The 57,671-nt window shown below is 43.4% G+C and carries 58 protein-coding genes, 1 tRNA gene and 1 pseudogene (2 of these 60 running past the window's edge); 21 read left to right on the forward strand and 39 right to left on the reverse strand.

Translation table 11 applies throughout. The features are described 5' to 3' along the window. Positions 1 to 182, reverse strand: the beginning of a protein-coding gene (locus tag I2I11_RS02300) for a WbqC family protein (RefSeq protein WP_230679836.1). The gene continues 424 nt to the left of window position 1, outside the view; only the first 182 of its 606 coding nucleotides appear in the window; its start codon is at positions 180 to 182; its stop codon lies beyond the left edge, outside the window. Between the two features lie 262 nt (positions 183 to 444). Between I2I11_RS02300 and I2I11_RS02305 the strand changes: the two genes are divergently transcribed. Beyond that, positions 445 to 1,374 (forward strand): lysophospholipid acyltransferase family protein, encoded by a 930-nt coding sequence (locus I2I11_RS02305; protein WP_196266034.1) that lies wholly within the window; start codon positions 445 to 447, stop codon positions 1,372 to 1,374. 18 nt (positions 1,375 to 1,392) lie between these two features. Here the strand turns inward: I2I11_RS02305 and I2I11_RS02310 are convergent, their stop codons facing one another. After that, on the reverse strand, positions 1,393 to 2,019 hold the full coding sequence (locus tag I2I11_RS02310; RefSeq protein WP_196266035.1) for an L-threonylcarbamoyladenylate synthase: 627 nt from the start codon (positions 2,017 to 2,019) through the stop codon (positions 1,393 to 1,395). 461 nt (positions 2,020 to 2,480) lie between these two features. Here I2I11_RS02310 and mltG point away from each other — a divergent pair, with 461 nt between their 5' ends. The 5 genes from mltG to I2I11_RS02335 all read left to right on the forward strand — a co-directional run bounded on the left by mltG (position 2,481) and on the right by I2I11_RS02335 (position 5,579). Then, positions 2,481 to 3,548, forward strand: coding sequence for an endolytic transglycosylase MltG (gene mltG, locus I2I11_RS02315; RefSeq protein ID WP_196266036.1), 1,068 nt, complete (start codon positions 2,481 to 2,483; stop codon positions 3,546 to 3,548). 100 nt (positions 3,549 to 3,648) lie between these two features. Continuing rightward, the gene (locus I2I11_RS02320) at positions 3,649 to 4,062 is read left to right on the forward strand and encodes an acyl-CoA thioesterase (protein WP_196266037.1); all 414 of its coding nucleotides are present in this window, start codon (positions 3,649 to 3,651) and stop codon (positions 4,060 to 4,062) included. Next, on the forward strand, positions 4,059 to 5,027 hold the full coding sequence (locus tag I2I11_RS02325; protein WP_196266038.1) for a YihY/virulence factor BrkB family protein: 969 nt from the start codon (positions 4,059 to 4,061) through the stop codon (positions 5,025 to 5,027). Before I2I11_RS02320 ends, I2I11_RS02325 begins: the two co-directional genes overlap by 4 nt. Positions 5,028 to 5,253: 226 nt before the next feature. Next, positions 5,254 to 5,409 carry a hypothetical protein gene (locus I2I11_RS02330; RefSeq protein WP_196266039.1) on the forward strand — a complete coding sequence of 52 codons (156 nt, stop codon included), beginning with the start codon at positions 5,254 to 5,256 and terminating at the stop codon, positions 5,407 to 5,409. Positions 5,410 to 5,494: 85 nt separating this feature from the next. After that, positions 5,495 to 5,579, forward strand: a tRNA-Ser gene (locus I2I11_RS02335). On the opposite strand, the gene I2I11_RS02340 is transcribed toward I2I11_RS02335, so the two are convergent. From I2I11_RS02340 to I2I11_RS21510, 26 genes are all read right to left on the reverse strand, one after another. Beyond that, complete coding sequence (locus I2I11_RS02340) at positions 5,570 to 7,093, reverse strand: recombinase family protein (RefSeq protein WP_196266040.1); 1,524 nt, start codon at positions 7,091 to 7,093, stop codon at positions 5,570 to 5,572. The genes I2I11_RS02335 and I2I11_RS02340 overlap by 10 nt on opposite strands. Further along, complete coding sequence (locus I2I11_RS02345; protein ID WP_196266041.1) at positions 7,077 to 7,232, reverse strand: hypothetical protein; 156 nt, start codon at positions 7,230 to 7,232, stop codon at positions 7,077 to 7,079. The genes I2I11_RS02340 and I2I11_RS02345 overlap by 17 nt, the downstream gene beginning before the upstream one ends. 71 nt (positions 7,233 to 7,303) lie before the next feature. Beyond that, positions 7,304 to 7,594 carry a hypothetical protein gene (locus tag I2I11_RS02350; RefSeq protein ID WP_196266042.1) on the reverse strand — a complete coding sequence of 97 codons (291 nt, stop codon included), beginning with the start codon at positions 7,592 to 7,594 and terminating at the stop codon, positions 7,304 to 7,306. A gap of 16 nt (positions 7,595 to 7,610) precedes the next feature. Then, complete coding sequence (locus I2I11_RS02355; RefSeq protein WP_230679837.1) at positions 7,611 to 8,528, reverse strand: hypothetical protein; 918 nt, start codon at positions 8,526 to 8,528, stop codon at positions 7,611 to 7,613. Positions 8,529 to 8,791: 263 nt separating this feature from the next. Continuing rightward, the gene (locus I2I11_RS02360; protein WP_196266043.1) at positions 8,792 to 9,379 is read right to left on the reverse strand and encodes an MT-A70 family methyltransferase; all 588 of its coding nucleotides are present in this window, start codon (positions 9,377 to 9,379) and stop codon (positions 8,792 to 8,794) included. Between the two features lie 41 nt (positions 9,380 to 9,420). Continuing rightward, positions 9,421 to 10,263, reverse strand: coding sequence for a conjugative transposon protein TraN (traN, locus tag I2I11_RS02365; protein ID WP_196266044.1), 843 nt, complete (start codon positions 10,261 to 10,263; stop codon positions 9,421 to 9,423). A 51-nt stretch (positions 10,264 to 10,314) separates the two neighbouring features. Beyond that, positions 10,315 to 11,640 carry a conjugative transposon protein TraM gene (traM, locus tag I2I11_RS02370; RefSeq protein WP_196266045.1) on the reverse strand — a complete coding sequence of 442 codons (1,326 nt, stop codon included), beginning with the start codon at positions 11,638 to 11,640 and terminating at the stop codon, positions 10,315 to 10,317. Positions 11,641 to 11,645: 5 nt separating this feature from the next. Continuing rightward, on the reverse strand, positions 11,646 to 12,143 hold the full coding sequence (locus I2I11_RS02375) for a hypothetical protein (protein WP_196266046.1): 498 nt from the start codon (positions 12,141 to 12,143) through the stop codon (positions 11,646 to 11,648). 3 nt (positions 12,144 to 12,146) lie between these two features. Next, on the reverse strand, positions 12,147 to 12,764 hold the full coding sequence (gene traK / locus I2I11_RS02380; RefSeq protein ID WP_196266047.1) for a conjugative transposon protein TraK: 618 nt from the start codon (positions 12,762 to 12,764) through the stop codon (positions 12,147 to 12,149). A 26-nt stretch (positions 12,765 to 12,790) separates the two neighbouring features. After that, positions 12,791 to 13,999 carry a conjugative transposon protein TraJ gene (traJ, locus tag I2I11_RS02385; protein WP_196266048.1) on the reverse strand — a complete coding sequence of 403 codons (1,209 nt, stop codon included), beginning with the start codon at positions 13,997 to 13,999 and terminating at the stop codon, positions 12,791 to 12,793. A 9-nt stretch (positions 14,000 to 14,008) separates the two neighbouring features. After that, the gene (locus I2I11_RS02390) at positions 14,009 to 14,647 is read right to left on the reverse strand and encodes a TerB family tellurite resistance protein (RefSeq protein WP_196266049.1); all 639 of its coding nucleotides are present in this window, start codon (positions 14,645 to 14,647) and stop codon (positions 14,009 to 14,011) included. Between the two features lies 1 nt (position 14,648). Beyond that, a complete protein-coding gene (locus I2I11_RS02395) occupies positions 14,649 to 15,296 on the reverse strand; it encodes a hypothetical protein (protein ID WP_230679838.1) in 648 nt (215 codons plus the stop codon). A gap of 30 nt (positions 15,297 to 15,326) precedes the next feature. Continuing rightward, entirely contained in the window at positions 15,327 to 16,013 is a 687-nt protein-coding gene (locus I2I11_RS02400) for a conjugal transfer protein TraI (protein ID WP_196266050.1), read from the reverse strand. Between the two features lie 11 nt (positions 16,014 to 16,024). Continuing rightward, positions 16,025 to 18,496, reverse strand: a complete 2,472-nt coding sequence (locus I2I11_RS02405) for a TraG family conjugative transposon ATPase (RefSeq protein WP_196266051.1) — start codon at positions 18,494 to 18,496, stop codon at positions 16,025 to 16,027. 30 nt (positions 18,497 to 18,526) lie between these two features. Continuing rightward, positions 18,527 to 18,880, reverse strand: coding sequence for a DUF4133 domain-containing protein (locus tag I2I11_RS02410; protein WP_196266052.1), 354 nt, complete (start codon positions 18,878 to 18,880; stop codon positions 18,527 to 18,529). Between the two features lie 10 nt (positions 18,881 to 18,890). Then, positions 18,891 to 24,488: a helicase-related protein gene (locus I2I11_RS02415; protein WP_196266053.1), complete on the reverse strand. Its 5,598-nt coding sequence runs from the start codon at positions 24,486 to 24,488 to the stop codon at positions 18,891 to 18,893. Positions 24,489 to 24,547: 59 nt separating this feature from the next. Further along, positions 24,548 to 25,000 carry a DUF1896 family protein gene (locus I2I11_RS02420; protein WP_196266054.1) on the reverse strand — a complete coding sequence of 151 codons (453 nt, stop codon included), beginning with the start codon at positions 24,998 to 25,000 and terminating at the stop codon, positions 24,548 to 24,550. A gap of 11 nt (positions 25,001 to 25,011) precedes the next feature. Beyond that, positions 25,012 to 25,350 (reverse strand): DUF4134 domain-containing protein, encoded by a 339-nt coding sequence (locus I2I11_RS02425; RefSeq protein ID WP_196266055.1) that lies wholly within the window; start codon positions 25,348 to 25,350, stop codon positions 25,012 to 25,014. A 235-nt stretch (positions 25,351 to 25,585) separates the two neighbouring features. Next, on the reverse strand, positions 25,586 to 26,089 hold the full coding sequence (locus I2I11_RS02430) for a hypothetical protein (RefSeq protein WP_196266056.1): 504 nt from the start codon (positions 26,087 to 26,089) through the stop codon (positions 25,586 to 25,588). A gap of 239 nt (positions 26,090 to 26,328) precedes the next feature. Further along, positions 26,329 to 27,537 carry a hypothetical protein gene (locus I2I11_RS02435; protein ID WP_196266057.1) on the reverse strand — a complete coding sequence of 403 codons (1,209 nt, stop codon included), beginning with the start codon at positions 27,535 to 27,537 and terminating at the stop codon, positions 26,329 to 26,331. 139 nt (positions 27,538 to 27,676) lie between these two features. Continuing rightward, positions 27,677 to 29,881 (reverse strand): ATP-binding response regulator, encoded by a 2,205-nt coding sequence (locus I2I11_RS02440; RefSeq protein ID WP_196266058.1) that lies wholly within the window; start codon positions 29,879 to 29,881, stop codon positions 27,677 to 27,679. A gap of 5 nt (positions 29,882 to 29,886) precedes the next feature. After that, entirely contained in the window at positions 29,887 to 30,468 is a 582-nt protein-coding gene (locus tag I2I11_RS02445; RefSeq protein WP_196266059.1) for a GNAT family N-acetyltransferase, read from the reverse strand. Between the two features lie 34 nt (positions 30,469 to 30,502). After that, complete coding sequence (locus I2I11_RS21180) at positions 30,503 to 30,643, reverse strand: hypothetical protein (protein WP_230679839.1); 141 nt, start codon at positions 30,641 to 30,643, stop codon at positions 30,503 to 30,505. After that, positions 30,628 to 30,873: a hypothetical protein gene (locus I2I11_RS02455; RefSeq protein WP_196266060.1), complete on the reverse strand. Its 246-nt coding sequence runs from the start codon at positions 30,871 to 30,873 to the stop codon at positions 30,628 to 30,630. Before I2I11_RS02455 ends, I2I11_RS21180 begins: the two co-directional genes overlap by 16 nt. 285 nt (positions 30,874 to 31,158) lie before the next feature. Next, positions 31,159 to 31,653 (reverse strand): IS1 family transposase, encoded by a 495-nt coding sequence (locus tag I2I11_RS02460; protein ID WP_196266061.1) that lies wholly within the window; start codon positions 31,651 to 31,653, stop codon positions 31,159 to 31,161. Between the two features lie 40 nt (positions 31,654 to 31,693). Next, entirely contained in the window at positions 31,694 to 32,074 is a 381-nt protein-coding gene (locus I2I11_RS21510) for an IS1 family transposase (RefSeq protein WP_196266062.1), read from the reverse strand. Between the two features lie 380 nt (positions 32,075 to 32,454). Between I2I11_RS21510 and I2I11_RS02470 the strand changes: the two genes are divergently transcribed. The 4 genes from I2I11_RS02470 to I2I11_RS02485 all read left to right on the forward strand — a co-directional run bounded on the left by I2I11_RS02470 (position 32,455) and on the right by I2I11_RS02485 (position 38,649). Then, positions 32,455 to 33,558 carry a DUF4856 domain-containing protein gene (locus I2I11_RS02470; protein ID WP_196266063.1) on the forward strand — a complete coding sequence of 368 codons (1,104 nt, stop codon included), beginning with the start codon at positions 32,455 to 32,457 and terminating at the stop codon, positions 33,556 to 33,558. 92 nt (positions 33,559 to 33,650) lie between these two features. After that, positions 33,651 to 34,769, forward strand: a complete 1,119-nt coding sequence (locus I2I11_RS02475; protein ID WP_196266064.1) for an imelysin family protein — start codon at positions 33,651 to 33,653, stop codon at positions 34,767 to 34,769. 92 nt (positions 34,770 to 34,861) lie between these two features. Continuing rightward, positions 34,862 to 36,235 (forward strand): HTTM domain-containing protein, encoded by a 1,374-nt coding sequence (locus tag I2I11_RS02480; RefSeq protein ID WP_196266065.1) that lies wholly within the window; start codon positions 34,862 to 34,864, stop codon positions 36,233 to 36,235. Between the two features lie 47 nt (positions 36,236 to 36,282). After that, positions 36,283 to 38,649 carry a TonB-dependent receptor gene (locus I2I11_RS02485; RefSeq protein WP_230679840.1) on the forward strand — a complete coding sequence of 789 codons (2,367 nt, stop codon included), beginning with the start codon at positions 36,283 to 36,285 and terminating at the stop codon, positions 38,647 to 38,649. 194 nt (positions 38,650 to 38,843) lie between these two features. On the opposite strand, the gene I2I11_RS02490 is transcribed toward I2I11_RS02485, so the two are convergent. The 4 genes from I2I11_RS02490 to I2I11_RS02505 all read right to left on the reverse strand — a co-directional run bounded on the left by I2I11_RS02490 (position 38,844) and on the right by I2I11_RS02505 (position 40,200). Continuing rightward, the gene (locus I2I11_RS02490) at positions 38,844 to 39,059 is read right to left on the reverse strand and encodes a hypothetical protein (protein WP_196266067.1); all 216 of its coding nucleotides are present in this window, start codon (positions 39,057 to 39,059) and stop codon (positions 38,844 to 38,846) included. A gap of 75 nt (positions 39,060 to 39,134) precedes the next feature. After that, the gene (locus tag I2I11_RS02495) at positions 39,135 to 39,461 is read right to left on the reverse strand and encodes a four-helix bundle copper-binding protein (protein WP_196266068.1); all 327 of its coding nucleotides are present in this window, start codon (positions 39,459 to 39,461) and stop codon (positions 39,135 to 39,137) included. Positions 39,462 to 39,487: 26 nt separating this feature from the next. Beyond that, entirely contained in the window at positions 39,488 to 39,763 is a 276-nt protein-coding gene (locus I2I11_RS02500; RefSeq protein WP_196266069.1) for a thioredoxin family protein, read from the reverse strand. 71 nt (positions 39,764 to 39,834) lie between these two features. Next, positions 39,835 to 40,200, reverse strand: coding sequence for a metal-sensing transcriptional repressor (locus I2I11_RS02505; RefSeq protein ID WP_196266070.1), 366 nt, complete (start codon positions 40,198 to 40,200; stop codon positions 39,835 to 39,837). A 270-nt stretch (positions 40,201 to 40,470) separates the two neighbouring features. Here I2I11_RS02505 and I2I11_RS02510 point away from each other — a divergent pair, with 270 nt between their 5' ends. Together I2I11_RS02510 and I2I11_RS02515 are read left to right on the forward strand one after the other, a co-directional pair. Further along, positions 40,471 to 41,421 carry a DUF1259 domain-containing protein gene (locus I2I11_RS02510; RefSeq protein ID WP_196266071.1) on the forward strand — a complete coding sequence of 317 codons (951 nt, stop codon included), beginning with the start codon at positions 40,471 to 40,473 and terminating at the stop codon, positions 41,419 to 41,421. A gap of 28 nt (positions 41,422 to 41,449) precedes the next feature. After that, on the forward strand, positions 41,450 to 42,475 hold the full coding sequence (locus I2I11_RS02515; RefSeq protein WP_196266072.1) for a YncE family protein: 1,026 nt from the start codon (positions 41,450 to 41,452) through the stop codon (positions 42,473 to 42,475). A gap of 73 nt (positions 42,476 to 42,548) precedes the next feature. On the opposite strand, the pseudogene I2I11_RS02525 reads toward I2I11_RS02515, so the two are convergent. Then, a pseudogene (locus I2I11_RS02525) lies at positions 42,549 to 43,423 on the reverse strand (IS1595 family transposase). After that, positions 43,366 to 43,560 (reverse strand): transposase, encoded by a 195-nt coding sequence (locus I2I11_RS21515; RefSeq protein ID WP_370582905.1) that lies wholly within the window; start codon positions 43,558 to 43,560, stop codon positions 43,366 to 43,368. Before I2I11_RS21515 ends, I2I11_RS02525 begins: the two are co-directional and overlap by 58 nt. A gap of 121 nt (positions 43,561 to 43,681) precedes the next feature. Between I2I11_RS21515 and I2I11_RS02535 the strand changes: the two genes are divergently transcribed. The 4 genes from I2I11_RS02535 to I2I11_RS02550 all read left to right on the forward strand — a co-directional run bounded on the left by I2I11_RS02535 (position 43,682) and on the right by I2I11_RS02550 (position 46,050). Continuing rightward, on the forward strand, positions 43,682 to 43,879 hold the full coding sequence (locus I2I11_RS02535; RefSeq protein ID WP_196266075.1) for a hypothetical protein: 198 nt from the start codon (positions 43,682 to 43,684) through the stop codon (positions 43,877 to 43,879). Next, entirely contained in the window at positions 43,872 to 45,548 is a 1,677-nt protein-coding gene (locus I2I11_RS02540) for a DUF262 domain-containing protein (protein ID WP_196266076.1), read from the forward strand. The genes I2I11_RS02535 and I2I11_RS02540 overlap by 8 nt, the downstream gene beginning before the upstream one ends. Positions 45,549 to 45,557: 9 nt before the next feature. After that, positions 45,558 to 45,695, forward strand: coding sequence for a hypothetical protein (locus I2I11_RS02545; protein ID WP_196266077.1), 138 nt, complete (start codon positions 45,558 to 45,560; stop codon positions 45,693 to 45,695). 109 nt (positions 45,696 to 45,804) lie between these two features. Continuing rightward, entirely contained in the window at positions 45,805 to 46,050 is a 246-nt protein-coding gene (locus tag I2I11_RS02550; protein WP_196266078.1) for a histone H1, read from the forward strand. On the opposite strand, the gene I2I11_RS02555 is transcribed toward I2I11_RS02550, so the two are convergent. Both I2I11_RS02555 and I2I11_RS02560 read right to left on the reverse strand, forming a co-directional pair. Then, on the reverse strand, positions 46,043 to 46,669 hold the full coding sequence (locus tag I2I11_RS02555) for a P63C domain-containing protein (protein WP_196266079.1): 627 nt from the start codon (positions 46,667 to 46,669) through the stop codon (positions 46,043 to 46,045). The genes I2I11_RS02550 and I2I11_RS02555 overlap by 8 nt on opposite strands. A 4-nt stretch (positions 46,670 to 46,673) precedes the next feature. Continuing rightward, positions 46,674 to 47,909, reverse strand: a complete 1,236-nt coding sequence (locus tag I2I11_RS02560) for a helix-turn-helix domain-containing protein (RefSeq protein ID WP_196266080.1) — start codon at positions 47,907 to 47,909, stop codon at positions 46,674 to 46,676. Positions 47,910 to 48,053: 144 nt separating this feature from the next. On the opposite strand from I2I11_RS02560, the gene I2I11_RS02565 reads away from it, so the two are divergent. From I2I11_RS02565 to I2I11_RS02585, 5 genes are all read left to right on the forward strand, one after another. Next, positions 48,054 to 48,872, forward strand: a complete 819-nt coding sequence (locus I2I11_RS02565; RefSeq protein WP_196266081.1) for a DDE-type integrase/transposase/recombinase — start codon at positions 48,054 to 48,056, stop codon at positions 48,870 to 48,872. 758 nt (positions 48,873 to 49,630) lie between these two features. Beyond that, complete coding sequence (locus I2I11_RS02570) at positions 49,631 to 51,208, forward strand: vitamin K epoxide reductase family protein (RefSeq protein ID WP_196266082.1); 1,578 nt, start codon at positions 49,631 to 49,633, stop codon at positions 51,206 to 51,208. A gap of 4 nt (positions 51,209 to 51,212) precedes the next feature. Next, entirely contained in the window at positions 51,213 to 52,517 is a 1,305-nt protein-coding gene (locus I2I11_RS02575; RefSeq protein WP_196266083.1) for an amylo-alpha-1,6-glucosidase, read from the forward strand. Between the two features lie 111 nt (positions 52,518 to 52,628). Beyond that, the gene (locus I2I11_RS02580; RefSeq protein WP_196266084.1) at positions 52,629 to 53,234 is read left to right on the forward strand and encodes a DUF2231 domain-containing protein; all 606 of its coding nucleotides are present in this window, start codon (positions 52,629 to 52,631) and stop codon (positions 53,232 to 53,234) included. Positions 53,235 to 53,362: 128 nt separating this feature from the next. After that, the gene (locus tag I2I11_RS02585) at positions 53,363 to 55,627 is read left to right on the forward strand and encodes a multicopper oxidase domain-containing protein (RefSeq protein ID WP_196266085.1); all 2,265 of its coding nucleotides are present in this window, start codon (positions 53,363 to 53,365) and stop codon (positions 55,625 to 55,627) included. Positions 55,628 to 55,883: 256 nt separating this feature from the next. Here the strand turns inward: I2I11_RS02585 and I2I11_RS02590 are convergent, their stop codons facing one another. From I2I11_RS02590 to I2I11_RS02600, 3 genes are all read right to left on the reverse strand, one after another. Beyond that, a complete protein-coding gene (locus I2I11_RS02590; protein ID WP_196266086.1) occupies positions 55,884 to 56,027 on the reverse strand; it encodes a hypothetical protein in 144 nt (47 codons plus the stop codon). A 126-nt stretch (positions 56,028 to 56,153) separates the two neighbouring features. Continuing rightward, complete coding sequence (gene chrA, locus I2I11_RS02595; protein ID WP_230679842.1) at positions 56,154 to 57,308, reverse strand: chromate efflux transporter; 1,155 nt, start codon at positions 57,306 to 57,308, stop codon at positions 56,154 to 56,156. Beyond that, positions 57,281 to 57,671, reverse strand: partial view of a DoxX family protein gene (locus I2I11_RS02600; protein ID WP_196266087.1) — the 3' portion only. 68 nt of this gene lie beyond the right edge of the window; 391 of the gene's 459 nt are visible here — the last part of the coding sequence; the start codon falls outside the window, past its right edge — the gene reads right to left on this strand; it ends in the stop codon at positions 57,281 to 57,283. The genes chrA and I2I11_RS02600 overlap by 28 nt, the downstream gene beginning before the upstream one ends.

Here is a 57,671-nt window from a genome sequence, read left to right on the forward strand (position 1 = left end):
CCACCCCGAAGTATAGGCACGCTCAATGCCTGTACGCCCTGCGCTGTAAGTATATGGCAGCGGTTGCGGTAGCTCTGTTTGATATAATTTTCCCGAGCCTCCAGCAACAAACTATCTGAGCGAAAGGCGTGCCAGAAATACTGCACCGGCGGGTTATATTGTGTTTCGGTAAGGAGGATCAAATCAGGGATTAAAAGTTAGAAGTTATAAATGGTTGTCGCCTTGCTTTCGGGTGCCGTAACTACGGACGTTCCCTTTGCTAATTAATCGAAATTATTTAGAGGTGAAAAGCCTTCCCGAATACTTTGTTGTTTTGGGTGCTTGTTCTGAGTTAGGTTATCAGTCACGTGTGTTGGCGGTGCTACGATACCTGCCTGATTTCTACTTCATAATTCGTAATTTTTAATTCCAATAGATCATACCTTTACGGCTGATTTGTTCCGGATGAATAAAAGTATAAACATACCGCCGCAGTACTATCCGCTCTGGTACCTACTGAAAGGCCTTTCTTTGCTGCCGCTTCCGGTGCTTTATGTACTGTCAGACTTCTTGTACGTGCTGGTATACTATGTAATCAGGTACCGCAAACAGGTCGTGCTGCTTAACCTGCGCAAAGCATTCCCGGAAATGGACGAGCAGGAGAGACAGCAGGTGGCCAGGGATTTTTACCGGCAGTTTATGGATGTGGTGGTAGAAATACTGAAGCTCCGCACCATGCACAGGGACGAGATGCGCCGCCGCATTGTTTTCGCAAACCAGGAACTGCTGGATGATTTTGTGCGGCAGGGCAAGACCGTTATCACCATGGGGTCGCACTCCTGTAACTGGGAATGGGTGCTCTCGGCCGGGGCCGTTCAGTTCGGTTTCCCGGCAGAAGGTATTTACAAACCGCTGAACAACCCTTTTTTCGAAGCTTTTATGCTGGAAACGCGCAGCCGCCTGGGCGCAAGGCTTATCAAAATGAAAGATACCCTGCGCGATTTTGCCGCAAAACGCCAGGTGCCCCGCGTAGTAGCCATGCTGTCGGACCAAACGCCCATGCGCCACGAGATCACCTTCTGGACGCAGTTTATGCACCAGGATACGCCTTTTTATGAAGGCGCTGAAAAACTCGCAAAGCGGTTTGGCTGTCCCGTGCTTTTCCTTGATACGAAACGCACCAGCCGGGGGCATTATACTTTAACTTTCGAACTGATTTCTGATGGCTCGCCACCTGTGGACGCAACTGCCGCGAACGAACATTTTATTACAGAATCCTTTGCCCGGAAACTGGAAGCCGCCATCCGCCGCGCTCCCGCCAATTACCTCTGGACGCACAAACGCTGGAAACATCGCCGTGAAGCGGCGAGTTCCGGGTTCCATGTTGAAGAATAACTCGGAACCCGGAATTAATCAAAGGTACTGCTCAATATCGCCGGCGCCTTCGCGCAGCACTTCAAAGTTGTTGGCGGTATCCACTACTGTGGAGGCTACGTTGTTGCCATAACCGGCATCAATTACGGCATCTACCAGGTGCTTATACTTTTCATAAATGAGTTCGGGATCGGTGCTATACTCAATCACCTCGTCGTCGTCGCGGATAGAGGTAGAGAGAATGGGATTGCCCAGCTCCCGCACCAGCGCCAGCACAATGTTATTGTCAGGCACGCGTATGCCGACGGTTTTCTTTTTGCTGCCTGCATACTTTGGCACTTTGCTGCTGGCCTCCAGCACAAACGTAAACGGCCCCGGCAGCGCCTTCTTCATCACTTTATAAACCGAAGTTTCAATCCTGGCATAGTCGGAAATGTGCGTCAGGTCGGAGCAGATGAAGGAAAGGTTTACCTTATCGGCTTTTACGCCTTTTATCTGGCACACGCGCTCCACCGCCCGCGTGTTGTGTATGTCGCAGCCAATGCCGTAAATGGTATCGGTAGGATAAATAATCACGCCGCCGTTGCGCAGAATCTCCACAGCCTCTCTTATTTTCTTTTCCTGCGGATTATCGGGATGAATGTGTATAAAAGCTGCATTACTCATTTTTATACCTGTTTTTAAATGAAAGTGTAAATTATGTAAACGGACAAAGGAAAGTATGACAAGTGCTAAATAGCTGGAGGATTTTGAAAATGACTGTCTTACAAGTAAAAGAACGTAAGTAGCAATACGTCAGACACATGGCCTTAATTCTTGTTTATACTTCATAAGCGGTCTTTTATACCTCATGATTATAATATTTATTTTGTGCTGGTGCCTGGTTGAAACTGAAGTATAAATTAAACATACTTGTTTATAGCCGGAAGCGTTGCGGAGATGACGTAAGCAGGGAAAGCTTTTGCCGGAAAAGAAGTTTGTAAGTGTCTAAAGCAGCCTGTACCTGCAGGCAGATCAACAATTTAAGCATGCAATGGTTTAACAATGCAGCAATTAGTGTTATTTTTGCCCTCTGAAAAACTAAGGCCAGGGAACCATAACCCGCTTCTGCGCCTTTTATCAGCATTATGGCTAAACAAGTAACCACCCGAAGAAAAAGAAAAGAGAGCAGCATTCTGTGGCCCGTGCTGATTTCCCTGTTCCTGTTCCTGTTTGTAAGCTTTTCCTATTATGCTTATCAGATTGTGTATACCTCCAACGTAGACACCAAAGGCCAGGACACTTATGTATACATCCCGAAAGGCGCCACTTTCCTGCAGGCCATGGACTCTGTGGAAGCATCAGGCGTAGTAGTAGACAAGCTCTCGATGCGTTTTATGGCCAAGCTCATGGACTATGACAAGGCGGTGAAGCCCGGCCGCTACCAGCTGGTAAATGGCTGGACCAACAGGCAACTGATTGGAGCCTTGCGTTCCGGTGAGCAAACGCCCGTGAAGCTTACCTTTAACAACATCCGGCTGCGCAGCCAGCTGGCCGAGAAACTGGCCGCGGAGGTAGAACCCAGCGCCGCTGCTATCGACAGCCTGCTGAACGACCAGGCCTACCTGGCTTCCCTGGGTTTCGATACCACCACCATCGTAAGTATGTTTATCCCAAACACCTACGAAGTATACTGGACTGTTACAGCGCCCGAACTGATGGAGCGCATGAAAACCGAGTATGACAAGTTCTGGACGCCGGAGCGAAAGGCCAAGGCCGAGCGACTGGGGCTCTCGCAGAAAGAGGTGAGCACGCTGGCCTCTATTGTGCAGGCCGAAACCATTAAAAACGATGAGAAACCGCGTGTGGCCGGCGTATACCTTAACCGGCTGAAACGCGGCATGCTGTTGCAGGCCGACCCCACGGTGGTATTTGCCGTCCGCGATTTCACCATCCGCCGTGTACTTAACTCACACCTCAGGTTCGACTCACCTTACAATACCTACAAGTATAAAGGTTTGCCGCCGGGGCCTATCAACGTACCAAACATCTCCAGCATTGATGCCGTTCTTAACCCGCAGGAGCATAATTATATATACTTCTGCGCAAAAGAAGACTTTTCCGGCTACCACAACTTTGCTGCTACCGAGCGGGAGCACATCAATAATGCCCGCCGCTACCAGCGCGCCCTTAACGAGCGGAAGATAATGAAGTAACTCACTTGGGCAAAAGACTGTTAGACAAAGGACAAAAGAAAAATAAGTATAACCTTTAGTCTTTTGTATTTTATCAAATCATCCTTTGTCAAAATAAGCCATGTTTGAATCAGAAGTACAGCTACGCGTGCGCTACGCCGAAACCGACCAGATGGGCTACGTATACTATGGCAACTATGCGGCCTATTACGAAGTGGCCCGTACCGAGGTATTCCGCCGCCTTGGCATACATTATAAAGAGATGGAGGCTGCCGGCACGATGATGCCGGTGCTGGAACTGAAATGCAGGTATATCCGCCCGGCTAAGTATGATGATTTACTCACTATCAAACTGTTACTTAAGCATAAACCCACGGGCTCACGTATATTATTTGCATATGAAGTATACAACGAGGAGCAGATGCTGCTGAATGTAGGTGAAACCACGATGGTGTTTGTGAACATGCAATCCGGCAGGCCGACAGCTATACCGGCTCTGATACACGAAAAGTTAGACAGCTATTTTAGCGAATGAGGCTGAACCAGCAATACCTGAGGCGCAGGCGCGCATACCGCAAGTTTATTGTGTTCCTGAAGAGGTGGCGCTTTAACAATGGCCGGTCTTCGGTATACGATGTGGTAGATGTGCTGATAGGGGAGTTGCGGCTGGATTCTGTTACCACGCGGGCGGCACACATGGCTTTTAACTTTACGCTGGCCACCTTTCCCACCATTATCTTCCTGTTTACGCTTATTCCCTACATCCCCAGCGTGCTCAACCTCGACTTGAGCCAGAGCATCCTTAACTTCATCGCCGATTTTATGCCCAAGGAGATGTACACTGTGGCTTACGGCACCATCGAAGACATCGTAAACAAGCCGCGTGGCGGCCTGCTCTCGTTCGGTTTTCTGTTTGCACTGATACTTTCCACCAACGGCATCATGTCGCTGATGGATGCCTTCGACAAAAAGTACCATACTTTTTACAAGCGCACTTACCTCAAAAAACGCGTTATCGCCACCATTCTGACACTTGCCCTGGCGGCTATTCTGCTGGTGGCGGTGTTCACTATTTTCTTCGGGCAATGGATTCTGGATGTGTTGGTATACTACGAGGTCGTGACGGAGAGCTATACTTATACTCTGGTGGTCATACTGAAGTATGTCGCTGTAATCTTGCTGTTCTTGCTGGCCACTTCACTTATTTATTATTATGTGCCGGCCGTGGAAGATAAGTGGCCGTTTGTATCGGCAGGTGCGGTGGTAGCAACAGGTCTTATCTTTGTGGTTTCCTTCCTGTTTTCGCTTTATATCAGCGCCTTCGACAGTTATAACAAATTTTATGGCTCCATCGGCGCTTTAATCGGTCTGATGATCTGGCTCGACTTTATCTGTATGATCCTTATACTTGGGTTCGAGATCAACGTGAGCGTAGATTCAGTAACTAAGCGCCTGGTACGCCAGAACATAGAGGAAAAGGTTGTAAAAGTGGCTTCCTGAGCTTTCTTTTATAGATAAATCATAGTTTATACTGCAACTCCCTTAAACGATGGACCAGTTCTAAAACCCATCGCTGCAGCAATTTTACCACGGCACTGTAAACACTTTTCGGTGCAGTTATCAGCTATTATGGGCAGCGTTGCCGCCATCATCTGCTTCGATACATCTTACAATAAGCAGCATCGCCACCTGTACCTGGGCGAGCCCGGACAAAAACGAAACCGCTATGCCGGATTTCTTGCCGCTCTTCAAACAGTTGAAAGCGAAGCAGCACCAGTGGTTTGTGAATAAAGAGGAGAACTACAGCATCAGTAATATAAACGGTTATCCGTTTGTGAGCACAAGTATTAGTATAACAGGCTTCAGAACCAACAGCTTATAAACAAGCGCCGAAAACCGGATAAATATTTTGGCGTATAGCTTTGATAATTCGGCGCAAGCGCATACTTTTGTACACGAATTGAAACAGAGAGTTGGCGGAGTGGTCGATCGCGGCGGTCTTGAAAACCGTTGACTGTAACAGGTCCGGGGGTTCGAATCCCTCACTCTCTGCTGGGAGGGATAATCGCAAGATTATCCCTTTTTTTTTCATAAATCAGACAACCCTTTTCTTTCATTAACAGGGAGTTATGTGAAAACATGTCCATCATTGTAGGTGTTCGATAGATGCCATCTTGATAGTATAAATTGTTGTCGAACACCATGCTTATAAATTCCCTCTTATGCACAGTATCTGCTTGAGTATATACATAACGTATATCGGTGAGCAGATTAAGATGTTTGTTCAGAATATCAAATGCCTTACCTTGATCTTTGCTTAGGCGTTCAATGGCTCCTTTCAGATTGATTATATTGTGATTATAGGTAGAATACCACCTATCATAGGTATCACGATTTATTTCGTTCTTAATCCATTTCTCCTCAACAGAAAACAGCTTTTCATGCACGTCCTCTAACTGTTGGCTTTTCTCCTTAATTTTTTTCTTGTTGCCTTCCATCTCGATTTGGATAGCAGACTTACAGCCATTCCTGATTTCTTTTACCTTACTTTCCGTTAAGCTCATTAGTTCACATGCACCCATAAACTGATCATGCGCTTTAATGGCACTGATGTTATTGTGCTTTGAGAACCTGCATTTGTAATAGTAAAAATATTTGCCGGATTTGCCCCTTGAAGGCGCACCGGATAATGGGTTACCACAATGGCATTTCAATATACCTCTTAATGGTATCTCATCATCAAGCACAGTCCTTATCTTCTCCGGCTTTTTCATTTTGCTCTGAACCATTTGCCAGGTGGTCATATCTATTATCGGTTCGTGTATTGCCGGGAAAAAGCCTCCTGGATACTCTTTATATGCTTCAACATATAACAGCCCTGCATGGACAGGATTAGACAAAACTCTTTCAATAGCCATATTGCCTTTTCTGTCAAATCCTAATTCATATGCTTTCTCTTTGATCTTGTAAAGAGGTACATCCCGTAGATATGCATCAAAAATAAACTTAACGATTTTCGCTTCCGGTTCATTCACAACTAATTGGCGCTCTTTTCGTTCTCCTTCCTTTTTATAACCGAATGGAGGGTTTTTAAACACAAACCGGCCTTCCTTGGCCTTTGCGGTATAAATCCCACCCTTCACTTTAATACTTCTATTAATATTATCCTCCTCGGCTAATAACAGTTGCAATCCTGCCCTGAAAAAACTACCAGGGGTTTCATAATCAAAAGTTATTCCTTCGGTTACACTCACTACCTGGATACTATATTTCTTCTGAAGCTTTTTTACCATACTCATAGCTTCCCCGGCATCACGGCTGAATCTATCAAGCTGATCCACAAGCAAATAATCAACGGATTTATAATGGTGGGCAATAAATTCTTGCAGCTTTATAAAATCTGGACGGTCAAAAGTCCTGGCACTTTTACCACGGTCAATAAAAGTATCTACCAATTCAACGTCGTTAAATTTTATCCATTGATCTGTATATAACTCTTGCCTTTCTATTGATCCGTTACTTTGTCCTAACTGGCTGAAGCGTAAATATCTAATCGCCCTTTTCATAGTATTCTCTTAATGTAATTGACACTATAATCTCAATAATTAAATTTACAAATTTCTTCTCTTTTTCCTGTTCAAATTCAGCATTAGTTTTCAATATCTTATCATCCGAAAGGTTGTTATTCTCACTCACTTTTTCCATCTCACACCTCCGTTTTAATAATACAAGCCCTTTACCAAGAGCTTGTATGTGTTCTAAATATTTTTTCTGACTTAAGTAAATTCAAGGATGTACACCTTACTTCCCTGATTCCGCTTAAAAGACGGTTCATACTTTATATAACCAAAATCGCTTAGATCCTTAATACTTTTATGGTATGTGCTACTCGCAGAGATCTTAGCTATACGCATAATCTCATAGCTGAATACCTGCATTGGATTTTGAAATTCATGTTCCTTCCAATATTGCAGCAGTGCCGCATAAATACCAATATGCGTGATGCTGATACGCGGGTCATTGGCAATAGCTGAAAAAAAATCAGACAATGGTTTTAAGGCTAACATGGTTACATTTCTCCGTTTAACTCATTGACTGGCTTTGTCTCTTCGTCCTTTTTTTCGATGTCTTTGGTATTTCAGGACTACCATCGTCACTACTCTGACTCTGATCTTGTTTTTTAGCATCCTGTTTTACTGAGCTGCTTTCTCCCTGAGACTGCTTGCTGCCTAAACGCTGCATATTACTGTCATAAATGTTGATGGATTTAAACTGAGGATTGGCTTCAATATAATGTTTCTGCTCACTGCCATTCTGCAGAAAGGTGACAGACTGCCTGTTGCCTTTTTGCAAAGACTCCAGGAGCCGTGTTTTATCCTGTTCATTGCCCAGCTCTTTAACGGGATGTTTCGCTAATGCACTGTTAAGGTCATACCCGTAGTTCTGATGGAACTGCTTCAACTTATAGTTGCCATTATTATCAGTTTGCTTAAAATCCATCTGTACCCAGGCATTATAAACCTGTCCCTCCTTATTCGTAAGGTCCTTATTAACTGCTCTACCGTTCATCATGTTGTAAGCTTCTTTCAAAGTGATATTATGCTCCTTATTGAGATAAAAAGTCTGATTTATGGTTTCAGGCTTATTTTCCTGTTTCAGCGCCAGATCGTACTTATTAAAGAAGTACATATCGCTCTGATCAGACTTCCTGAAGTGTAGGGTAGAAATAGTTTTATCCTTTCCAAAACTCCCCTGATGATAGAGCAGAAACTGAGGAGCTTGCTTTTGCATCTTTTCTTTTAATTCGTTTTCCAGGCCTTCACCAAAGCCGGTAAACTTTACCTGGTCACGCAGGTATTCGAAATTTTTCTGGTTCATAATAGTTGTTTTTGAGTTATTAAATAATTGTTGCCTTTCTATATGGTCTACCAAGGCATCCGTAAAGGCATTTCCATTCGGATTATATAGCCCGTTTGCATTGGGATTTTTTGCCTGTTTCATAGACATCGGTTCTTCAATCTGAGCTGGGCCAAGTATATCCGCAATGGATTGTGCGTAGATGACTTTAAAAGAATCATAATCACTAATGTTAATGGCGCAAAATTACCTGCTTCATCTTTGTTCTTAAAAAAGTATATTTCGCCCTTCTCTGGAATGTGCGGTAATGTATTATAAGCAACCCTGTGATTATACTGCGAAAGCTCATCTTGAATGATATTGATCAAATCATCCGGTATAATATTTTTACTTGTTGTTAATAGTGCTTACTTAGGCAGAAGTATAGAACTGCTCACCTCGTTTCCGAAGACGTCCCAACCTGTAAATTCATTGTCAGCGAATAAATCATTACAGCTTCGGGCAAATAGCTCAACACGAGGAACGTCTCCAAAAAGGCACACAATTCTTTCTCTTATTTCTGAAGGTTTCTGTGAATGATCGCCTCTTTTGCTTACCAGCACTTGTGGGACATTTCTGCAAATTCTTTTTAGTGGCTTCCCTTTAGTAAACAGAAGCACGACTTCTGCATTGGCACGGGTATAATGTCCCATTCCCATAAAAAGCTTATTATCGTTTTTATTTTGTTTTATCCAGGTAAAAGCCACAGTCTTATAAACAAATCCCCATGCTTCCGCTAATACAAGGGCATTTTGCAAACATGGAAAAGTTGCCCACATCAAAAGCACACAATTCTGTTCACAGATACCAGGTACATTGAATGCTTTTAAACTATCTATGGATTGAGTGGAATAATGACTTTCAGCAGTTCTTCCATTCCCTTTTTTGCTCCACACTTTATATGCCCAAGGTGGGTCAGCGTAGATTACATTGTATTTCTTAGCCTCACTTTTCATACTTCACAACCTTTATAGTTTACAATGTTATTATCGGAACATCAGAGCGATTGAGCTTTGATTATAGTCTTATTATGAACATCCAGTTCTAAATGCCTTCCCCCATTTTTTTCCATGAGTTGGATTGCGAGATATTTTTTATCAGGAATAGTAAATTTTGGCAAAGCAAAAACAAGGATACGCTCCGATTGCCCGGCTATAATTGAAGCGTCATTTTGAATATCCAGAGGCTTAATTTCAATTTCCTGTGTAGCGCTGCGTTTAGGTTTTTTCTGATCCCGAATAAAAAACCGAAGTTGGTCTATACCATAATTGATATTTGATTTATTCGTTACCTTAATCTGGTAATACATGACATCATCACGGATAAAAAGGCCATTTAACCGGAATTTTATTCCATACTTTTTATCCTTAACACCTCGCACATTCTTTTTTTCAGCAGCCACTTTTTTCGCATCTTCCTGTATTACCGCTTCGTTAGGATTGGCGGCTGAAAAGAGAGTATTATCTGCTGGTTTACCCGCTGTGCTGAATTGAAGATTGAGTACAGATGGGTTATCCGCATAGCTCAATACATAAGAATATAATTTACCATCCGCTGTGATGACGGTAAGGTTAGTTTCATTAAAACCTCGCTTACCTGCCTTAACCTGAAGGATATTTTCAACGCCTGTGGCTTTTTGTGCCAATACATCTTTACTGCCCCTGTCTACACTTTTAATGGCATAAGGAAACATCAAATTGGTTGTTTTGAAGTAGGTAATAGCTAAAGGATACGGTTCAATTACAGAAACGGTAGAGCCGTGAGCATTTTGAGAATAGGCGTTAATATTTGTAAGTACAAGAAAAATTCCTGTTATCATTACTGCACATATCGTTTTCATCTTTGGAATTTTATTAGTAAATTAATTTGTCTATTAATTTTATTAGGCGATTTAATTGAGTTGTTTTTCATCCCTAAGCAACACCTGATAACCCGCCTTTATGGTTACTTTAATTAGTTTTACTTTCTTGCTAAGCAGGCTTCTTGCAGTTTCAATACCCGCACTTGCAACTTGTGCTCCTAGTGAAGGGTCTAAAGTTGTCATACCAAAGCCTTGAAAAGCACGATCAGCAGACTGTTTGGCTACATCACGAGTAATTGCTCCAGGAATGTAAATACCATCCATTCCATCCATATCGTACACAGATAATTCTACCGGGAAAAGTGAATTTTGAAAACGGATGCTATTGATTTTAATACTAAGCCGCTCGCCGTTAAGTGATGCTGTGCCGAACAAAAAATTATCTTTCGGGATGAGTACGCCATTGATATAAATATCATTAACCAGGCGCAACTTTACCGTCGAACCGTTGACCACAGTTTGTGTTTCATGAATGACTGCTTCAATAGCGTTCTGCAAGTTATTCAGAGCAGCTATATCATTAAGAGAATAAAAAGCATTGGATTGATTGAGTATAGGTATATTACTATTATACCCTGTTTCTGCAAGATGACTATTATCTAATAAGGAAACAGTGGTTTTATTACCTGGAGCAGATACGGCGAATACCTCGCCTTTTCTGGCTTCAGAAGTTTGCCTTAATCTCTCCTGTACACGGTCAGGGTGCTGAATATCTAAGATTTTCTCCAACATACCATTGAGTTGCTGCATTTCCGGATCTTCGCCATCCGGCTGGCTCATGGTTTGCATCATTTGTTCCAGACGGTCAACATCTTCTGTGTTTATGGAAGCATTACCGCTACGGCTAATTGTTGAGTGATCCTCCGATTTAATTTCAGTTGCATTGGTATTATTAAGGACTTTATTCAATTGTTCAAGCTTTTGATACACTTTGGCTTCATTCGGGTCATTGTATGCCCCGCCACTGTATGGGGATGTTTTTAGGCCGCCGGAATTGCTATTATTTCCATATTGTGGCAGTGAGACACTATTGTCATAAACATTTCCTTCATCCGTATTTGAAGAAGTCTGATTGTTATAATAAGGGTCATTTTTCATCAGCTCTTTCATTTTAGCTGAATCGCGAGCAGCTTGCTCATAATAGCTCATTTTGTCCAGCGGCTTATCTTCTTTTAGATAAGCATCCGGTAAATTCATATTAAAGCCTTGTTGTGCCTGCTGTGCACCAGCATTACTTACTTTTCCTCCACCCATCGCCCAGAACATCAGAGTTATAAATGGCAGCACAAGTAAGGGCAGCACTATAAAAAAATTTCGCTGCCTTAAAAATTTTGGAGATTGCATTTTCTGTTCCATATTATTTACTTTTTAAATTGTGACTGATAACTATTTTCGATGAACCTAACACTGTCCATTAATCCCGGACGTGAGATTAGAATACTATCATAGACGGCTTTCCCTGTGGGTGACCGGGCGAGGCTATCCATATATTCCTTAAAGTGGTATACTTTCAGGTAATCTTCTTTACTAATAGCAGAAGATGCTGCTATCCGTTCTTCTCCTGATCGCCCGGCATACTGAGGCTTCTTAATGGATGTTACCGAAAGTGAATAGTTTTGCTTGCTGGTAAAGCTGATAGTTATCAGGTAAATACTGTAACCTCCAACTAATAAGCAGAACAAGAGGAGGGCGATAATCTTACCTTTCCCTGATAAACGTTCTGTTCTATCCTGCATCCAATCTGCCCATTTTCTCTGCCACTGTAAGCAATGGTTCACAATGCTTTTAGCTATCCTATCCTGAGCATCATTGGGAACTAAAGAGCTTGGACTTTTCTTATTTCTGAAAAAGAAGGACATAACTTAACGATTTTGTATTTTTAGATCCTTGTTTTCGATAGTTGCCCATCGCTCGATCAGAAACCCATGCGGGTTGTTATCTGACCTGGAGACGTTACGTAAATAACCTTCGGTAATCAGGCTTCTGGATACAATACTGGTTGTACGGATGATACTTTGAGTAGCGAAGCATTTAAAAGGGTAGGGATAATCATCCATATTAACTATCACGCTATCCACTTTTATCTGCTGACTGATATTTCCGGATATAATATTTGAGTAATATCCGTTTTCCTTTAAATTGTCATATTCTCTTTTGGCAGACCCGTCAGCGAGATACAATGCCTTGGTTACATTAGCTTCTATGACTTTATCATCCGGATCGAGTGTAAAGAAGAGCTGATGAAAGCTTTTTACATGATCCCTTGCTTCAACAGGTATATTTTCGTTCCGTTCTGAAGCGTAGGCTTCGAGTGCCTTGCCATTAGCCAGAATGTAAACTTTACCCTGCATTTCGGACACCAAACGGAAACTTTTATAGAGCGCAAAGCAGCAAAGTATAACAGAACCAATAATAACAATCAATGTAAAGCTTCGGATATGCCTGAAGGCAGTATCAATATTTTTCATTTGTTTGAACATGATCTTTAGATTAGAATTTTAAACCATTAGGAGTTCCCTTTTAACTTATCGCCCATATAACCAGAAGATTGATTGGATTTATCACCGAAGTAGGGCGATGATGAACCATGTCCGGCCATGCTTTGTGACAATTGGCTTGCAGCATTTCCCATTGCATCTATTGCCATACTGGTTCCACGTGTGGCGGTATTAACTGCGCTGCTGGTGGTACTGCTGAAGATACTGGTTACTCTTTGTGCTAAAGCACCTCCACCGCCTGCATGGACAATGTAATTTGCTACGGATGGAACGGTGAAGTACCCGACTATTCCAATGATCATAAAAACCAGATAAGCTATATCTGTAGAGCTGAAAAAGGTATCACCATGATCCTGAACCTGGCCAATATCCAGTACCAACATTTTTTCCTGTATTTTACCGATGATTGATCCGAAGATATTTGCTACCGGCAACCATAAGAAGATGTTGATATACCGGGCTAACCATACGGTAAGCGTATGCTGAAAGCCATCAAACACGGCAATACCAAAAACAAGCGGCCCTAATATTGAAAGGACAATTAATTGAAATGTTCGTAATGTATTAATGCAAAGTGCAGCAGCTTCAAACAGTACCCGTAGCACTTCGCTCATCCATTCCTTAACAGAATTTCGAAAGTTGTACGATGCTTTAGACATGGCGAACTGCACATCATTCCCAATACTTTCAAAAATTCCTTCCTTGGAAGGGTCAGCGCTATCATGCGTATATTTATACCACCTGTCTCTGTCGCCGTTGCCAGATTCACCTATATACATTTGCCAGGTGTTAGATTGCTTAATAGCTGCTTCTTTCTGTTTTAGCAGCATCACTATAGCTTTATCGGAACCTTTAACCATTTGAGATGTAGCAGTGACCGTTGGTTTCATTATCCCATTGATCATGGCCAGTACGGATGGAAAGATCAGCACGCAAAAGCCGATTACAAAAGGACGAAGCAAAGGATAAAAATCAATTGGCTCCGCATTCGCAATATGCCGCCATACCCTTGAAGCAATATACCATAGTGCTGCAAATCCTGCTATACCTTGTCCTACGCCTATAAGCTTGCTGCATAAAGGCATCATCTCATCATACAATTGATCCAATGTGCTCTGGAGTCCATTCATTTCATCTGCAAGGCCTTGGGCTTGCGATAACAGAGGCAAAACCATCCCCACTGCTGCAATCATCGCAGCTCTTTTCCACGTTGCCATATATTTATTTTAATTGGTTAAACCGTAAATGTTACGTAGTGCATTTACATCATTTTTGTCTTTGGCTCTTTGCACTGCGAGTACTGTTGTGTTATTGTTGAAATGTCTGAGAAACTGCACTTTGTCCTGCGTATCCATGAAGATGTCATCAATAGCTTTCAGACGTTCGCCATCTGACATGCGGAGTTTGTTTGCCGTAATGATGGTAGCCAGATCGTCCAGGTTATTGAGGCTTTGTTTAAACAGGTTATTATAAACCCTTCCTAAATAATCCAGTTCCTGCGTGGTAAAATTGTTATCCTGTTTAAAGCGGTTAAAAGCATTTTTATATTCTTTAACCAGCAGGATCTGGTAATCAATAATATCAGCCACCTTTTTGTAGTTCCTCACTGTAGGACTGACCTGCATCAGGCCGTCAAGAAAATTTTTATGCAAACTGAAATTATCTTTTGATAAATCCTTTACTGTATCATATCCAGTGCTTACAATCTGATGCCCTTTTTTCATGTCGCTCAATATTTGCTTGAATTGCGCCAGTTTTTCAACATTCAAAAGCAATTGTGCAATCTCGTCTGCCTGTGCATTAGCTTTTAAGGTGGTTCCCATTCCTGCAAGAGTTAATAGCAGGATAAAAATTATCTTTCTCATCTTATTCGTTTTTAATGCCGTTAACAGACCGGCTGATTTGAATGTCACTCTTCTCTTTGATCCTGGAATTAGCCAGTACAATAGCTTCGTTGCTGAAGCTTTGCGTAAATGAGTACTTATCCTGCATATCATTATACAAAGCATCCACTCTTTTTATCCGCTCATCATCTTTCATTTCGAACTTATTGTTTGTCGTTACTGCAATCAGTTCATCTATCGTTTTATTGCAATCCTCCAGCAACTGACTATAGACACGGTAGATATAGCTGCGCTCCTCTGAGCTTAAGGCATCGCTTTCCTGTATGCGACGGTATGTCTGTTTATAGATTTGTGCAATCTTTACCTGATAGGCAATGATGCCTGCAACCTTTTCATAATTTTTAATCTTCGGATTAACACTTTCAAGAGAATTGAAATAATCCGTATGCAGGTTAAACTCTCCGTTTTTAACATCACCGATAGCGGTTAGTCCGTCTTGTGCGATAGAATATCCTTTTTTTGCATATCCTATATAGACCTGCAAAGCATCTATCTGCTGAACCATGTATTTTTTCTGTGTCTTTTTCTGCTGAAACCACTCTTCAAAGGTTTGCGCCTTCAGGGAGCTAACAGCTATCATGAATACCATAAACATTAGGAGCTTTTTCATGTATTTACATTCTAAATGGTTTAAAGTAGACTATTGCAGGCCATAGAGCTTCTTAATCACGTCTGCATCGTTTTGCGATCTTGCCCGTTGCAGGCTTAGTATCACATTCTGCTGATTGAACCTGGTTAAATCTTCATAATTCTCATCCACCTGGTCCGCCGCTTTATTGATAATTTCAATCCGCTGGGCATCACTCATTTTAGTTTGAAAGGAGTTGATAACCAGAAAGATCAGGTCAATATTTTTGGCAGTTTCATCTAGTATGCCGGAATAAACTTTTGCCATGTAGCTGAGCTCTTTTTCTGTGAAGTGCTTATCCTGCCTGAAAAGGCTCCAGGCTCTTTGATATTCTTCAACAAGCCGTACTTGTTTTATGGTAATATCTTTTATACGCTGGTAATAGGTAATAATGGATCTTACTTTAGCCAGCTCCTCATAATAGTCTTTGTAAAGAGTGCGCTGTTTCTCTGTCCAGTCAGATATTTCATCCAGTTTTAATTTGGACATAGTGTTTTCTAACGTCTTTTGTGCATTTTGAAGCCAGATCGTTTTATTTTGCAGGCGCTGAATTTTCAAGTCAGCAGCCTTGATTACTTTTTTGACCGCTGCTTTAATAATTTCTGCAATTGCAATAGGCGTAGCATTAGTTTGCCTTGGTGATAATATGGTCAATATGCAAAAAAGCATGACTATCATAATTTTCATGTACTTTTTCATAATTCCAGTGTTTAATGGTTACCGTTAATTATATCTTTTGCCAGTGCTGCAATTCCCTTTTGAATATCACCGCCAAACCTGGTGGCATATGCCTGCACTTTTACTTTTTCCGTTTCTTCGGTGGTATATGCCAAGTACTCCTGTAAGGAAACTTCTGTCCGGTATACTTTGGAAAGCATGCCACCCAGACTGATAAAAACTTCTTTGTATTTTTTGGTAGGGTCATTGGCTTTATTTACAGATAAGATCAACGCTTTTTCCTTCTCTGTTAAGCCGAGGAGCTCCTGTATCAGATCGAATTTGTTCTGGTACTTCGACTGGTCTAAGAGTATCTTGCAATCGGAATTATTAATGATCGCTTGTTTTACAACTGGAGAAGAAATAATGTCCTCCACTTCCTGTGTTACGACAACGGCTTCGCCAAAGAATTTACGGACGGTTTTAAACAAGTACTTAATGTATTCTGCCATGCCTTCTTTGGCAATGGCTTTCCATGCTTCCTCTATTAATATCATTTTACGGACGCCTTTGAGCTTACGCATTTTGCTGATAAAGACTTCCATAATAATTATGGTGACTACAGGAAATAAGATGGGGTGATCTTTAATGTTATCCAGCTCAAACACGATAAATCGCTCGGTGAGCAGTTCTAAGTTTTCGGTTGCGTTAAGCAGGTAATCAAATTCTCCGCCCTGATAATATGGTCGAAGCACATACAAAAAGTTACCTATGTCAAAATCCTTTTCTTTTACTTTATCATTAGTCAAAACGGCTACAAATTCATTGCGCAGGAAATCGTAAAAGCTATTGAAGCAGGGAAACAATCCGGTATCCTTAGCCAGTCTTTCATAATAGAGTTGCAGCGCATTGGATAAAGCCACATACTCTGAGCGGTTAAAAGTTTCATTGTCTTTTTTCCATAAGGCCAGCAGTAGGGTTTTGATGCTTTCCTTTTTCTCGGTATCCAGGTTATCCCCTTCACCAATATAAAAAGGGTTAAAGCGGATGGGATTTTTCTCATCATAAGTGAAATAGTAACCGCCTACCATATCACATAAACCTTTATAGCTATGTCCGACATCCACTAAGACAATGTGGGTTCCCTGCTCGTAATAGCTTCTTACCATGTGATTGGTAAAGAAAGATTTGCCGCTGCCACTTGGCCCTAAAATAAATTTGTTCCGGTTAGTACAGATACCAAGTTTAACAGGTTCATCGCTGATATCCACATGCACCGGCTTCCCGGTCAGCCGATCACCGAGCCTGATCCCTACAGGGCTTAATGAAGAGCGGTAATTGGTTTCAAGGTTTAAAAAGCAAACTGCTTGTTCTGCAAACGTGTCAAACGTATCGTTCATTGGAAAATCGGCTTCATTGCCTGGAATGCCTGCCCAGAATATTTGCGGTGCACCGGCTGTTTCCTGTTTGGCTGCTGCATCCATTTGTGCCAGTGCAGAAGAAACCAGGTTTTTGATGTCCTTTAATTCCTCTTTCTTATCTGTCCAGACCAGTACATTAAAATGTGCTTTAATCGGCAGACGTTGTTGGCTAATCGCTTCATTTAAAAAATCATTCGTAGAATCTCTTGAAATGGTATTTTCACGGGAATACGCTGATAAAGACTGTAAACGCAGGCGTTTACTTTCCAGCTTCTGTAAAGTCTTTTGTGCATCTTCTATGAAAATGTATTGATTATAGATATGATTGCAGGATAAAAGCTGTCCCAAAGTAGATGCAAAACCAATACTGAACTTGGTTTTATCTGTGGAGTACCTGTCGTAGTTAATGCGTGAGCCGCACAAAGAGGGAAGATCGGCGGCATCTCCCAAAGTATAGAGCTGACAATGTTGATCACCAACCTGAATGCCCTCTTTAAATTCAATATCCTTAAACAGGAATGAATTATCTTTTTCAGATAAAGAGCAATAGCGTTCAATAAACCCTTGTTTACGAGAATGACTTTGTAATTCCTCATCCTTCAGACGAGTTAACTTTACAAAACCACTATCTTCCAATATGCGTTTAAACTGGCCTGCGCTGTCTAAGAAATCCTGCAACAATTGAGGTTTTAATGTTTGTTCAGGAGCAATGGATCGACGTAAAAGATTGGAGAATAAAGAACTGGATATTTTTCGCCCTATAGGCTTTTTTATGAGGAGGATATAACAAGTGTGCTTTAAAAAAGAGCGTTCATTAAAAAATTGATCACTGCTTCGTGAAAGAAAACTTACATCCTCGTTGCTGAAATCGGGCTGATACTTACTATCAATAAACCAATCCTGTTTATGGAACACGGTTAGTTTAGGCAATATCTTGATTGCCTTTATCCATGTTTGATGAAAGGCTTCATATTCCTGATCGGATAGACTAAATATTTCAGGCAATTCTGCCTGAAACACCAGGGTAATGTCGCCCTGTTTGGACAGAATGCAATCATGCTCCACGCCCATAATTGGTAAAATATCATTCAACTGCTTTTCCATCTTCACTTTTTACCTGCTAAAATTTATTTTCTATTTATTCCACGTATCTGAAACTTTTACTTCAGTTGTGTTTCCGAGTCTGAAAACCAACCTGCTGGTGGATTTGATTACTTTTGGCACACGCTGCCTTGCCAGTTTTTTCATCATCCCGTATTCACCATAAGTGTTGCTTAAAGCATAAATCTTCATGGTAAGCACAGTGCCTGCGATCAGGATGATGCCTATGCATATAAAAGAGTTAATCCCGATGATATACATTATGGCAAAAAGGATAAGCAGGGCAATAACGCCACCTCCGAAATACCATATGTATTGTGCTTTAAGCCCTTTAAATTCTATGGACTTGTTTATGCCTTTATTAATTTGATATACACTGTTACTCATAGCTCTTATTTTAAATTCTTAATCTGCTGCTGCGTCGCAGTCTGGATTCTTCATTAACTATATGTGATTGAACAGCTTCTTTACCGTTTACTGCCATTCCGTTTGCTTTTGCTAATACTATCTCCAAGGCTGCATTTTCCTTTGGCTGCATTTGTATTACAGGAGTTTCTGTGATGGCTGTATGTTTTCGTTCTTTATCATTAGGGTTGCCGGAGTCTATTGCACCGCTTTGCTTCATCTGGTTTTCCTGTATTTTCAGAGTTATCTCTCTTTCCAGCTTCGCCAGTTCACTTTTCATTTGTGCCAGTTCCGTTTCTTTTTCAAAGGGTTTAACCACGATCTGCTCTACCATCGGAATGTTCTTATTTAATTCTACCAATGTCTTTTCGTATTTCTCTTTAAGCGATTCTACACGGTCTATAGCATTTAAAAAATGGCGGGCAGCAAGCTTAGGATTATCTGTATTTGGATGCCCCTGGCTAAAGGTGTATTTGATACCGCTCTCAGGCCGTTCTGCATAGAGAGTATTATAATACTTATAGTTCAGCGACCCTTTTTCCTCAAATGCTTCTTTATGCTGACGGATAACTAAATCAAAACCATACAAGCTCCCTATCTTAGGGTCATCTGAAGGTTTCCAGTTTTTATACAGATTGATCAGATGCTTACCGATAGCTTCCGATTCCGCAGAATGGATGCCTTTGAGCTGGACTGGATTAGCTTTAGTGCCATCCTTCTCATAGTATAATCTGCTTTTATATAAGGTTTCATCGCTGCTAAGCTTGCCAAGTATTTTAATGGTATCATCCTTATCCGATTGCAGGGTCTCTAATTGGTATTTAGAGCGGGAAGCTTCACGATAATGCGCTATTTTAAGGCTTTCCATTACCGCAATCTTTTTCTCCAGTTTGGATTTTTCCAACAACGAGGTATCACCGGATAGAATGGCTATATATTCTGAAAAATTCATTCCACTTTTTTCATCAACAGCACCTTCATCAATGGTTCGAACATTCAGTTCACAATTCTTCATCTGGCTGATAAAGGTTTGTTTGTTCTTCAGCAGGTTGAATTTGTAATTGTCCAGTGACTGCTCTACTGCGTAGATGTAATTCTGGACTTTATTATCGTAGTGGTCTCTTGCAATGATGTTTCCCTGTCTGGCGCCCCTGCCATTGCGTTGCTCCAGTTCTGAAGGTTTCCAGGGAATATCTAAATGATGCATAGCAATGACACGCTGCTGTACATTTAAACCGGTGCCTGCCTTTTCCGTACTGCCTAATAAGATCCGTATTTGTCCGCTATTCATTTTTCGGAATAGTTCCGGTTTTTGTTTATCTGTCCAGTCATGGATGAAGGTGATTTCCTGAGCAGGTATATTAAAATCCCTAACCAGCTTTTCTTTCAGCGCATCGTAAATATTAAAGGCATCCGGTTTGGGGGTTCCGATATCACTGAAGACAATCTGTGTTCCTTTATGCTGTTGACTTTGATTATACAGTTCTGCCACCTTTCTGGCACAAACATTTACTTTATTATCGGGATGATCATCATAACTAAGACTATCTACAAGCCGCATATCAGCGGCCATTTTTTTGGCATAATTTGTAGCAATCAGCATTCGCCCTTTATCTTCTTCCCTGCTGAGGGGCATCCTGCCGATGAGTGTAGCATCGCCTGTTTTGGCAAATTGCATCAGCCTTTTAATAAACTCGCTTTGTTCCGGTGTAGGCTGAATATTAACCAATGTCTCATTCAAATCCGGTTTAGCAAGACTGATATGTTTCGCAGTTTTGTAATCGGTAATCTCGTTATAGAACAGTGCCAGTTCGGGCACCTTAATAAAATGACGAAAGCGTTCTTTCGCAATGATTTCATTAGTTACTGAAAATTCAAAGTCGGTGGTTTTCCTTGCGAAAACTGCTGCCCAGCCATCAAAGTTTTCAATATGCTGTCGTTCCATTTCCTTCGGACGGAGATATTTAAACAGCAGGTACATTTCCGTTAGGCTATTGGAAATGGGTGTACCCGATAAAAAGGTTACACACAGATCCGAATTAAATTTTTGTTGTAAAGTGCGTACTGCAAAAAGCATATTAAGCGCCTTCTGGCTGCCTTGCATATTGCCAATACCGGCAACACGGTCATGACGGGTAGTAAAAGTCAGGTTCTTAAATTTATGAGCTTCATCTACAAAAAGATGATCAACACCCATTTCCTTAAAATGAATGCCGTTATCTTTTTTCTGCTCTATATCACTCATCAGGCTTTTAAGCTTGCCCTGCAAATTGTTCTTCCGGACTTCTAGTCCTTTGAGCATCTTTTTGGATATATCACCGCCTAAATCTTTTAATGTTTCCAGATCGCGCTCTACATTATCCAGCTCCGTCTGAAATATCTCTTTTTGTACTTCGGGTGACTGTGGTATTTTACCAAACTGGTCATGTGTCAGGATGATGCAATCCCAATTATTATTTTTGATTTCATGAAATAGCCGTAAGCGTTTTGCGGGTGTAAAATCATTTTCACCCGGTGCGAGGATTCGGGCTTTAGGATAGGCTTTCCGGTATGTTTCGGTAATCTGGTTAATGTTGGCTTTCAAAGCCAGGACCATCGGCTTATTGATAATACCGAGCCTTTTCATTTCATTAGCGGCAATGATCATTGTAAGCGTTTTACCCAAACCGACTTCATGATCTACCAATGCACCTTTGTTTTGCATAATGCGCCATGCTGCATTCTTTTGAGAACTATACAGGTCCTCAATGCCCAGCTTTTGTTTATCCAGCCCTGGAAAGGTTAAATGCTTACCATCGTATTCACGCAGTACATAGCAATTGAAGGTGTTATTATAGAGGGTTTCTAAATGTTTCTTATCCGTTTCCGGTAATTGCTGTAACCAGTTAATAAAACCGTTTCGGATGGATTCAATCTTTTGGTGAGCAAGCTGGATCGCTTCATTATCCGGCAAACGAATAGTTTTGCCTTCACCTGCAGCTACCTCATAAGTAAAGAAGGGAGTTGTATTTTCAAGTGCATGTTCCAGTATGGTAGTTCCATATGTTGTCCTTCCGCTTTTAGGTGTAATGGCGTATTCCTGCGATACCTTTGCATTATAGCCAACGGTATTCACCTTAAATTTGTCCAGCGACTGAAAATAACTGATGCTGGTATTCAGCTCAAAAAGTTCCGAAGCAAAGCTGTCATAATAAGAAACTGGTATCCATCTTTCACCCAAATTGAAGTCCAGGAGTTCAAACGGAATTTTTTCAGGCTGGACTTTCGTTATGGCTTCCAGGCTTTTTTGTAAGTGAATATTAGCGGGATAAAGCTTTTGCTGTTCTTCTGCGATTCTTAATTTTTCAACTACATTACCTGATAAATACTGATCGACTGTTTCCCATTTATTGTATTGCGGATTCAGGTAAATGTGATGTTCCAGCTTAGTAATAACTTCTGCGGGTGCCAAGCCGGTAGCTGCTTCAATAAAATTGATGTCCACCTGTCCATGTTCGTTCAGGCAGCGGGCAAGTGCTTCTGTAGGATCATCGGTACGAAAAGCCTCTTGTTTTTGAATGAGGGAATGCTCTACTATATCTGCCTTGACGTAGTTTTCATTTTCTTTCCGCTCTAAGGATGAGAGAACGATAAAACCAAATGCGATGTCATTTGTGATGAGCTTCCTGTTATCCGGCCTGTTAAGCTGACCGTAATTTGCTGTAAATTGTTCGTAGCTGTCTTTTAGCCGGTTTCTCAATTGAGGATATTCCACCTGCTGAGTAGATTCCTTTTCTACCAGTTCCAGGTAGTTATCCCTGAGAGAAAGATATTTTTCGTAGAAATTTCTATGGTTTTGGGTAAACGATAAAGCTTCAAAAGTGGCCTGTTTAAAATCTGCATCTATATTTCTGATACTGCCAATCTTTCCATGAAGGATAACCAGCGACCCTTCTTTATGAAAGGATTTCATATCTGTGAATAACTGCGGAGCTTCCCGTTCTAATCCAAAGGCAGATTGGAGGCTTTTATCTCCTTCATAGATGTAATCGTATCCGAATTGCTGAAGCTGATAAGAGAGCCCTTTTAACTCGTGGCTCATAGCCGATGCATTACTCCAATTAACCGTAAAATTGAGTTCTTCTATATTGGAATAGAGCTTGTACAAATACTGTTTTACAGATGTGGCCTTAGCTGCAACCAGCACAATGCTTTCATGTTCCGGTTTGGCGGTTGTTTTAACCGTACTGATGATTCTTGCGCTTTGCTTTTCTATTACAGTTACATCCAGGTTATTGATGTAGGCCATCGCACGGTTAATGTTTTCGGCGGGTGTGCTGTCAAATAATCCCAACTGGACATTTACTGTTTCGGATTTGTTTTCCGGCATCGGTAAGAATGTCATTTTCTTGCCTTCTGTAACCGTTTCAAAAGCCGCTGATAATTGGGCATTTTGAAACTGGTTTTTGTTGAAACGAATAGCAAAGCCTTCGACAATTGTCTCAGTTATCTTTTCAGCAATGGCATCGATATCGCCATGTTGCCAAACAGTTTGATTGGCATTGCCATACTGGTTCTTTCCTGCTTTTATTTCATCTCCGGCAATAAGTTCAGGATGCTGGTATACATATTTATTGAGATGATATTTCCCAAATTCATTTTCCTGGTTTACTGTATCTACTAAAAGTTTTTCCTCAATAGATAGATCCTGTTTTGACAGGTTCTTTTGAACGATCAGCAGGTGGCTTGGTGCTTCAGTATTACCGGTAGCCTTCATCAGGTTATCCGGCATCACATTCAGGCTTATAAAGTCTGCCCGGTTAAATAAATATTCCCTTGTCGGTTTATTAGAAGGGTTATTCAAAAATCCATCGGTTGTGATATAGGCTAATAAGCCGCCATCATCAATCTTATCCAGCCCTTTGGCAAAAAAGTAATTATGTATTTTCCCGGACAGTTCCTTATCGGGGAAAGCTTCATCATACACGGAAAAGTTTCCGAAAGGAATATTGCTTACAATGAGGTCATACTTGCCATTGTCATTTACCGGAGCTTCCTCAAAGCCTGTTATATGGACATTTACGGGTACATCCAATGTGCTGCTTAATGCCTGTACCACACGTCCGGTCAACAGGTCTTTTTCTACTGCGGTTATTTGTTGCAGATCCGGAAATAGTTTGGCAGCTTCAGTAAAAAACACACCTGCACCTGCACTGGGTTCATAAATTCGGCGGGGATTGATATTATGTTCCTTTAAAGCCTGATACAAAGTCTTAGGTACAACATCCGGTGTATAGAAGGCTGTTAATACACTGTTCTTAATGGAACCGACAACTTCTTTATACTGCTTTTCATTAAAATGTTGTTTGATAAGATCATGCAATTCCATGACCTTATCATGTAAGCGGAGGTCGCTATCAGTTGCATTCAATTTTATCCATTCGTCTTTTTTAGCAGCAGGATATAGCATCGCCTTGATGCCGCCAAAGCCGGAATAGTTTTTTAGCGTATCCGTTTGTTCATGTGATAAGGTTTTACCCTTTTCCCATTCTAAAGCAATACGGATTGCCGCTATATTATCGTTTAATTTTTGCAATAGATTGTAAGCCATACCCCACGTTTTTCATCTTCACTAATTGCTTTTAATCTTGCTTGGAATCGGCATCTGATTTAACCAGATGCCGATTCTGTCGCTTGCTCTATGTATTGTTGTATTGTTCCCTGGATTGCGTTTTGCAAAGCCCCGTTATTCTCATTTTCTTCGGAAAATCGTAATGCTTCAAATACTGGTTCACATGAGTTGATGAGATTTACGATCTCATAGGTCAGCATACCAGCTTCTTTCATCCGAGCAAAGTATTGCTCGAACTCTTCTTCAAGCAAACTGCGGATATAGTTAAATTTTGAAGGCCGCAAATCTTTTGTCAGATCATTAAGGCATAGTTCTTCTATGATGTACTGGGGTTTATTTTCTGCCAATAGGTTCTCCAAAAGAGGCTGGACATTTTGAAATTTTTGCTCCAGATACCGGGTAAGCGAAAAGTCTTCTTGCAGGCGAAGCATTACATCAGGGTTATTTTGGACGATATAACTCCGCAATTTTTCTATTAAAATGGCTTGCATGAATGTGAATTTTATACGCCGAAGAAGGATTTAATAACAGTAGCTACAACAACGAGAAACACACAGCTACCAAACCAGGCGGCAGCAACCTTGCCCGTATCCTGATCACCGGCATTCCACTTTTGATACACCTTAACCGCTCCGATTAAACCTAACAATGCACCCACAGCGTACATAAGTTGGGTACCCGAATCAAAATAACTTCGTACTTTCTGGTTTGCTGCATTAATACCGGCGTTCCCATCTTGCGCCATTGCTGCCAAATGAAGACTGACCAGTACAAGGGCTGCACCAACTGAGAATAATTGCTTCCGATTAATTCTTCTAAATTTCCATTTACACATTTTCATAACACATTATTTAAAAGTTGAACATTTACATCGTTGAGACTTTCCCAAACCTCTCCGCCGGCACTCCGGCAGAGAGGAAGGAAAGCGGCTGCCATCTCCAGTTCTCATTTACCAACATCACAAGCTCTACAGCACGGAGAAGGGATGGGAGCCAATATCTTTATCATACTCATTGAAGAAATAAAGCCTTCTAAACCTTCCTGTATTTCAACAGGAAGGCTGGAAGGCGGCCCCATCACACTACCGTATTCCACAACATCACTACTTCCTCTTCACTGATTGCGATGGAGCCATATTTTCCGCATTCCGAAATAATCAGTTCATTTATGGTTGACTGAAACGGAGAATCTTTTAAATGCGGGTATTCTTTTAAGATCAGTTGAAGTAAAAGGAAAAATTCCTGCTTGATATATTGTTTTGTTCCGGCATCGGCAATAGCTTCTTTCAGTCGTAATATGAGCCGTTCAATATCCTCAAAAGTATCGTCGGAAGTTTGAGCAAAGGAGCTATCTGAGAAGGAGAGGTCAGATTCGATTTGTTTAAATGGATCATCAGGATTGTTTAGCGGAATATCATCTACTATCTCATCACCCGAAGAACGTATCTTACCTTTTCGTCTAACGGTTAAGAATTGTTGGAAGTCGCGGGAATAAAAGCATATTCCAATTAATATGTAATAAATTGCCAGTAGAAGGATAATTACAACTATGTAATTTGTCCAGGAAATGCTTGTAAACATATGCTTCTTATTTTATCATTTTCACCAATCAACCTGATGCTGTCAAAGCAATGTGGTTGTTTAAATTTCTACACAAAGGAACATCGGCATGAAAGCGTTTACAAGTCCAACTTTTTCCTGTACCCAATTTGTACCCCTTGTACCCAACTGATAATCAGTGAGAAAAAAATAGTTTGGCTTAAAAAAAATAAAAAAGCCTCCGCATCGGAGGCTTACAAGTCATCTGATACTATTTATATTTAGTATTCTTTTATCTTCTTAATAATTTTTTCCAAAGTTTCAATAGCTATTTTTTTATCTCTTTCTTCAGCAGTATAGGATTTACTGCGCATAGAATCATAGGAAAGATTTTCTTTGTAAGGTGTGGAAAGGTTTGGAACGATTGTCTTAAATACTTCATTCATAGAACGTGCTATAAGAACTTTCAGCTCATCGGCAGCACGCAGTATTAAACCTGTCTGGTCAGTTGATAAGATGCACAGTACTTTAGATTTTTCATTTTCAACAAGTGTTTTTTCTTTAATATTTTCCGTTTTGTCCCGCAATGGAACGATATACAAATGAAGCTTTTTTTCAAGGTAAAAGATCTCCTGTGTAAACCAATTGCTGAATTCATCTTTGAGATCAATTTGTTGAGGATACAAAGCGGTACCTGCCTTACGATGCATCTGGTTAAATTCTTTATAATGGAAGAGCAAGCAATCCATTTTTGCAGAGATACTTTCGTATGCATTAATCTTATCAGCAATATATTGAGTAAGGTAATCCTTATAATCCTTGCTATTGAAGTTCAGGTAAATGAGTAACATATCCAATGATGAATAGATGTTCTTTTTGTCCACCGGCTCCTTTAGTGCTTCAAGTTCTTTCAGTAATTCTTTCACGTAAAGCACTTCCTGGAAAGTAACAGGATAATTATCTTTAGGCGGATTAACAAAGGAATACAAGGTGTTGAAGACAATATCTTTAGCCTTCCCATTCATTATTTGCTTGTTTAATTTAGCCTTAAGCTTATTCAACCTTAATTTCAACTCTTTTTTTGTTACCGAAAGGTAGGTTACCGGCACACGCTCATCAAGGCACAGATAAGTTGAAAACCGAAGTTCTATAAAAGAAAGAAGTTCATCAAGACAGGTAATTATTTCTGTTGCGAGCTGATTGAGAGCTGGTTCTTTAACCGAAATATATTTACGATTTACTGATGCCTGGTCAAGCAGGATAATCAAAGCTGAATGGTACTGTTTAAGGAATAACTCAATTTGTTTTTCTTTAGTCAATCCAAAAACATGGTTCTTCAATAAAGATTGAAGCCGTTCTTTTTCATCCGCTATTCTGGCTATGGCTGTTTTTATTTGCTCATCAGTTATTGTTGAAACATCGTTTTTCGCAGGATTAAGCGAAATAGTAATCAAAGAATCCAGCCACTCTAAAGTATATCTTCCGCACATGGATCGTAAATTGAATATGGTGAATATTTTCCATATTCAAAATTGAGCATTTAACCTTATCGAAAGAATAAGGTATTTACCGTATTTTTGTACGCGATAACCAGTATATTAATAAGTTATCAGTAAACTCAAGGTTGAGTTAGGATTTTAATTTATTGATTAGCTCCACTTTATTGATAACACCTATTTTTTTAAATATATTTTGAATGTGTTTGGATACCGTCTTTTCGGATATAAACAAGCCTTCAGCAATCGATTTATACCGTGTTCCTTTTAGGATAAGTTTAACAATTTCTATTTCCCGGTTAGTAAGCTGATAAAGTTTACATTTCTGATCCAAATCCGCTGGAGATTCAGAACTTGAGGTATCTGCTTCTGAGCTGTTTAAAATTTTAAGGTTTGAAATTGATGAATCTAAAATCGCTTTTTTCTGCTTTTTGATATTGTTCAGCACAGTTTCAATTTTTTGATAAAGCACTTCAAATGAAAATGGTTTTTGAATGAAATCAATTGCGCCTAAGCGTAAACCTTTAAGCTTATCAGTTGGGGTTGATTTGGCTGATAAGAATATTATAGGAATATGGGCATAAGCTCTTTGCTCGGAAATTACTTTAACAAAAGCAAATCCATCCATTTTATCCATCATAATATCCGATAGAATTAAATCAGGGAGAACGGGTAACTCCTGCAATTTGTTTAATGCTTCTACTCCATTAATGGAACAGAAAATATTATATTTAAGACTTAGCTTCTTAAAAAGGAAATGAAGCATCGATTTATTGTCTTCTATAAGCAGTATTGACTGCCTGTCCGGTAAATAAGGAGTATCAGTAATGTCAAAGTTTTCAATGTTATAAATTAATGATTGAGCTTTTAATGTACTTTTCGCTTTAACATCCCCTTCAGCTAAATTATGTCTATCAAATGTTATCGTAACTGTTGTCCCAGGCATTTCAGTTGGATTGCTCTCGATTTGAATAAATCCACCTAAACTATCTGTTACTTTTTTCACAATTGGCAATCCAAGCCCCATACCTTGCAAACCAGTTTTTTTGTGACTTATTTGATAATATGGTTTAAATATTTTTTTTTGAAGGTGAGGTAATATACCGATGCCATTATCTCCGACAGAAAAAATAATTTTATTTTCAATGGTCTTCAATGTTATTTCGATTCTTCCTCCGGTATGTGAAAATTTGATCGCATTTTCTATCAGGTTATTAACTATCCTGTTAATAGCATTCGGGTCTGCTTTTATGAAAACATTTTCCTGAATGCTTTTACTGCATACAAGGATTTGTTTTTGACAATAATATTCGAACAGTACAAAACTGTCTTTTAGAATTTCACTGAAATCTGTTATTTGGTTATGATTATATACACTGAATCCCTTTGTAAATCTTTCCAGATCGAATAAATTAGTTATATCATTCGTTAGTTTATCTACACCACCCTTTATAATATCTAATTCTTCAACTGAGCCGTACTTATTAATATATTCTTCTAAATAATTATTGACGAGTGTTAATGGTGTTTTTGTTTCATGAACCAGGTTGATGAAATTATTAGTTTTTTGTTCATTTATCTTTTCCAGTTCTTTCGTTCGTTTATCAACCTCTTCTTGCAGATTAGTATTCCAGTTCAAAAGAAGCAGTTCAGAATCCATCAGCCTTTGATGTTCAATTCTTGTTTGCTTTATATGCCTGTTTACTTGTAAACCAAATAAAAGCAAAAAGCCAGTATTCGTAATAGAAGCTTCTATTGCCTGACCCTGATTAAAATAAGCAATAAAAGGCAAGCCAATCCAGGATGATAAACTAAAAAACAATACTGCTATTTCCGTTTTAAATTCTCTGCTGCTGAAATCATTATCATACTTATATTGTATAGCTTTTATTAAGGAATAAATAATCCATAATGTATACAAAACCGGAAGGATAAGTAAATCTTGAGCTGTCGCTAAATCATTTGATTTAGCAAAAACTATAACAAAAATGAAGTAAGGTAGGATTAAGAACAAGTAAACGCCTTTGTAAGCATGGAATTTCATCTTCTCTAATCCAAAGGCTTTGTAAACGTAGTAGGGAAAGTAGCAGGGGGTAATAAATCCTGTAGCGTAGGCAATAACCTCCTGAAGAAAGAATGAACCGGGTAACTCCGGATCTGGCAACAAACCTCCTGTCACATTATAAATTATCAATAAAAAGATAAGAACTATGTTTAGGAATGTGGTCTTATCATCAGGTCTGGCAAACCTATAAATTACCAGATAGAATAAGATCGCTATTTCTACACATACAAAAATAAATGTGACAATGTGCATTTCTGTTCCGAATACCAGCATATGCACTATGGTTTGGCAAGCTCTCTTCTAAGAAAAAATAGTTTATAGCTTAAATCTGCTTCATGGTAAATATTAAAACCAAACTTTTGATACCAAGGTAAATTTTTTAAGGTAGAGGTTTCCAGGTAGATAGGTCTCCCTTTAACCCGGCTATCTTCTATTAGTTCATTCAGGAGAACACCACCAATTCCGAGATTTTGATAATCCGGACCAACTCCTATGAACCATAAATAATACATAAATTCTTTCGGCTGTATTTTCTTAATCATCGATTCCCTGGCAAGAGTTTTTTTGATGTTTTCTATACCGACACAGGAAAGAATCAATTTTACATCCAGCAAAATGGATTTAAATGTTGTTTTCTTTTTATCAGGGTACAATACTAATGCACATGCTTTCTTATCATTTGATAAGAATACATCTCCAAACAGATAACAGACGTCAAAAGAATATTCCATCAATACACCTATCCGATCTATCCTTTCTTCATCTTGCTTAACTATGTAATTCACACTTTGATTTGTTTCAAAGGATTTGGTAAGAATATCTACTACTAAGTTCTTGTCGCTATATTCTGCTTTTATCATTGATTATTTTTTAAGTCAATTAAACCCTGTGCTTTTACGTGTTTACTACACACGCGAATCTATCGGCATACGCTTTGTCTCCAATCAGAGCGGTGTCCTGTAGCCGGCCCATGAGCGGGCGCAAGGCAGTCAAGTCATGCGTGTTGGCCGGCGTAAAGCCTATGTGCTGGGGCAAGGATATCTGCTTAGGTCGGTGCCCGCCGACCAGGTGCAGCTTACAGCCAAAGTAATAGAGAGCTTCTTGGCCGAGCAGTAGCCTTTAGCGGTAAGGGCCGGGGCTACTTTAGGCTTGCGGCGGGCCGAGCAGGTGATAATAGAGCAGGAATCGGCCAGCAGCATTTCATCATTGCGTAGAATAGCAATGACAGACGTAGTAATAAAGGGGATAAGTTTTATTTCAAGCATAAAACTAAAACACCTCGAATGCTGCGTCTGTTCCTTTTTATGTCTTTTTTAACTCTTGATTCGCGTTGTAAGTAATATTTATTGAAATGGTTAAGCCTTTTGACGTAGCTTGAAGTCTGACTTCTAATAACTCCATTAATGGATGTCAATCGTTGCAGAAGCAGTAATCATCATAGCATCATGATAGTGTAAAGTGCTGCTATAGCTTTAATGTCTGTTGATCATTGCCCCTGCAGGCATTGCTGAAACTATGGATTCGGGCACGCTATATATACAGTGGTAGTGTTAAACAAGTAATGCTAAGTATTTGTTGTAGTGGCATATAAAGTACTTTATGGCACCGATGTGGTTTTCCAGCTTTTTAGAGAAAGCGAGCGTCTTTCTCACCAGTCTGCTGCACCTTTGCCTCATGGTGTTGTTGAACCTTTCGATATGGTTAGTATAACCCTTCTGCTTGCCTGCCGCCACATGCCGCTCCTCCTCCAGGATGTGGTAGCCGCTCCAGAAATCAGTAAAGAAGGCAGCGTTCCGGCGGAAAACCTCCGGCACTTTTTCAAACAGCAGCTTTGCGTCTTCCTGCCCTCTTCCTGCCACATGGAAAGCGATAATCTGCCTGTTAGCCGTGTTCATCACCAGCCAGAGCCACTGCTTATTTTCTTTGTTGCCCACAAAGCTCCACATCTCATCTGCCTCACAGCGGTATAGCTCACACAGCACCCCTTCTTTCTGCTCATACAGGCTCTCCAGCAGCGCCTCAAAAGCAGGCTCCTGGTTCAGCAATGGGTCAAATGCCGCAATATCCTCCCATGGCAGCGCAGGCTCAGCCGGTGCAGCGTTTTTTTAGAGCCTCTATCTTGTAGACATGCTCATCGAACCTGTCTTCCAGGTAAGCTTCCATCGCTTCTTTGGTGGGAAGGAGCACATGGAGGTCATCGGGCTGGGCGGCGTAAAGCTCGCTTACATAGCCCTGAAGCCAAACCTGGCTCACATCCGCTACACGGGCAATACCGGCAAGGGAAATCTTCTCCAGCAGGAGCTTAGCAATTAATGCCTTGTCTGAGTCGCTTATTAGCCTCTTTTCCCTGTCTACCACAAACTGCCTGCCGCAGTCTTTGCACAAACGGTTCTGCTTGCCGTTGTGGATGTGGCCGTTTAGCTTTATGTGGGTAGATGAGCAGGCTGGGCAAACTGTTTCTGTCATGGGCTTCTCTATTGGTCGTACTATATAGAAGACAGCAGCATTACTTGTTTGGTTCTACCATAAAGCGTTCAAAAGCGTTTTTGGGCAAACGGCAAAACAGTTCAGGGCCGCTGAAACAGCAAAATCCGCTGCAAGAAGATAAGCATGTCTCTTAGGCTTAGGTGGCAGGAAATGTAATAAGCTATTGTAGCGATTCATGTGTTTCTTTGTGCCTTCACACCTAAAGTTTCTCCTTCTCCCCGGGAATAGCAGGAGCCTTCCTTTCAAATAAAGTTCCACCTTATTTAAAATTGTTTTAAATAAGTCTTGCCTCAAGAACTTTTACCTCTTAGTTTTGCCACACTATTTAAAATAAGTCTAAATAAAAATAATGTCTAACTATGCTTACATCTATTAAAAGAAAAGTATTCCCTGTTCTGGGACTGGCTGCACTTATGGCAATGGCCTCCTGCTCCGATGACGGCAACGACGTAACGCCATCCTACGAGATTCCTGCTACTTACAACTTTGAAAACGTGAACTACGCTGGTCAGACCGCCCGCCTCGGTATGTTAACGGAACTGAGTAATTACATCAAAACGGGCAATGAAGGTGCGGTGCTGGACGCCAGCAAGATGAAGGCCATGTATGCCAACGCAAATGCTCCTTTCTCCAGCGCAGACTTGAATAATGCCGGTAAGCAGCTGAAGGACAAAACCATCGCTACGGCGCAGGCTCAGTTTGAAGGTTATTTCGATGCCGTGGCGCAGGCAAGCCAGTCGGCGGGAGCGGCTGCCAGTGACGGTACCGCCGGCATTCTGACCTCCGCCGACGGCGCCAGAAAATACCTGGTGGATGCCAACGGTGTAGTGCTGGACCAGTTTATCAAAAAAGGACTGATGGGCGCTGTTTTATACTTCCAGGCGGTAGACCATTATCTGACCGAAGAGGGAATCGGGGCCGCCGTGGACAACAAAACCGTAACGCCGGGCGAGGGCACGGCCATGCAGCACCACTGGGATGAGGCGTTCGGCTACTTTGGAGCGCCGAAGGATTTCCCTGCCAACACGGCCGATGCGCAGTATTGGGCGGGGTACAGCGCAGAAGTAGACGCAGCCCTGGGCAGTAACAAAACGATGATGGACGCCTTCCTGAAAGGCCGCGCCGCCATCAATGCCAACGACACGAAAGCCAAAGAAGCCGCAGCGGCCACCCTTCGCACAGAGTGGGAACGGCTGGCGGTGGCCGCTGCCATACTTGAGTTGAAAGACGCCCGGGAAAACGTGGCCGACCAGGCAAAGAAAAGCCAAAAACTGTCGGAAGCAAAAGGGTTTGTGATGGGGCTGAAGTATAAAACCGACCGCAAGATAACGGACGCACAGTATGAACAGGCAATGGTCAAAATCGGCACCAACTTTTATAACACCACTGCCGACGACATCGCCGCTGCCATCGACATCCTGAGTGCTGCCTATAACATGGACAGTATAAAAGGGCAGCTGTAGCAGCGATGATAACGAAGTATTTTGTTTAAGATGGAAGCGCAGCAGCTATGGCGTCTGCCCCGGCTGCTGCCTTTCGCTTTAAAGTATAGCGTATGAAAATTTGCAGAAAGTATACCCTGGCTGCCCTGGCCTGCCTGGCCACGCTGGCCGGGTGCAGCTCCGATAACGATGGCAACGGAAATCCCAAAACGGACTACGACCGCGAGGCCATGCTGGCCAACTACGCCAGCAACCTGATTGTACCGGGCTACCAGGCATTTCAGGCTAAAACAGCGGCAATGACTGCTGCCGTAGCTGCCTTCACGGCAAACCCGGCTGAGGCGACGCTAACTGATGCCCGCGCCGCTTACCAGGAGGCTTACAGGGCATGGCAGGACGTAAGTGTGTATGCTTTTGGCCCCGCCGACGAGCAACTGCTGCGCAGCAACCTCAACATTTATCCCACTTCCATTTCTGATATTGAGGGCAATATCGCCGCTGGCACCTACGACTTGCAGGCTGCCGCCAACCTCGATGCCAAAGGCTTTCCGGCATTGGATTATTTGCTTTACGGACAGCCTACCGAAGCCGAAGTGGTAGCTCTTTATACTTCGGACGCCAAAGCTGCTAACCGTAAAAAATACCTCCAGGACATAGCGAGCCTGATAAATCAACGGGCCGAAACAGTATATACCGGCTGGACGAGCGGCAACTATGCTGATACATTCAAGAAAGCAGCAGGCACGGCTGTAGGCAGCGCCGTGGGTAATATCGTTAACGAACTCAACTCCGATATCGACCTGACCAAGCGCGCCAAAGTAGGCATCCCAAGCGGCAGGTTCACAGCGGGCAGCGCCTACCCCGAAAAAGTGGAAGCCTACTATAGTCATGCTTCGTTGGAGCTGCTGAAGCGCACCATCAAAGCTGAGAAAGCCGTATTTACGGGCACAACCGCCTCCGGCGCCAACGGGCCAGGCCTGGATGATTACCTCGACCACGTGGATGCCAGGTATAACAACGGCCCGCTTTCGGATGCTATAGAGGCGCAGTTTGACGCCGCACTGGCCGCCGCCGAGGCCGTGCAGGAACCGCTTTCCGAAGCTGTAGCCACACAACCCCAAGCCGTTACCAAAGTATACGACGAGCTGCAAAAGCTCATTGTGCTTACCAAAACCGACATGCCTGCCGCGCTCGGCGTTACCATCACCTACACCGACAACGACGGCGATTGATGAATAACCGCTATGCTGTACTTCAGACTTTCGGCCTATAGTTGCAAGGAAGCAAGTTTTTCAGCTAATAGCGGGAAATTAAAAGGATACGCATGCTCCGGAACTTAAAGCCATATTTAACTGCCCCTGTGCCTGCTGCGCCGCTGGCCGTGTTCCGCGTTGTTTTCGGCGGGATGATGCTGGCCAGTATTGTGCGCTTTGTGGCGAAAGGCTGGGTAACAGAGCTGTACGTACTGCCCAAAGTTTACTTTCCGTACTACGGTTTTGAATGGATAAAGCCGCTGGGCGAGGCAGGCATGTATGGCTTGTTCGGGTTGATGGCGCTGGCAGCGCTGGGCCTGATGCTCGGGCTGTTTTACCGGCTGTCGGCGCTGCTGTTTTTTCTGAGCTTTACGTATGTGGAGCTGCTGGACAAAACCAATTACCTCAACCATTATTATTTTGTGAGCGTGGTGGCTTTTCTGCTCCTGCTGGTTCCGGCGCACCGCCATTTTTCGTTAGATGTGCTGCGCAAACCGCAGTTATGGGTGAGCCATGTGCCGCGCTGGGCAGTGCTTATTTTTCAAGTGCAACTGGGGCTGGTATACTTTTATGCGGGCGTGGCCAAGCTCAACCCTGACTGGCTGCTGGAGGCCATGCCGTTGCGCTATTGGCTGCCGGCGCACACGCACCTGCCCCTCATCGGGCCGTTGCTCGACAAAGTATGGGTGGCCTACCTGTTCTGCTGGTTTGGCGCTTTTTACGACCTCACCATTGTATTTTTCCTGAGCTGGCGCAAGAGCAGGTTGCTGGCTTACCTTACCGTGGTGGTGTTCCATGTGCTTACGGCGGTGCTGTTTCCTATCGGTATGTTTCCTTATATCATGATAATGAGCACGCTGATTTTCTTCTCTGCTGATTTCCATGAGAAATTGTTGGGCTTGTGCAGAAGTATAGCCCGCGTGCGAAAACCGGCATTCCCGAGATTTGCGGAAGCTTCCGGCCAGCCTATACTTCTATACTTGCTGGGGTTATACTTTGTGGTGCAGGTGCTGGTGCCGTGGCGCTTTCTGCTGTACCCCGACAGTCTTTTCTGGACCGAGCAAGGCTATCGCTTCTCCTGGCGCGTGATGCTGATGGAAAAAACCGGGACTGCCTTCTTTTATGTCCGGGATGCACGCACGGGCCATGAAATTGAAATCAACAACAAAAAGTACCTTACCCTAAACCAGGAGAAACAGATGGCCACGCAGCCCGACATGGTGCTGCAATTCGCGCACATGCTGCGCGAGGATTTTGCCAGGCGAGGCATACCTGTTGCGCAGGTGCGTGCCGAGGTGTATGTAAGTATGAATGGCCGGGGCAGCAGGCTTCTCATTGACCCAACGGTTAACTTGGCAGCCGAAAGCGAAAGCTTCCTGCCCAAGACCTGGATTTTACCTTTTGAACAAATAGCTCAACCGCAAAGCGTGGTGAGCCAGAAATAGAAAAAATGCGTTGTTCGCTTACTATTGCTCTTATACTTTGCAGCTGCATGGCTGCACTGGCACAAAATTTCTCCATTACCGGCAAAATCACCAAAGCCAATACCGGGCAGCCGCTGCCACAGGCCGAGGTGCTGCTTACCGGCGACGGCGCTATCGCCAAAGCTGACGCAAAGGGTATTTACCAATTCACGGGTCTGCCAGCGGGGACCTATACTTTAACGGCTTACAGTGCCGGCCTGGGCAGCGTAACGCAGCAGGTAATTATTGGCAACAGCAACGAAACACTGGATTTTATACTGAAGCCGCTGCAAGGAAGCCTGCGTGAGGTGGAAGTGAAAGGCCAGCGCGGAAAAACTTTTGGTATCACCCGCCTCAACGCTGTAGAGGGTACGGCCATTTACGAAGGCAAAAAGAGTGAGGTAGTGGTACTAAGAGACATCACGGCCAACCTGGCTACCAACAACAGCCGACAGGTGTTCTCGAAAGTCGCCGGGCTGAACATCTGGGAGAGCGACGGCGCGGGCCTGCAACTTGGTATTGGCGGGCGCGGCCTCAGTCCTAACCGCACGTCTAACTTCAACACGCGCCAGAATGGCTATGATATTTCCGCTGATGCGCTGGGCTATCCGGAAAGTTACTATACGCCCCCGACTGAGGCGCTGGACAGGATTGAAGTGGTGCGCGGCGCGGCCTCGCTGCAGTACGGCACGCAGTTTGGCGGCATGCTTAATTTTGTGATGAAGCAGGGACCGGAGGACAAACCCTTTGAGCTGACCTCACGCCAGACAATCGGCTCCTTTGGCCTCTTCAACACCTTTAATAGTATAGGTGGCACCAAAGGCAAAATAAACTACTACGGCTTCTACCAGTACAAGCGCGGCGATGGCTGGCGCGATAACTCCGGTTTTGATGCACATACGGCTTTCGGTTCGGCCAGATATAGCCCCTCGGACAAACTGGAAATCGGCTTTGACTATACTTATATGGATTACCTGGCACAGCAGCCGGGTGGGCTGACGGATGCCGCTTTTGCCGCTGACCCGCAGCAGTCGGTGCGCGACCGCAACTGGTTTAAAGTAGACTGGAACCTGCTGGCTCTGACGCTGGACTACCGCCTGAACGAGCGCACCAAGCTCAATGTGCGCAACTTCGGACTGCTGGCAGCGCGCGATGCGTTGGGCTACCTGGAGAAAATCAACCGTCCTGACCCCTTGGAAGAGCGCCTGCTGCTGAAAGACCGGTTCAACAACCTTGGCAACGAAACGCGCCTCATCCACCGCTACGATTTCCTGAACACGTTTTCTACGCTGTTGGTGGGCGTCCGCTACTATCACGGCTTCACAGTTCAAGAGCAGGGCGACGGTTCCCCGGCCTCCGGTGCCGATTTCAGTTTTTTTCCGGAGAACGGCTATCCCAACCAGTCCGACTACAATTACCTGAGCCGCAACCTGGCGCTGTTCTCGGAGAACATCTTCAACATTACATCAGAATTCAGTATCACGCCCGGCCTGCGCTACGAATGGATAAACACCAACGCTGATGGACGCTACAATGATGTAGTAACCGACCAGGCCGGCAATGTGATAAAAGATGAAACCATACCTGAGTATCGCAGCAACTCCCGCAACGTGCTGCTGCTGGGCCTGGGGCTGAGCTACAAGCCGGCTAACCGGATGGAAGTCTACGCCAACCTGTCGCAGAACTACCGTGCCATTAACTTCAATGATATGCGCGTCCTAAACCCCAACCAGCTTGTAGACCAGAACCTGCAGGACGAGCGCGGCTACAGCGCCGACCTGGGCCTACGTGGCGGTACGGCCGGTGTACTAAACTACGATGCCAGTCTTTTTTACTTGGCTTACAAAAACCGCATCGGCTTTAAGAACGTGGAGGGCACGACCAACCGTATCCGCACCAACCTTGATTTTTCGCGCAACATCGGCGTGGAGACTTTTATAGAGGCTGATTTGCTAAAATGGATGTATGGGCAGAAGTATCCCGCCAGCCTGTCTGCCTTCTCGAATGTAACGCTGGTAAACACGCGGTATGTTAGCCACGATAAGCGCATCGATGGCAACCAGGTAGAACTGGCCCCGCCGGTCATTGCCAAATTCGGCCTCTCGTTTAAGCGCAACAACCTTAAGCTGACTTACCAGTATGCTTACACCGCTGCACAATACACCGATGCGGTCAACAGTGAGCTGGAGCCAACCGCCGTGGTCGGCAGGATTCCGGCGTACTGGGTGATGGACCTGTCGGGCAGCTATACCTATAAATGGCTGACGCTGGAAACGGGCATCAATAACCTGACCGACAACCGCTATTTTACGCGCCGCGCTACCGGCTACCCGGGGCCCGGCATCATTCCTTCGGATGCCCGCGGTTATTACCTGACTTTACAGCTAAAGTTATGAAATTTGGGACGTTATATACTACGTTTATGGTTGGGGAAAGCGTAGAGCTTGTTTAATCAAAGTAGTAAAATATTATGAATCATCGAAGAGGCTCCTCTTAGCATTTGCCGTTGCCTGTCAGAAGGATATCATTCTGTGTATACTTGTCTAAAATTAAAAGAGCGGCCGTGTTCTGGCTGCTCTTTCAATTTCTATTACTTTTTCTTGCAGCAGGGAAGCACTTCCGCTCTCACTGTCGATGCTGCCAGCGTACATTCGGGCGTGCCCTTCAGCGGGCAGTTCTGAACGATTGGGCAGTCTGGGGTACCTTTCAATTGACATTCTTCCGGTTGGCTGCTTCCGAACGCTAAGAACGAGCTGCCTGCAAGCATCATGGTCGCAGTGGCGGCCCCTAAAAATTTACGTTTCATAATTATAGGTTTTGTTTTTTGTTGGGTATAGCAACAAAATTCATGATACAAAGCAACCATACCTTGCTTATGAATTTAAGCGGCCATAGCCTCACATTTTTCGGCACACTCTCTGCATATCTGTGCGCATTCCTGACACACCTCGCTGTCAAACTTGGCGCACTCTTCAGCGCAGTCTCTGCATACTTGAGCGCACACTTTGCTTACCTGCCCCACATAGTCCGACTTATTTGCACATAGGCTGGCACATGCTGTGGCGACGTCAATAGTATCCAGACACAACTTCTGACATTCTTTCATGTCAGGTTCTCCCATGTGTTCGGCCAAACAAACTTTGCTAGCTGTTACGGCATTGTAGCAGGAGTCTATGCACGATTGAGTTTCATTGCTTATTTTTTTCATAGTTTTTAAATTTTAGGTTTGATAATTTAAACAGGGTTCCCTATTCCAGCAGCCTGCAATTGTTCGCGGCTTACTCCTTTGCTTGAGCAGCATGAAAGAAGTTCACCATTAACCGCTATCGCTGGCAGGGAAGTGATATTATATTCTTTCACTTTATCCACGCATACTTTCGTATCGCACTGTTCTGAAACGTTGTAAACAGTAACATCACAGGATTCACAGGCCAATGACTGCACCATTTCCACTACCGGCTCACAGACTGGGCAACCTGTTGTAAATACTTCTACTTTTCTCTTGGTCATCGTTTTAGTGTTTTAATTTGTTTAACTGCTACAAAGCTACTACAGGGAGGCAGGGGGTGCGCAAGTGCTTTTTACCCTTTCTCTTGATTTTTTTTCATCTGTTCATAGACGGCCTGTATCTCCTTCATTTTTTCGGTTAGCTCACCAAGGCCAAGGTGTGGGAACTGGTTTCTTAGCCTCTCGATTGTATGTTCCTGCCCGCAATCGCCTGGGCACGCTTCCATTGTTTCTGAAAGCTTTACAGCCAGTGACTTCCTGAAAGCCTCATCCAGCAGCAGCAACTCCGCGTTCTCCAGCGCCTTACCGGTTGCCTTGAATTGTAAAAGGATTTGCTCCGGGTCTCTGTCGTTGTCAATCATTTTTATGATCCCGTCCAGTTGCCCCTTTATCGTATTCAATCTGGTCTTTACATCTCTTACTAAGTCCTTCTGTAGCATTTTCTATTATTTTCTTGAAATATAATGTCCGGTAGGGGTGGTGCCCAAACTTAAAGAGTTTTTTACCCATATCTTCGAAAAACGCATGAGCCATAACCCTTCAGATTACAAGAAGAGTATACCAAAAGGTAAAGCAAGTACAAAAGGTTAATTCTGTTCTATTTGTATGGAAGAAGATTCTTTAGCATTGTAGCAAACAGATTGCTGCTTTATACTTGTCGGAATTAAAAACGGCAACGTATGGATTAGCATGAACCCAAACAAAACAACATGAAAAAGCTTAACTTATTTATCTTATTACCTGCCGTGCTGTTATCAGCTTGCAACGGAAACAAAGCTCAGGACAATAATGCGGGGAACAATGATTCAGCCCATGTGGAGCAAGCTGCTGAACCGGCTACTTTTTCAAAGATCGAAAACCTGCCGGCTGGCATCGATACCATCTTTGGGAAAGCTCCTTCCAAAGAAGAGGGGTTTTACAAGTTCTCTTTCCCGCGCACTGATTTGCATGTTAAGCTCGATGGGGTCTCTATTGACCCGCGGCTGGCGTTTACCACCTGGTTTGCCTTTATGCCGGAACAGAACAGCGAGCAGGCCATGCTGATGGGCGATATGGTGCTCCTGGAAAAAGAGCTTCCGGCGGTAGAGAAAAAGCTCCAGGAGAGCGGTATTGCCATTACCGCCATTTATAACCATTTGCTGAACGAGAACCCTAAAATCATGTACTTGCATGTAGGTGGTACCGGAGACCCCGTGGCACTATCCAAAAAGCTAAAAGAGGCATTATCTCTTACCGGCACGCCGTTGCAATTGTCGTTTAACGATACTGCGGAAAATACTGACTGGAAAGACGTGGAGCAGCTAATGGGCATGCAAGGAAAGGTGAATGGCCCAGTGCTGAGTTTCGGCATTCCGCGAAAAGAAACTGTTGCCATGGGGAATATGCCTATACCCAAGGGATTTGGCATAGGCACCGGTCTGGCGTTTCAGAAAGTGGGTGATAAGGCGGCAATTACAGGTGACTTTGTATTGCTGGCGGATGAGGTAAACCCCGTCATCAAGGCACTTAATAATAACGGAATTACCGTAACGGCGCTTCACAACCACATGCTGGACGAAGACCCCCGCTTGTTCATGATGCACTTCTGGGCGGTGGGCAACCCCGCTGACCTGGCAAAGGGGCTAAAAGCGGCCGTAGATAAAACCGATTCGAAGCAATAAGGGCAAACATTTACCATCATAAACCGATATGAGCCTGCTTTCTGGGATTAGCATAAAAAGCACCTGTTTTGCCTTGCTCACCGGGCTCTTGGTTCTTCCTTCCGGTTGCAAGGCGCAGGGAACCTACGGCACCAGGTTTCTCTCCCTGCAAAAGGTGGTAAAGCTACCAGGAGTAAGGGGCCGCATAGATCACCTGGCCGTGGATAAAGCGCACCAGGTGGTATACATGGCGGCCTTGGGCAACAACACCTTGGAGGTAATTGATCTGTCCAAGGGGAAAGTGATTCACGAGATTAAAGGATTGGATGAGCCGCAGGGAGTTGCCTACCTGCCACAGGCAAACGCAGTCTTTGTCGCCAATGGGGGGAATGGCGTCTGTGCTTTTTATGATGCAAACACTTATAAGCAAAAGGCGGAGTTGGACTTAGGGGAGGATGCTGACAATGTGAGCTATGCGCAGGGAGACCAGACTGTTTACGTCGGCTATGGAAACGGCGGGATTGCATTAATTAATGCAGCATCCATGAAAGCAATCGGAACAATCCGGCTTCCAGGCCATCCGGAGGGCTTTGAGGTTGATTCGCTGACAAAGAAGATATGGGCCAACGTGCCCGATGCCCGCGTCGTAGCAGTGCTGGACGGCAAAAACAGGAAGGCCATTGATGCGTGGAGGATAAATGCGCCCTTGGCCTGCTTCCCCATAGCCTACAGCAGCCAGGATCACCGCTTGTTCATTGGTGGCAGAAGGCCTTCCCGTTTGTTGGTACTGGATAGTGAGACAGGCAAGAAGATAGCTGAAGCGCCTTGCGCAGGAGATGCGGATAACCTTTTTTATGATGCGGCCTCTAAAAGGATTTTGATCAGCGGGGGAAGCGGCTACGTAGATATCTTTAAACAGCAGGACACAGACACCTATACTCAGATTGCTCATATTGCTACGCGCATCGGCGCCCGTACTTCTTTATGGGTACCGGAGTGGAAAGAATTCCTGTTAGCGGTGCCGGAACGTAATGGCCAGCCGGCAGCACTGTTGGTTTACAAGATGAATGATTGATTTTTAAGGTAACTATACCCATTTACACGTAAAACGATTTAGAAAAATGCGCTCGGTAATTTGAGCGCATTTTTTATTTTTTACCTTTTGCAGTTAATAAGCGATAAGTTATTCTTTCTTGTCCGCTATTGCCTACTACCTTTCCAAAGCTATGAATGTTGCCTAAGTTACGATTGTTATATCGAACTGAAAACTCATTACAGTAAAGATGCAAGTGTTGTGGTGAAACGTAGTGGTAAATACCAACAATACCTCTTTTAAAGATACCCCAAAAGCCCTCAATATTATTAGTATGTTTATGACCAACTGTCTTGTAATTACCTTCAGAGTGCTTAATCGTTATATGTTCACTATAAACTTTATCAAGTCCTTTGTATGCAGCGTAAGCATCGGTATTAGTACTGCTTCCGGTGCTACATTGGCTACCATAATAGAATGCAATGTTTCCTTATTAGTATCAGGCACAACAAAGGTGCGTACTTTACCATCTCTCTGTAATACGCCTAAAACTGCTGTTTTGTCTAAATGTGCCCGGCCTTGTGAGTTAGCCACCTTCTTATTTTCATGGCGGTTTTTATTCTTGCCACCTACAAAGGTTTCGTCCGCTTCGACTATGCCATTAAGTAATTCAGGTGCAGTTTCACTCAGCATGGTTCTAACGCGATGATTAAGGAACCATGCTGACTTCTGGCTTACGCCAATTCTTGTTCCTAACTCTATTGAGCTAATTCCTTTCTTTGAAGTACTGATTTCATAAATAGCCTGAAACCATTTCCGCAACTCTATTTTGCTTCCTTCAAAAATACTACCAGTACGAACAGTAAAAGGGAGATCACACTGTCTTTCTGAACAACGATAAGAAGGTATATCCTTAAATTTACCACGAGGCTTTACATTATATGGTTTTTTAAGCTGCCACAATGAGGACAAGCAATACCATCTTGCCACCTTTGCTCCTCCAAGAATTCGTAGCAAATCTTTTCATCTTTGAAATGGTCATTGAATTCGTGGATAGTTTTGAAGGCGAAGTTCATAAGCTTTTTGTTTGATGTAAAATTAGTAGTTTTTACACATATATACAACATTTGTAGTAATATAGTTATTACATTTTTTTAAAATAATAGCTTTTATATAACTTTTGTATATACGTTTTAAGCTTAACTAATTTAAAGGTGTATCTTTGTATATTACTTTATGATTTGAATCATGAAAAAAGAAAACCAGATATTAATTCGTGTGTCCGCTTTAGAAAAAGAAGGATTTGAAAGAGCTGCTGAAATAGCAGGTATTGGTCTTTCGGCATGGGCTCGACAAAAATTAAGAAGCGCAGCTATTCAAGACCTGCAAAATATCGGTGAAAAGATACCTTTTTTAGAGCCCATCAAATTAGATAATAATGGATAAGGAATTTGATTTTAAAGTATTAGGAATAGCTACTGCTATCAAGCAAGAAAGATTTAGGGTACCACCTAATCAAAGAGAGTATTCATGGACAAGCGAAACACAGGTAAGGGATTTGTTGCAGGATATAAATAATGCATTAAGAAACCCAGATAAGCCTTATTTCTTAGGAACTGTTGTTTTAACAAAAGCAGAAAATGGTGTATTGGAAATTGCAGATGGACAACAGCGCATCGCTACTACCACAATGATATTAGCGGCCATTAGAGACTATTTTAGAAAAGAAGGGCAATCGGATACATATAAATCAATAGAGCATGACTACCTTTTCTCATTTGAGAGAAAACAAGGTGAGTTCACCTCAAAACTAACTTTAAATGTTGATGATAACGACTTCTTTAAAAAGAGTGTATTGCATCATCATAATAATCCAAATACGATTTCATTAAGGCATTCTCATAAATTAATTTCAGAGGCTTTCGATTACATAAAAAAATATATAGGAAACTTAGTTTCTATGCATGGGAAAAGGAGTTCGGAAGTCCTAAATGAATGGATAGAATATTTGGATAACCAAGCTAATATTGTAATTCTTAAGGTTTCAAATGCAGAAAATGCCTTTATGATGTTTGAAACACTAAATGATAGAGGACTAAAAACATCGCAGGTAGATTTAGTAAAAAATCATATTTTCAGCAGAGCAGGAGATAGACTTCCGGAAGCTCAGAGAATGTGGTCAGCAATGAAAACAGCTATAGAAACTGTATCAGATGATGATGATATAACTATGGATTTTTTACGCTGTGTATGCTGTATAATCGCGGGGCAAACTACCAAAAAAGAAATAATGAGGACGATTCAGAGTAGAACTGAATCTAAAACAGATGCCTTGCTGATGATGGGTTTATTCGAGGAGCTGAGCCAAGAATATGCCGCCATATTAAATCCTGATCACCCTAAATGGAATGAATACGGTACAGAAGCAAGACAAGCCATACAAGTAATAAATCTGTTAGGTGTAACTCAAATACAACCATTAATGCTCGCAGTTTCAAAATATCTTCCAAATAAATATGTGCCAACATCTTTTAAATCGTTAGTATCATGGTCTGTTAGGTTTTTAATTTTGAACATAAGGGGTGGCCGCTTAGATGAAGGTTATGCCAAGTTGGCAAATAGGATTCATACTGGAGAGATAAAAAGTACTGTTGATTTAAAAAAAGAGGGATCTTCCATAGTACCAAACGATGGTACATTTAAATCAGCTTTTGAAACAGTTAGAGTCGGTACAGCTAAACTTGCAAAGTATTATCTGCGGTCGCTTGAAACTACTGCAAGTGAACAAGATGATCCTGAATTTTTACCAAATAATGATTCCGTAATTAACCTTGAACATATAATGCCATCCTCTATTGATGAAAAAAAGTGGCCTAATGTAAGTAAATCAGATGCAGAGGCTTACTTAAAAAGACTTGGGAATATGTGTTTATTAAAGGCTAAAAAAAATTCAGATATAGGCAACTTATCATTTGACCACAAAAAACAAACGTATAAAGAATCAGCCTACCAATTAACCAACCAACTTGCCTCACTTGATGTATGGGATATAGAGGCCATAGAAAACAGACAAAAAGTTATGGCAGATTTAGCAGTTAAGACATGGGCTCTTTAACTTAATAATATGGCAAAGAAAGAAGGCTCAAAAGAACGTCCAAAGAAATATGATGAAAAGCTAAAAGTAAAAGGCAGCTTTTTAGATATTATGAAGGCATCAGTAAAAGATGCAGATAAAAAATCTGCAAAGAAAAAAGAGGACTAATAAATCCTCTTTTTTTGTTTCTATCAAAACCTTACGTGTAAATGGGTATAGTTACCATTTTTAATTTCTAATGCTTGACCGATTAAGTAGAATACTCGTATCTTTGGATATGGCAAAAAATCCGAAACATCCGAAAGATACAAATCAGTTAGCTAAACTAATAACTGACATTGCTACAGGTGAAAGTACAGAAAACACAGAAGATACCGAACAACCGGAAAAGAATCCGGCTGCCGTTGCGTTAGGCCGCTTAGGTGGGCTAAAAGGCGGTAAGGCCAGAGCTAATAAATTAACACCAGAGCAAAGAAAAGAAATAGCTAAAAAGGCGGCCGAAAAAAGATGGGGCTCTAAATAGCTTGAAAATATTGTTTAAACAAATCTGGCTGAAATCCGCTTCCATATTGAGCCGCATGTTTTATTCTAAATTCATAAAGTGAAGTGCATTCCCGCATTAATTTAACTGCATCATAAATAAATTTTTCTAATAAAAGTACACCATCTTCACTCAAAAAGTAATAATTTTTATATCTTCTAAGACACCATTTAATATAAGGATTTTTGGCGTGAATATGTTGTAAAACCCCTCCTGGAAATCTATTATAAATTATTGTGTTAATGACCTTAGCAGTCGGAGTAGGCTTACGATATTTTTTCCTTTGTTCTTCTGTCCAGCCCATTAAATCTCCAAACGCTTGCAGATATTCTGAAAACCTTGGTTCAAGATTTTTTCTTAGTTCTGAAACAATTCTTTTTTGCGTTTCCCTTTCTTCATTTACAGAGGTACGCCTGCCGTTTATAAGCTCATAGGTTAAGTTTTTCTTATCAAAACTCTTATCAGAAAGTAATTGTGAAGCCCTATCATCTGGCCCTTGAAGGAGGGACAATCTAAGTTGTTCTTCATTCTCAATTTGAGGTATCTGATTAAGATTACTGTTTTCAGGGATAATAGGCTTATCTTTTTTAGGCTTCTTCATGCGACTAAATGTAAAGTATGTGTTTTATTGATTTAATATGTTCTTTTGTGGAAATCCTATTTTCCCAAGGGTTCTCAATAAGTTTAATTAATTTATTGAATTCATCTTTAGGATTATGCCTAGTTGCTCTGGGCCAACCCATTCTATCATCTTCGCCTACATCCTTAGCATGAAAAACATAAATAAAACTTGGATGTACTTCATTAACTTTTGCAAACTGCCTAACAAAATCGGTATTATTTAAGTGGGGCCTTATTTTCTTTAATTTTTCCATAGAAAATAAGTATTCTCGCGCAAAATGGTTTGCTGCATTTTCTCTCTCAACAACCGGCAATCTTTGTTCTTCTTCGTCCGATATATGATAGCGGTTAAATTTAATATCTTCCCAATCAAAAATTACGTGGTGTAATTCATGAAGTAAGGCAAACCATAAAGTAGGGTAAAACCCTTTATAGTCAGTTAAAACTATACATGGTTTATGGTTGATATTCAGAGTTGCGCCTCTTAGGTGAAGCGACGGAAAGCCTGGTTGATAGAATACAGTTATTCCAAATTTATAGAGAGTTCTAATAATATTTATTAATCCTAAATCAACGTTTGTAGAATGCCATCTAATTTCAGGGAAGAAATCTAGTAAGGCTTTTCTGTTATATGGATAAGGATTATCTATCTCTTTAAAAGCATCTTTAGCCGCTTTAATCCAGATTTTTCTATTTTTATCGTTTTTGGGTTGTATTATGCCAGCAGAAAAGGCTACATCATCGGAAGGGTTCTGATAATTAAATATACTCTTTAGGCCAAAAGCGGCAATTATTCGCTTTTCAATCTCTTCAAAGTCGGTAACACTTTTTATAAACCCTACTTGTTTTAAAGCGGCTAAATCGAAGTTTTCTTTTATGAATTTTACTTTATCAGCTGTTACAATTTCAACTGGCTGATTTTTTTCCAGTGAGTTAATGTATAATAATATAATTTGTTCTTTAGGCAGTTGCAAGAAGGTTGCAATCTTAATAAGATTTGAAAAGTCTACTAACTTCTGAGTGCCATTTAATAAACCATTAAGTGTGCTAAGCCCTATGTTTAGGATTTTCCTAACATCAGTCTTGGTCATTTTTAATTCTACTAATCTACGTTCAAATACATCCTTTAAGGTCTCATTTATTACATACTTATAAGGATTATGACTGTTTAGTATCTCATCTACATTAAAATTATCATTATTCTCTTTCGGTACAAACATTTTATAGTCCGTTATTTGATTTCAAAAATAATCTATTTCAAGAACTAAAACAATAATATTGCAAAAAAAAGTCTAAGTTTTAACTGTAAAAAAATAAAGTGAACTTTATGCTTGACTGTTCAAGAAATATTGTTATATTTGTATATGAATAAGCTACCTCTACAAAAAAGAACTCAAATCATCAACTGCTTAGTTGAAGGTATGAGCCTACGGGCTACCTCTCGCATAGCCGATGTTAGTATTAATACCGTAACCAAACTATTAGTTGATGTAGGTAGGGCTTGTCAAGAGTTCCATGATGCAACCGTTCATGGTCTTACAGCTAAACGCATTCAATGTGATGAAATTTGGAGTTTTGTTTATGCTAAGGGCAAGAACGTAGAGGATGCTGTTGCTGCGCCTGACAAGGCTGGGGATGCTTGGACTTGGACAGCTATTGATGCAAATAGTAAGCTTATTGTTTCGTGGTATGTGGGGAACCGTGATGCAGATTCAGCTTATGAGTTTATGAAAGATGTTCAGGGTAGATTAAAAAACAGGGTGCAATTAACAACTGATGGGCTTAAAGCTTATATAGAGGCTGTAGATAAAACTTTTGGCATTGATATTGACTTTGCACAACTTGTTAAGATTTACGGTCAACCACAGGGCAAAGAAAATGAAAGACGTTATAGCCCTGCTGATTGTACAGGTGCAGAAAGAAAGCGGGTAACAGGCAGGCCATATCCGGAACATATTTCTACCAGCTATGTAGAGCGGCAAAACTTAACGATGCGTAGGTTTACCCGCCTTACAAATGCGTTTTCTAAAAAGGTGGAAAACCATTGCTACGCTATTGCATTGCATTTTGTATATTATAACTTCATTAAAATACACAAATCCTTGCGGGTAACACCTGCAATGGAAGCAGGATTAACCAAGAGGTTAATAAGTATTGAAGATATTGTAAGATTAACTGATTAAATAAAAAAGGAGGGCTAGTAACCCTCCTTTTTTATTTAATCAATCTCTAGTACCCTTTTTCTTTTACCATAACATTCATTGCATAAATACTCGAATTCACCCACGATTTCCACGTTGTTTTTTGTTATGTGATTGTACAAATCATTGGTAATTTCTAAGCACTCTGTGCACTTATTCCAATTTAAAAATTTAGGACGTACTTTTTTGGCATTGGTTCTCATAAGCTTAAAATTTAAAGTGTCTTTAAAATATAGGATATTCAGAGGGCTGAGGTTAAGGAATATTTAAAAATGACTATCTTATCTCAATTACTGTCTCGTATATTTCACTTAAATTCAAACTGAGACACTACCAGCCATTTCCCAAGCTTTTTTAGGTATAAAGGTTAAAAACGTCAGTAGCCTAATGTTTCGTTCAAACCTTTTTTGGCGGGTTGAGCCGGTAAAGGTAGCTTGCCAGCAAGGCCATTGCACGGCAACAGCGCTACAAATTGGGGTAAAACGCACTGGCATTGATGCTGTAGCGGCATTACATCGTAACGACGTTGCTGGCTTTCCTAAACTTTGTAAGGAATAGCAATAAATATGTAAAACTCAAGGAGAGCATACCTTGTAGAACAGGAAGATAGAGATGGCTAAGTCATGCCCACCCTTATAGCTATGTTTTCCGGGGCTGCCTTTTGGCCATTGCCTTTGCAGTAGCCTTTGATAAGTCCATGCAATTGAAACTTTTAAACATGCTAATACAAGGTATCACTTATGGGAAAGGAGAAAAAACAACACCAGCATCATCAAAGTGAAGACGGAAAGCACGGCGGTGGTATGGGGATGCGCGGTGTAACCCGGCCTATGGCCGAGCAAGAGATGCGCCAGCACAACAAGAAAATGAACCAGCACGAGGGGCAGCAAGGGGAGGGCCACGGCATGAAAATGTCAGATGACATGCGCCGGCAAATGCTGCACATGCACCACATGCAAACCCTGTGGGTGTACTGGGCGATTATCATCCTCGGTGTTTGGATGGTTATGTCACCGCTTACCTTCAGCTATACTATAGGTACGGTTGCGCCCAGCGGCGGGCGCGAGGTATGGCTCAGCCTCGGCCAGCGGATCAGCTTTATGAAATGGAGCGACATGCTCAGCGGGCTTGGCCTGATCTTCTTCGGATGGCGCTCCCTTACGCCTAATCGTCCCGTAAGCGTGTGGATCGCCTGCTTTATCGGTATCTGGCTCAGCATGGCCCCACTTGTTTTCTGGTCGCCCACGGCAGTAGCTTATCTTAACGATACGCTGGTAGGAGCTCTGGTCATTGCCCTGGCCATACTCATAGCCGGTATGCCCAACATGATCATGTACATGAAAATGGGCTCCGAGGTGCCTGCCGGTTGGAGCTACAATCCTTCCAGCTGGCCACAGCGCTGGATCATGATCGTGCTGGCTTTCGTCGGCTGGATGGCTTCCCGCTACCTGGGCGCGTTTCAACTGGGCTACATCGATCATGCCTGGGATCCTTTCTTCGGGAACAGCACCCGGCAGGTGCTCAACTCCGACATGTCGCACTCCTGGCCTGTATCCGATGCGGCCCTGGGTTCTCTGGCGTACACCTTTGAGTTTTTAATGGGATTTATGGGCGGCACTTCCCGCTGGCGCACCATGCCCTGGATGGTGTTCTTCTTCGGTATTCTGGTAGTGCCGCTGGGTTTGGTCAGCATTTTTTTGGTGATTGCCCAACCCCTGTCTGTTGGGGCGTGGTGTACGTTTTGCCTTATAACTGCGGTTATTATGCTGCCCATGATTCCCATAGAGATGGATGAAGTAATAGCGATGGGCCAGCACATGGTGCAAAGAAAACGCAAAGGCGATTCGCTCTGGAAGGTTTTCTGGAAAGGCGGCGAGCCGGTAGAGCAAAACTCAGACGAGCGTTCTCCGGAGGTAATGGAATTTCCTCAGGAGCCGGGCAAGGTGTTCCTGGCGTCCATCTGGGGGATGAGCTTTCCCTGGACGCTGACGGTATCTGCCATACTGGGGATCTGGCTCATGTTTGCCCCGGCTGTATTCGGCGTGGGAATAGAAACCAGGGCAGCGGATATTAATCATTTGGGAGGCTCTCTGATCGTAGTGGTGGCGGTGATATGTATGGGGGAGGTGCTGCGGTTAGGGCGCTACCTGAATGTGCTGCTCGGCTTGGCGGTAGCCATCTGGCCGTGGTTTGTGGCAGACAGCAACCTGGCCCTGAACATCAGCGGCGCTGTGGCGGGGCTTCTTGTTGCTGCGCTTTCCGTTCCCCGCGGCGCTAAAACAGAGACGTACGGCCTTTGGGATAAATATGTTAAATAACCGGATGCCTGTAAAAGAAGAACGGCTGCTAACTGATGAGGAAATAGCGCAACGGGTGCGCAAGCTTTTGTACGCCAACATGATTGAAGGGCAGAACGGCGGGTACAGATTTCATTATACAAAACCGTCCCCGGGCACCTATCCTTTTCAGTACTTCTGGGATACCTGCTTTCATGTGTTCATACTTACCGCGCTGGGCGAGTATGAGATGGCCAAAAAGCACATCCGTAGCTTGTTTGTCTTGCAGGAGCCGGATGGTTTTGTAGGGCATATGATTTACTGGAAGCGGCTGATGCCCGGGCGTATCACAGACCTTTTTCAACTCAGGCCGGCATCTCTTTTAAAGTTATACAAGCCGCACATGTCTGCGCTGGTGCAGCCGCCGCTGGTGGCAGAGGCAGTAGCGCGCATTTACCACGGCTCCCAGGATGTGGCTTTTGTAGGCGAGATGCTGCCCAAACTCAAAAAATACTACTGCTGGCTGCTGGATAACCGCGATTTTGAGGGGGAGGGGCTGCTGTCGCTTATCACGCCTTTTGAATCTGGCATGGATTGGAAGGCCAGCTACGACCCCATGCTGCACTACAAAGGCAAAGGCAGCCCGCGGCTCTTCTGGAAAGTGCTGCAAGTGGATATGTATAATTTCCTGCACGGCTACAACCTGAAGAAGCTGTACCGGAAAGATGAATTCATCGTGAAGGATGTGGCTTTTAACACCATGTATGCGCAGAACCTGGAAGCATTGGCCGACCTGTGCCGCTTGATGCAGGACCCGGACGAAGCATACTTCAGAACAAAGGCGCAGCAAACGGCGGCAAGCATCTTCAGGCGCATGTATAACCCAGAGGAAAAAGCCTTCTATGACCTGTGGGGTAAAAAGCAGGAACAGCTAAAAGTGAACACCGCCACTATTTTCTTCCCTATCGTACTGAAAAGCGTGCCGGATGCAGTGTGCTGGCAAGTGCTGGAGCGGCACCTGTTGCAGCAGGACGGTTTTGATGTGCCTTTCCCGATTCCGTCCCTTTCGGTGCACGCGGCTGCTTTTAACCCTGAAGCGTCTACCTACATCTGGCGCGGGCCTACCTGGGTGGTGTTTAACTGGTTTATGCACCGCTACCTGCTGCAGAAGGGCTACGGGCAGCAGGCGCAGGCGCTGTTGCAAAGCGTAAAACGGCTGATAACACAAAGCGGCTTCCGGGAATACTATCATCCTTTTACCGGGGAAGGCGAAGGGGCATACGACTTTACCTGGTCCGGCCTGGTAGTGGACATGCTGAACAGGCAGAAAGAAGCGGAAACGGGACTATAAGCAGTTTTGGCGCAGTGTCGGCGCGTGTACAACTTTTTCACGATGGCGGGGCATTTAAATCGTTGCCGGCTTTATAAGAACATACCATGTCACACCATTAAACAGCAAACTATGATAAAAACAGCCATCCTCTCTTTTGCGTTTTTATGCTTTGTGCTGGCGGGCTTTGCCCAGGCACAGGACACGGCTACACGGCAGGAGCCGGACGCAGCCAAAAATGAAGTGCTGGCAAAGGCTTATGGCGACGGAGACCTTACTGCTTCTTATGATGCATTCCCGACGCTGCACCCACTGGTCGTGCATTTCCCGCTCGTATTGCTGCTGCTGGCTGCCATAGCACAGGTAGCCGCTTTTTTTGTTTTCAAGCGAGAGCTTAGCTGGGTTACATTGCTATTGCTGGCCGGAGGGTTTATAGGGGCTGTTGTGGCTGCTACGCTTGTTCACCTGCACACGCAGGGGCTTGCGGAAAGAGCGCAGCAGGTACTGGAAATCCATGAAACCTATGCCACTTATACCCTCTGGCTCAGTGGTATCGCCGTCTTGATTAAAGCGATAAGCCATTTCTACTTTAAAAGAAGACTGATGGCGGAAATTGTAACGGTCGTGGTGGTGGTTGCCTCCGCTACTTTCGTGAGCTTGGCAGGCCATTACGGTTCACAGCTGGCTTATGTCGAAGGAATAGGCGCACAGGGAAGGTTTATAGAACAACACGAATAGTGGGAGGCTTATGCCTTTAAAAGCTGGCGGAGAAAAAAACGAATTTGTTTGCTGGCCATAACATTTGAATCGCTACAAATCAATAAATGTCCAGGATGCCGAAACTATATACAGTTCTGCTTTTAATTTTGGTTAATACACCTGCTGTAGTGGCACAGCGCCGTGTGCGCGAATATCACCTGACTATTGCGGACACCACAGTGCATTACGGCAACAAAGAGAGGACTGCCATCGCCGTAAACGGACAAATTCCGGCCCCGACCTTATACTTTGAGGAAGGGGACTCAGCGGTGATACATGTAACAAATAAAATGGAGGAGGAGACATCGGTGCATTGGCACGGGTTGCTCGTGCCCAACTTAATGGATGGCGTCCCTTACCTGTCTACGCCGCCCATACGCGAAGGGAAAACGTTTGTGTATCACTTTGTGATTCGGCAGACCGGCACTTACTGGTACCATTCCCATACCATGCTTCAGGAGCAGCTGGGCCTGTACGGCTCTATTGTTATACATCCTAGAGCGAGAAAAGCAGATGCCCCCGAAGAACAGGTACTGGTGCTGGCCGACTGGACAAACGAAAAGCCAATGGACATCCTGCGGAACCTGAAGCGCGGGTCCGAGTGGTACACGGTTAAAAAGGGCAATGCTCAGAGCTTTAACCGCATTATCGCCCATAATAACCTGAAGGCGAAGCTGAAGCTGTCGTGGCAGCGGATGCCGGGCATGGACATTTCTGATGTATACTATGATGCTTTTCTGGTGAACGGGCAACGGGTGCAGGAGTACCCCTTAAAAGCCAGGGAGCAGGTGCGTTTGCGGGTCATTAACGGATCTTCCTCTACATATTTCCATGTGCAGTTCGCGGGCGGGAAAATGCAACTTATCGCTGCTGACGGACAGGAAGTAGAGCCCTTCATGGTAGACAGGGTACTGATTGGCGTGGCCGAAACCTATGACTTTATAGTAACAGTACCGGAGGGAGGCAGCTATGAGTTCAGGGCAACAGCGCAGGACGGAACGGGCTATTCATCTACCTTTCTGGGCACAGGGCCACGCGTAATGGCGCCGGATGTGCCCAGGCCAGACATCTTTAAGTTGAATGAAATGATGGCCAATATGAGCATGGGCGGCATGAGCAAGGCCAGCATGGGGCAGGGTGGCATGATGAACACGGAGAAAGGCATGGAGGGAATGGATATGAAAGAGCATCAAAAGTCCGGCGGTAAGCAGCCTGGCCAAATGCAGCACGAGCCGATGCAGCAGGATACTACCCACAATATGCACCGGCAGCAGGACACACTTAAACAGCCGATGCAGCACCAAGGGCAAAGCATGGATAGTATGCAAGTGAAAGACGCTGCCCCTAATATGGTCATGGAGAAGCCTGGCGACGATACCCTGGTCATCTTCGACTATGACATGCTGCGCGCTAAGCAAAGAACGGCTTTCGACAAGCCTGAAAAAGTGAGGGAACTGACCTTTAACCTGACTGGTAATATGTGGCGCTATATATGGTCAATCAACGGAAAAATACTGTCTGAGGCGGATAAGATAAAGGTGGATTCGGGGCAGGTGCTGCGGATAAAGATGGTGAACCAAACCATGATGCGCCACCCTATGCACCTGCATGGCCACTTTTTCAGGGTGCTAAACGAGCAGGGCGCGTACAGCCCGCTGAAGCACACCGTGGACGTGCCGCCCATGCAGGCTATTACCATCGAGTTTCTGGCCAACGAGCCGGGAGAATGGTTTTTCCATTGCCACATACTTTATCACATGATGTCAGGCATGGCGCGGGTGTTCAGCTATAACGACTACCGGCGTAACAAATTGCTGGGTAATTATCCGCTGAAGTTTCTGCTGAACGAGACCAACCCAATCTTCATACTGGGAGAAGCAACCCTGGCAAGCCACAGGCAGGAACTGGACCTGCGCCTGTTTAACACCCGAAACAGCCTGAACATCAACGCTGAAGTAGGCGGCTGGTATAGCAATAAGGGCTATGAGGTAAACGTAGACTATGCCCGCTGGCTCACCGATTACTTCAGGGTATATGCCGGAGGGCGTTTCGAGTCTCATATGGGCAGGCAAGCCACAAAAGACTCCGATGTGCAGGAGTTTGGCAGAAGTGATAACGTGGGCGTAGTAGGGGTGCGTTACCTGTTGCCGCTCTTTGTGAACGCAGACCTGAGCATAGACCACACAGGGCAGGCGCGCCTCTCCCTTGACGGCGTCTGGTGGCTGTTCCCGCGCACGGAGCTGTTTTACTACGGCGACACCGAGAAAGAATTTATGGTGGGGCTAGAGCAGATTCTGAGCCGCGACTTCTCATTAACAGGCAGCTATCATTCAGACTATGGTATAGGCGGTGGCCTGTCTTTCAGGTTCTAGCGTAAGCGGGCTGTCCACCTATTTCGATAAATGAGATTGCAAGGTGCGTGAAAAGAACCCTAAAGAGGATAAGTGTAAAATAGTAGTGTTGTGTGGTGAAAGCCGTATTGACCTGGCAAATCAGCAGGCCTGGTTGCCGGTAAGTTACATTGAAAGGCAAGCAATATAGCCTGACACAATAAGTTGTGCCCCTACTATTTTAGCTGTTTGCTTTATGAAAAGGGGCACTTACATTGTATGTAAGCGCCCCTTTTGTTTAGTTCCCTTGGCGAAACAGGTTAATCACTGTGGCATCATCATCTTCATCAGGCCATGGGAAAAGCGCAGGTATACTTCGGCACTGAAGCAACGCGCAAAACAAGAAAGAAATCAGGCCGATGACAGTCAAATGCTTTTTCATGCTATTCATGTTAAGCGACACATAAATATAGAGAAAGTTTTGCATAAAACATGCACAGCGCAATGCTTCTTAAAGCGTAAGGTGAAGTCTGGTTCAGGCATATAGCGGAGTAACTAAAAATACTTCTTATATCAGGGATAATAGATAGCCCAACAAAGCGCCCCCTATAACGATAAAAGCGCTGTTTAGCTTCTTCAGCCAGAACACAACCACCAGGCTTGCAACAACTATAACGATTGTGCGCCAGTCGGTCAGTGTGGATTTACCCATCTCAATAACCACGGCAACTATCACCGCCACGGAGGCTACGTTTACGGCATCCAGAAAGGCCGAGAACAATTTAGACTTTCGCAACCTGGGGATGATAGGGTTTAAGACCAGCACAAAAAAGAAGGAGGGCAGAAAGATACCTGCTGTCGCAGCCCCTGCCCCCTGCCACCCGTCTAACTGCCAGCCCACAAAGGTGGCCGTGGACAGGACAGGGCCCGGGGTAAACTGCCCCACCGCAATGGCGTCAATCAGCTGCCGCCGCTCCATAAACCCCTTGGCCACCAACTCCGCGTCGAGAAAGGCAAACAGCACATAGCCGCTTCCGTACAAAATGGCCCCAATCTTTAAGAACGTAAAAAAGATGCTGACAAGAGAAATGGGCAGTGTATCAGCATACAGTGGCTGTAACAGTAAGGTTGGAGCAATTGATTTTAAGGTAACTCTCTGGTTCTTGATAGCATACAGCAGCAGTCCGGCAAAACCGGCGCCCAGCAAAGCCGCTATTTCGTTCACCCCTACCAGGGCCGCTGCCAACGTCAGCAACCCTAAGAGAAGCAACTGCAGGTTTTTCACAGCCTTTTGGCCCAGCGAGTACACCGCCGCCACAATAATGGCAATAACCGCGGGCTTGATGCCGTAGATAAACGGCTCCACCTGCGGCAGCTGGCCGTATTGCTGATACAACCACGCAAAAACTGCCGTTATTAGCACAGCTGGCAGGATAAAGCTTGCGCCCGCCACCAGAAGCCCGACAAAGCCAGCCCGCTCGTGCCCGATGTGCATTGTCATTTCTGTGGAGTTCGGGCCGGGTATAAGGTTGGTAGCTCCTATCAAATCCAGGAAATGCTGCCGCTCCATCCACTTCCTCTTTTTTACCACCTCGTCTTCCATCATGGCAATGTGGGCGGCAGGCCCGCCAAACGCAATGGTGCCCAGCTTCAGGAAAAGCAAAGTAAGCTCTTTTAGCCTCGCCCGTCTGTCCATCAGAATAGCTTCCTGTCCAGTGACCATCTGCCGCCGCCTCTGATGAGTAAGAAAAGACTGCCGAGCCACATGGCAAAGTCGGTGCGTGCCTCGTGTGCCATACTCCAGAATCCGTAGGTCTCCAGGTCGCGGAGCACAAAGGGACCGAAACTTTCGCCGAAGGCAATAGGGATTTTGGTTACAATGAGGGCTACGCTCATATCAACAAGCATCGCCAGCGCTGCTCCCCGGGTTATAAACCCCAGCAAAAGCAGGATGCCGCAAATGGTTTCAAAGGTTCCGACAAAATAGCCAAAAAACTCTGGTTGGGGGAAACCCATTTTTTCAAAGCGCCCCGGCCCCAGCGCATCAGGATACAGGAATTTCTGGATGCCTTCGGAGAGGAACACG

This window comes from Pontibacter rufus (assembly GCF_015694705.1).
Taxonomy (GTDB): Bacteria; Bacteroidota; Bacteroidia; order Cytophagales; family Hymenobacteraceae; genus Pontibacter; species Pontibacter rufus.

Coding starts and splice junctions, on each gene's coding strand:
- I2I11_RS02515 (WP_196266072.1), top strand. CDS start 41,450: ATGAGCCTGCTTTCTGGGATTAGCATAAAAAGCACCTGTTTTGCCTTG.
- I2I11_RS02545 (WP_196266077.1), top strand. CDS start 45,558: ATGGCAAAGAAAGAAGGCTCAAAAGAACGTCCAAAGAAATATGATGAA.
- I2I11_RS21510 (WP_196266062.1), bottom strand. CDS start 32,074: ATGACAGAAACAGTTTGCCCAGCCTGCTCATCTACCCACATAAAGCTA.
- I2I11_RS02405 (WP_196266051.1), bottom strand. CDS start 18,496: ATGGAAAAGCAGTTGAATGATATTTTACCAATTATGGGCGTGGAGCAT.
- I2I11_RS02590 (WP_196266086.1), bottom strand. CDS start 56,027: ATGAAAAAGCATTTGACTGTCATCGGCCTGATTTCTTTCTTGTTTTGC.
- I2I11_RS02445 (WP_196266059.1), bottom strand. CDS start 30,468: ATGATAAAAGCAGAATATAGCGACAAGAACTTAGTAGTAGATATTCTT.
- I2I11_RS02485 (WP_230679840.1), top strand. CDS start 36,283: ATGGCTGCACTGGCACAAAATTTCTCCATTACCGGCAAAATCACCAAA.
- I2I11_RS02500 (WP_196266069.1), bottom strand. CDS start 39,763: ATGACCAAGAGAAAAGTAGAAGTATTTACAACAGGTTGCCCAGTCTGT.
- I2I11_RS02495 (WP_196266068.1), bottom strand. CDS start 39,461: ATGAAAAAAATAAGCAATGAAACTCAATCGTGCATAGACTCCTGCTAC.
- I2I11_RS02390 (WP_196266049.1), bottom strand. CDS start 14,647: ATGAGAAAGATAATTTTTATCCTGCTATTAACTCTTGCAGGAATGGGA.
- I2I11_RS02350 (WP_196266042.1), bottom strand. CDS start 7,594: ATGTTAGCCTTAAAACCATTGTCTGATTTTTTTTCAGCTATTGCCAAT.
- chrA (WP_230679842.1), bottom strand. CDS start 57,308: ATGGTCACTGGACAGGAAGCTATTCTGATGGACAGACGGGCGAGGCTA.
- I2I11_RS02425 (WP_196266055.1), bottom strand. CDS start 25,350: ATGAAAATGTGTAAATGGAAATTTAGAAGAATTAATCGGAAGCAATTA.
- I2I11_RS02340 (WP_196266040.1), bottom strand. CDS start 7,093: ATGAAAAGGGCGATTAGATATTTACGCTTCAGCCAGTTAGGACAAAGT.
- I2I11_RS21515 (WP_370582905.1), bottom strand. CDS start 43,560: ATGTTGTATATATGTGTAAAAACTACTAATTTTACATCAAACAAAAAG.
- traJ (WP_196266048.1), bottom strand. CDS start 13,999: ATGGCAACGTGGAAAAGAGCTGCGATGATTGCAGCAGTGGGGATGGTT.
- traN (WP_196266044.1), bottom strand. CDS start 10,263: ATGAAAACGATATGTGCAGTAATGATAACAGGAATTTTTCTTGTACTT.
- I2I11_RS02510 (WP_196266071.1), top strand. CDS start 40,471: ATGAAAAAGCTTAACTTATTTATCTTATTACCTGCCGTGCTGTTATCA.
- I2I11_RS02550 (WP_196266078.1), top strand. CDS start 45,805: ATGGCAAAAAATCCGAAACATCCGAAAGATACAAATCAGTTAGCTAAA.
- I2I11_RS02535 (WP_196266075.1), top strand. CDS start 43,682: ATGAAAAAAGAAAACCAGATATTAATTCGTGTGTCCGCTTTAGAAAAA.
- I2I11_RS02310 (WP_196266035.1), bottom strand. CDS start 2,019: ATGAGTAATGCAGCTTTTATACACATTCATCCCGATAATCCGCAGGAA.
- I2I11_RS02490 (WP_196266067.1), bottom strand. CDS start 39,059: ATGAAACGTAAATTTTTAGGGGCCGCCACTGCGACCATGATGCTTGCA.
- I2I11_RS02575 (WP_196266083.1), top strand. CDS start 51,213: ATGCCTGTAAAAGAAGAACGGCTGCTAACTGATGAGGAAATAGCGCAA.
- traM (WP_196266045.1), bottom strand. CDS start 11,640: ATGGAACAGAAAATGCAATCTCCAAAATTTTTAAGGCAGCGAAATTTT.
- I2I11_RS02325 (WP_196266038.1), top strand. CDS start 4,059: ATGAGGCTGAACCAGCAATACCTGAGGCGCAGGCGCGCATACCGCAAG.
- I2I11_RS02305 (WP_196266034.1), top strand. CDS start 445: ATGAATAAAAGTATAAACATACCGCCGCAGTACTATCCGCTCTGGTAC.
- I2I11_RS02435 (WP_196266057.1), bottom strand. CDS start 27,537: ATGTGCGGAAGATATACTTTAGAGTGGCTGGATTCTTTGATTACTATT.
- I2I11_RS02565 (WP_196266081.1), top strand. CDS start 48,054: ATGAATAAGCTACCTCTACAAAAAAGAACTCAAATCATCAACTGCTTA.
- I2I11_RS02540 (WP_196266076.1), top strand. CDS start 43,872: ATGGATAAGGAATTTGATTTTAAAGTATTAGGAATAGCTACTGCTATC.
- I2I11_RS02440 (WP_196266058.1), bottom strand. CDS start 29,881: ATGCTGGTATTCGGAACAGAAATGCACATTGTCACATTTATTTTTGTA.
- I2I11_RS02345 (WP_196266041.1), bottom strand. CDS start 7,232: ATGGAAAAAGTGAGTGAGAATAACAACCTTTCGGATGATAAGATATTG.
- I2I11_RS02455 (WP_196266060.1), bottom strand. CDS start 30,873: ATGCTTGAAATAAAACTTATCCCCTTTATTACTACGTCTGTCATTGCT.
- I2I11_RS02580 (WP_196266084.1), top strand. CDS start 52,629: ATGATAAAAACAGCCATCCTCTCTTTTGCGTTTTTATGCTTTGTGCTG.
- I2I11_RS02360 (WP_196266043.1), bottom strand. CDS start 9,379: ATGAAAAGTGAGGCTAAGAAATACAATGTAATCTACGCTGACCCACCT.
- I2I11_RS02375 (WP_196266046.1), bottom strand. CDS start 12,143: ATGTCCTTCTTTTTCAGAAATAAGAAAAGTCCAAGCTCTTTAGTTCCC.
- I2I11_RS02480 (WP_196266065.1), top strand. CDS start 34,862: ATGCTCCGGAACTTAAAGCCATATTTAACTGCCCCTGTGCCTGCTGCG.
- I2I11_RS02470 (WP_196266063.1), top strand. CDS start 32,455: ATGCTTACATCTATTAAAAGAAAAGTATTCCCTGTTCTGGGACTGGCT.
- I2I11_RS02410 (WP_196266052.1), bottom strand. CDS start 18,880: ATGAGTAACAGTGTATATCAAATTAATAAAGGCATAAACAAGTCCATA.
- I2I11_RS02570 (WP_196266082.1), top strand. CDS start 49,631: ATGGGAAAGGAGAAAAAACAACACCAGCATCATCAAAGTGAAGACGGA.
- I2I11_RS02400 (WP_196266050.1), bottom strand. CDS start 16,013: ATGAAAAAGTACATGAAAATTATGATAGTCATGCTTTTTTGCATATTG.
- I2I11_RS02320 (WP_196266037.1), top strand. CDS start 3,649: ATGTTTGAATCAGAAGTACAGCTACGCGTGCGCTACGCCGAAACCGAC.
- I2I11_RS02395 (WP_230679838.1), bottom strand. CDS start 15,296: ATGAAAAAGCTCCTAATGTTTATGGTATTCATGATAGCTGTTAGCTCC.
- I2I11_RS02355 (WP_230679837.1), bottom strand. CDS start 8,528: ATGAAACAGGCAAAAAATCCCAATGCAAACGGGCTATATAATCCGAAT.
- traK (WP_196266047.1), bottom strand. CDS start 12,764: ATGTTCAAACAAATGAAAAATATTGATACTGCCTTCAGGCATATCCGA.
- I2I11_RS02475 (WP_196266064.1), top strand. CDS start 33,651: ATGAAAATTTGCAGAAAGTATACCCTGGCTGCCCTGGCCTGCCTGGCC.
- I2I11_RS02560 (WP_196266080.1), bottom strand. CDS start 47,909: ATGTTTGTACCGAAAGAGAATAATGATAATTTTAATGTAGATGAGATA.
- I2I11_RS02430 (WP_196266056.1), bottom strand. CDS start 26,089: ATGTTTACAAGCATTTCCTGGACAAATTACATAGTTGTAATTATCCTT.
- I2I11_RS02420 (WP_196266054.1), bottom strand. CDS start 25,000: ATGCAAGCCATTTTAATAGAAAAATTGCGGAGTTATATCGTCCAAAAT.
- I2I11_RS02505 (WP_196266070.1), bottom strand. CDS start 40,200: ATGCTACAGAAGGACTTAGTAAGAGATGTAAAGACCAGATTGAATACG.
- mltG (WP_196266036.1), top strand. CDS start 2,481: ATGGCTAAACAAGTAACCACCCGAAGAAAAAGAAAAGAGAGCAGCATT.
- I2I11_RS02330 (WP_196266039.1), top strand. CDS start 5,254: ATGCCGGATTTCTTGCCGCTCTTCAAACAGTTGAAAGCGAAGCAGCAC.
- I2I11_RS02555 (WP_196266079.1), bottom strand. CDS start 46,669: ATGAAGAAGCCTAAAAAAGATAAGCCTATTATCCCTGAAAACAGTAAT.
- I2I11_RS02415 (WP_196266053.1), bottom strand. CDS start 24,488: ATGGCTTACAATCTATTGCAAAAATTAAACGATAATATAGCGGCAATC.